Origin of the sequence: Tessaracoccus caeni, assembly GCF_029211185.1 — a bacterium.
GTDB lineage: Bacteria > Actinomycetota > Actinomycetes > Propionibacteriales > Propionibacteriaceae > Arachnia > Arachnia caeni.
Map to the genome: position 1 here is coordinate 1 of NZ_JARGDO010000022.1, position 57,671 is coordinate 57,671.

Consider the following 57,671-nt stretch of genomic DNA (forward strand, 5'->3'; position numbering starts at 1 on the left):
CGGCATCGCGATCCGCAACGCCATCAACCTACTCCGAAACGCCGGCGTCACCGTCACCTTCCCCAGCCCCACAGAAGCGGTGGTCACCTAACTTTCGTATGAGCACCCGGAACGAGCCCCGAAGCCGGAGCCTCGAAAAGAGCGAGCGTGACCGTTGGCAGAGTCTGCTGTTCGGCCGTCGGCTGGCTCTTTTCGAGGCTCCGCTGCGCTCCGCACCTCAAAGAGCGTGGGGTGCTTCGCGCTCGTCCCGATTGTCGAGGCTCGTTTCGCTCGCGCCTCAGAGAGAGGGGGTAAGCTCCGCTCGGACGATGGCGGCGGCCTCGGTGAGGTGGCGCAGGGCCGGGTCGACCTCGCCGTAGCCGCGGGTCTTCAAGCCGCAGTCGGGGTTGACCCACAGCTTTCCGGCCGGCAGCGAGTCCAGGGCCGCGCGCAGCAGATCGACCATCTCCTCGGTGCTCGGCACACGCGGGGAGTGGATGTCGTAGACGCCTGGGCCCAGCGCTCCGCCGAAGCCGTTCTCGGCGATGTCGGCCAGTAGTTCCATCCGGGAGCGGGCGGCCTCGATGCTGGTCACGTCGGCCTCCAGACCGTCGATCGCGTCGATGATCTCCCCGAACTCCGAATAGCAGAGATGGGTGTGGATCTGGGTATCCACCCGTACACCGCTGGTGGCCAGCCGGAACGATTCCACGGCCCAGGCCAGGTACGCCTCCTGCTCGGCGCGGCGCAGGGGCAGCGTCTCGCGCAGTGCCGGCTCGTCCACCTGGATGACGGCGATGCCCTCGGCCTCCAGATCGGCCACCTCGTCGCGCAGCGCCAGCGCCACCTGATCGGCGGTCACTGAGCGTGGCTGGTCGTCGCGCACGAACGACCAGGCGAGCATGGTCACCGGTCCGGTCATCATGCCCTTCACGTGCTTGTCGGTGAGGCTCTGCGCGTAGGCGGCCCACTCGACGGTCATGGGACGCGGGCGGTGCACGTCGCCGTAGAGCACGGGCGGGCGCACGCAGCGGGAGCCGTAGGACTGCACCCAGCCGTGCTCGGTGGCGGCGTAACCGTCGAGCTGTTCGGCGAAGTACTGCACCATGTCGTTGCGTTCCGGCTCGCCGTGCACCAGCACGTCCAGCCCGATCGCGTTCTGCAGCTCGATCACCGAGCGCACCTCGCGTCGCATCTCCTCGACGTAGCCCGCCTCATCCAGCCGGCCGGCGCGATGCGCAGCGCGAGCGGCGCGCAGCTCGCGGGTCTGCGGGAAGGAACCGATGGTGGTGGTGGGCAGCAGCGGCAGCCCGAGTCGCTCGGCCTGCGCGGCGGCGCGCTCGGGACGGGGCTCGCGGCGACGGTCGGCGTCGGTCACCTCGGCCAGGCGCGAGCGCACCGACTCATTGATCAGACCGGGGATCGAGGCGCGACGGGCCAGCGCGGCGTCAGAGGCATCGAAGGCCGCGGCGCTGGCCTCCCGACCACCGTCGACGGCGCGCTGCAGGGCCACCACCTCGGCCAGCTTCTGATCGGCGAAGGCCAGATTCTCCCGTAGTCCGGCGTCGAGTGAGGTCTCACGTTCGGAGTCGTAGGGGACGTGCAGCAGCGAGCAGCTGGTGGAGACGCTCCAGCCCTTGCCGGTGTCGCGCCAGGAGTGCAGATTCTCCAGTCGGGCAGTGAGGTCGGCACGCCAGATGTTGTGACCGTCGACGGCGCCCAGCACGAGCAGGCGCTCGTGGATGCCGGGGATGTTGCGCACGCGCTTGGGGTCGATGCCGCTCAGCAGGTCGAGCGCGATGCCCTCGACGCCGGAGGCGACGACGGCCGGCAGCGACTCCACCGGATCGGCGAAATAGGTGGCCACCAGGATCGCCGGCCGCGCCGTCAGATCGGTCAGGCGATGGTAAGAGCGTCGGAATGCCGCCTTCTCCTCACGGGTGAAGTCGCGCACCAGGGCCGGCTCATCGAGCTGCACCCACTCGACGCCCGCCGCGGCCAGTGCGCCTAGCAGCTCCTGATAGACGCCGATCAGATCCTCCAGGCGATCCAGTGGGTCGTAGCCCTCGGGGGCGTCGTCGGCCGCCTTGGCCAGCGCGAGGAAGGTGTACGGCCCGACGATCACCGGCCGGGCATTGATGCCGCGGGCGCGTGCCTCCTCGAACTCGGCCAGCGGCTTGGCCGCGTTCAGCGAGAACTCGGTGTTCGGGCCGATCTCCGGCACCAGGTAGTGGTAGTTGGTGTCGAACCACTTGGTCATCTCCAGCGGGGCGACCTCGGCGTTGCCCCTGGCCATGGCGAAGTAGCGGGCCGCGTCGAAGCCGGCCAGCTGGTGGTCGCCGGTGACGGCTTGGAAGCGTTCCGGCACCGCTCCCACGAGGACGGACGTGTCCAGCACGTGGTCGTACCAGGTGAAGGTGTTGACGGGCACGGAATCGAGGCCGGCCGCGGCCATCGAGGCGATGCCATCCAGGCGCACCGCGGTGGCGGTCTCGTCGAGCGCCGTCGCGTCGATTCGGCCGGCCCAGTAGGCGTCGAGCGCTTTCTTCAGTTCGCGGTTGCGGCCGATCCTGGGAAATCCGAGCGCCGTGGCGCCGATGGGTGGGTACGTAGTGGTCATTGCTCATCCCTCGCGAGCTCGTCGTGGAGCTGGCCTGCGACGGCGTGAGGGTAGGAGCGACCGCGGGGCGCGAGACCCCGTCGTCGTGACCCCTCCCACGAGGATCGCAGACCATCCGCACCCGGGCGGGTGCGGCGCGGTGGCAGGTATTCGGACTCGCGGACAGGCCACCTGGAGGTGGTGTTCCTACTGGCCGGCGCTTCCCAGGCTGGTGCCCAGTGCTGATGCCGGCGGTCGTTTCCGCATACCGCTGCGGGGCAGTCCCGGATTCTCACCGGGTTCCCTCTTGGAAGCCTCCCACTGCTGTGTGAGACCTCGTCGACATCGCACCCGTCCGTCGTCGATCGCTCGACGCCGGGCTTCGTGGGTGCGATGAACCAGCCGCTGAGGGAAGTGTTGCACACGCCGACCGGCCGGCGCTGACCGGGTCCGGCTCCTTCACGACCAGCGAACACGAGCACAAATCTGCGCCTACGCCTCGGCCTCCCTTATATAGCGAGGCCTTCGCGTATGCGCAGATCTATGCACAGAAGAACGGGTGGTGGGTCCGATCCCGGCTTGGGAGGAATGCCTGCGAATCCGTGGGCAAGGTACCTGCGAATCCTTGGGCAAGGTACCTGCGAATCCTTGGGCAAGGTGGCACGAGGGCGAGCAGCACCTACTGGTCGGAGCACTTTTCCGGCCTACGTTTCCTGCGCAACCACTTCTCGACCGCCCCGACTTCACCGTCGCGACCCCCGTCGCCCTCCCCGAACTGGTCGCCCAACTCCCCGACGCCGTCACCCTCCGCGCCGCCTGACCCTGTCGCGCTCTCCTCCGTCGTTGCTCCTCAAAGAGAGTCTTGCCGAGGTTCTCGTCGGGCCCTTATCGCAGTAGAAGGGCGACCATGGGGGCTGGGATCGCCCAAGTGGGGTGGCTCACGTCGAGGATGTTGCGGGTGGCGAGGACACCGGCACCGTACTTGTTCTCGATGACCTTCGCTTCGGTGCGCCAACCGTGGCTGACCCACTTGCTCTCCAAGGGAGTGGTCAGGCGTGGGCCGTCGGCGGTAGGGAGGGTCACCGGGGCTAAGTCGATCTCTTGGCCGGATCCTGTGCGCAGGTACCCGATGGTGTCTCCGACCGTGAAGCGTCGCTCTTGCAGGTCGTCGAGCGCGATGGCCAGCGACGTGGCCAGTGCGGCTTCCGAGAGCGACGGTAGCTCGGGCTTGGCCAGGCCTGCGCGGAGTCGGGATGGTAGCCAGGCGAGGAGCGGGTCGGTGAGGTAGTACTTGGCTTGTGCTCCGACGACGATCTCGCCGTGTTCGTTGCGTTGCGGGCAGCGGAGTGCGGCAAAGGTGGCGATCAGGCGGTTGAGTCGTCTATCAAACTGGTTCTTGGAGTTGTATCCGAGGTCGCGTGCCGTCTTGGTGAGGTTGAGTGGGCTTGTTGTCCGCGTTGCGAGGCCTTCGAGGAGCAAGGGGACGGAGTCGGGAGTTTCGTCATCGGCGAGGTCTGCGATCAGCCATGCCTCGAGGTCGCGCAGGTAACCCGGCGAGACGTCGCCGTTGGTGATGTGTCCGTATACCGCGCGAGGGAAGCCGCCGCAGGTCAGGTACTCCTGCCAGGCCAGGTCGTAGTCATCCACCAGGAAGGACAGCGACTGGAGGGCTTCGCGCACGCTCTCCGATTGGAGATCCCGTAGTGATGCGGCCGGGAAAGCAGGGAGGTTGCGGCCAGAGACGGCGAGGAAGTCTCGAAACGACATGGGCATGAGGTGGCGCAGCCTTCGGTGGGAGCCTCTTCCGGCGCGTCCTGCGAGCAGGTCTGCCGTGATGTCGTCAGCCCCAACCCAGCGAGAACCGGTCGCCACCACGGTGTCCTCCCCGACCAGGGTTTGGTCGCGCATCCGCTTTAGCGTCGTGGTCCATCCGCTGATCCCGCTGATCTCGTCAAGCAGCCAAACCCTCGGGCGTGAATCGGGCCGATCCACTGATCGAGTGAGATCACGTCCGAGTGCGAACGCGCGGGCTAGGTCTTGCGCGGTGAAGTCATCTGCGGGGATGTGTATCACCTGGCGTGGATCGACATCGTCGCGTCCGCACAGCGTGGCCGCCGTATCGAGCAGGACGATGGACTTCCCCACGCGTCGCGGGCCTGTCAACACAACCAATTTGTCGTCCACCTGGCCAGTAGCGACGTCGTCCAAAACTGGCGATCGGTAGCCGAGATCGAAGCGAGCCCGATCGCGCAGCAGGCGGTGCGACGACGCCCAAGCTGTGGGCGACACGCCAGTCGCCGAAGCCAGCCACCAGGGGTTGGCCTGTCTCAGGATGGCACGGATCTGGTCATCTCTCACCAGGCCACTATATCTCAGGTGTACCAAAAGGGGGGAGGTTCAAGGTGTGTTGGTGTACCAAAAGGGGGGAGGTCTAAGGGGGTGTGGCGCACCAAAAGGGGGGAGGTCCGGGAGGGTCCGCCGCGTGGATCGGTCGGTTCAGCAGCGGAATCTCGACATCTGCGCCTACGCCCCGGCCTCGCTATATACGGGAGGCCTTCGCGTATACGCAGATTTGTGCCCGGGGCCGTCAGGGGGTGGAGATCTCCAGGAAGTGGCGCAAGTGGTAGGACAGGGAGACGTCGGTGAGGGGCTCGGCCGCGGCCACCTGGGCCAGCACGATGGTGTGGTCGCCGCCGGGACGGAACTCCAGTAGGTCGCAGCGCAACCATGCGGCGACGCCGCTCAACCGGGGCAAGCCGTGATCATCAGTCCAGTCGACGATGGCGAACCGGTCGGCCAGATCCTTCCGGGCAAAGGTGACGGCCGCCTCGGCCTGCCCGCCGCTGAGCAGGTTCACCCCGGCACGACCGGCCTGGCGGAGGTGCTCGATCATCGAGCCTCGGTTGTCCAACGCGAAGAACACCATGGGCGGGTTCACCGACAACGACGCGAAGGCCGAGACGGTCACCCCGTAGGGTGCGCCGTCGAGCATGGTCGTGATCACGGTCACGGGCGCGGGCACCCGGGCCATGCACTCGCGGAAGGCGTCCTGCAGCACAGCGGTGGGATCGGTCACCCGCGTGAGGATACCCCCCAGGGCACTCCAGTTGGCTCAAACTGTCCGAAGTGGCTGCTACTTGGCGTCGTTGTCCTCGTCCTTGTAGATGCCCGGCGCGTCGTAGATAAGGGCGGCGCCGTCGGCTTCCTTGCGCAGCCGCTCGGGGGCGATCACGCGGGCGATGTGATAGACGGCGATGGTCACGATGGTGCCCAGCGCGATGCCACCCAACTCGAACGAGTCGCCGAAGGGAATCTTCACGTCGCCGATGCCGATGATGATGCCGGCGGCTGCGGGAATCAGGTTGATCGGGTTGCCCAGATCGACGTTGTTCTCTTTCCAGATCTTCGCGCCCAGCAGGCCGATCATGCCGTAGAGCACCACGCAGATGCCGCCCAGCACCGCCGACGGGGTGGCCGAGATCACGGCACCGAACTTGGGCGAGAAACCGAACAGAATGGCGACGATGGAGGCCACCACGTAGGCCGCCGTCGAGTAGACGCGGGACGCCGCCATGACGCCGATGTTCTCGGCGTAGGTGGTGGTGGGGCCGGCGCCGACGGTGGTTGCCAGCATCGAGCCGAGCCCGTCGGCGGCGATCGCGCGGCCCATGTAGCCGTCGAGGTTCTCACCCGTCATCTCGGCGACCGCCTTGACATGACCGGTGTTCTCCGCGATCAGGGCGATCACGACGGGCAGCGCGATGACGATGAAGGTCCAGTGGAAGGCGGGCAGATGCAGGCCCACCACGTTGTCGGGGGCCTTGTAGAGCCAGTTGTCCAGGTCGCTCACGGGCGGCAACCCCAGCCACGGCGCGCTCTTCACGGCCGACCAGTCCACCCGGGGCGCACCACTGGCCAGCGGGCCGGTCGCGACGTCGAGGATCCAGCTGAGCACGTAGCCGATGACGAGGGAGATGAAGATGGCGATGCGACCGAAGAAGCCCCGTAGGCCCACCGACAGCGTGATCACGATCAGCATCACGGTGAAGGCCAGCCAGGGGTCGACGGGCCAGTAGACCCCGGCCACCACGGGTGCCAGGTTGAAGCCGATCAGCATCACGACGGCGCCCGTCACCACCGGCGGCAGCGCCCGGTGGATGACTCGCGCGCCGGCGAAGTGGATGATCAGACCCACCATGAACAGCGTGAGTGCCACGACGAACAACGCCCCGCTGACGTCGGCCGGGTTGCCGCCGGCGGCGTAGATCGCGGTGGCGACGCCGACGAAGGAGGCCGACGACCCCACGTAGCTGGGCACCCGGTGCTTCACGACGAAGAGGAACACCAGCGTCGCGAAGCCCGACATCATCACCGCGAGCTGGGGGTTCAGACCCATCAGCAGCGGGAACACGAAGGTCGCCCCGAACATCGCGAACACGTGCTGGGCGCCGAGCCCGATGGTGCGCCCCCAACCGAGTCTCTCCAACGGCTTGACCACGGCCCCCGGTTCGAGGATCCCGTTGTTGTGCAGCTTCCAACCCACCATGTGAGGCACCTTTCGTCCGCCGGAATGATACGGCCTCGGTCGCGCCCTCCTGACGGCGGGCGGGGATACGAGCACAGTAGACTTGTCCACATGGTGCACGACGTCGTGATTCTCGGAGCGACCATCGCCGGGCTGACCTCGGCCAGGATTCTGGCCCGGGCGGGATTCGACGCCATGGTGCTCGACCCCAACCTGGAGCTGCGCAGCGCCGGCATCGGGCACGGAGTGGCGGCGTGCGGGCACGCGTCGACGGTGGCCAATATGGGCCACGCATACGGCGGCGCCGCGGCCAGGGAGCACATCCGGCGCAATCTCGAAGGCATGGCCCAGATCCGCAAGGTGCTGGCCCGAGCCGGGCAGGATCCCGACGAGCGGGTGCTCGTCGACACCACCGGAACAGAGGCCGATGACTTCCAGGAGATCGCTTCCTGGTTCGAGGACGAAGGGGCGGACTACTCGCTCGGCGTGGGCGGATCGCTGGGAGCCACGCTGCTCACCACCGCGCTGATGCTCAACCCCGTCGATTACGCCACTCAGCTGCTTTCGCAAGCCCAGCAGGCTGGTGTGCGCGTCGCGCACGGGGTGACGGTCACCCACCTGAGGCGACGCGAGGGCCTCACCGACGTGCTGTACCGCGACAACATCGCCTGGGCCAGCGACATGCGCGTCGTCTCCGGCATCGCCGTCGTCGACACTCTCGGCGTCAGCCCGTGGGGTCGCGCCGCTCGGATCGGACCGGCCCAATGGGTGCCGACGGTGCGCTGCACGCCTGCCGAGCCCATGGAAGAGGTGCAGTTGATCGGCTCGGGCCCGGCGTGGATGGTGCGTCCCGACGGACAGCAGCACCTGGTGTTGGGGCAGAAGGCCACGCTGTCAGCCATCGACGCCACGACCAAGGCACTCGTCGGATGGGTGAAGGAGCAGGGCTGGAAGGTCGAGAAGGTGGGCCGGCTGGCGATCGATCCTTCCGATCATGGCCGACCCCTCGTCGGCGCCTCCGCCATTCCCGGCGGCTACTACGCGCGCGGAAACGGTCGCGGGGAGCTGATGAACGGCACCGCCAGCGGCACCTACCTAGCCCAGACGCTGATCGGCTGGCGCGACGCCGGCCGCCCGCTGCCGCTCACCTCTCGGATGCGAGCGCAGTCGCGAAAGGCGAGTCAGCGCGTTCTGGAGCGCGTCGGTTTCCACCACCACGCTCTTTGAGGTGCGAGGCCGCCCGCGGCCGAGCCTCGAAAAGAGCGTGACGGTGTGCAGGGGCTTGTGGTCGGTTTAGGTGGTTACGACCGTCGTGTTCTGGATGGGGTACGTACCTCGAAGAGCGTGATCTCTAGATCCAGGTGCCCAGCCACATGCGCATCAGCCAGGCGGGGCGGGTCATCAGGGCTCCGGTGAGCACCGGGTAGATGAAGGCGAAGTTCAGGATCACCACTCCTACGACCGAGCCGACGATCATCGCGCGCAATCGCCGTCGTGGTGACGCGGCGGGGCCGAGGATCCGGCCCAGCACCATGGCGAGGATGGTGACGGTGAACGGCACGATCATGATCGCGTAGAAGAAGAACAGGGGGCGTCCGGCGTACTGGAACCACGGCAGCCAGGTGCCGGCGATCGCGACCAGCGGGAGTCCGTAGCGCCAGTCGCGCTTGACGATCCACAGATACAGCGCGAAGCAGACGGCCGCCGCCGCGGCCCACCAGAGCAGCGGGGTGCCCATGCCGGAGACCACCCGCAGGCACGTGGTGCCCACCGCCTCGCAGCCCTGCTGACCAGGCTCGATGCCGTTCTCGGCGAAGATCCCGATGGGACGCAGCATCAGCAGCCACCCGGCCGGATGCGCCTCGTAGGTGTGCGTCGCGTCGACCATCATGCCGTCGCCGGTATGGAACTCATACATGGAGTGGTGGTACTTCCATAGAGCGCCGAGGGCGGTCCCGAAGCGCTGCACGACGGGGTCGTCGGGGTTCTCAACGCCCCACTGGCGGTAGTAGCCGCCCGAGGTCTGCAACCACCGGAACCATGACGCCAGATAGACGGGGACGGCCACCACGACCAGCTGCACGAAGGCCGCGGGTGCGTCGATCAGCAGTGAGCGCCACACCCGGCGAGCCCCTGCCAGTCGACGGGCGCCAAGATCCCAGAACACCACGAGGATGCCCATGGCGGCCATCAGATAGATCGAGTTCCACTTCACCGCGCACGACGCCCCGAGCAGCAGCCCCGCCGCCACGCGCCAGGGGCGCCACAGCAGCAACGGGCCGAAGGCACCGCCCAGGTCGATCTGGTCGGTGGCGCGGAGATGATCGGCGAGCTTGTGCCGGAACCAATCGCGGTCGGCGACGAGCGCCGACAGAGCGGCGACGGCGAACGTCGCCTGGAAGATGTCCAGCAGCGCGATCCGGCTCATCGTGAAAGCGAGGCCGTCGAAGGTGAGCAGGATTCCGGCGATGGCCCCCACCAGCGTGGACCGGGAGAGGCGTCGGGCCAGGCGGGTGGTGAAGAACACCAGCAGCGTGCCGAAGATCACCGACGCGAACCGCCAGCCGAAGGACGTCATGCCGAACAGCCATTCGCCGAGCGCGATCATCATCTTGCCGAGCGGCGGATGCACGATGTAGTCGGCCTTCTCCTGGAAGCCCGAGAGATCCCCTTGGACGATCTGCTCGTTGGACCCTTCCGCCCAGTCGCGCTCGTAGCCCGACTGGAGGATTCCCCACGCGTCCTTGGCGTAGTAGGTCTCGTCGAACATGATGTCGTTGGGCTCGGCCACGTGATAGAGACGCAGCAGGAACGCAACCAGAGCGATCGCGAGTGCGACGATCCAGCCGGCTCGGCGGTCGGTCAAGCGCCCGTCGTCGAGGGCTTGAATCGTGGTCGGCACCGGGCCAGTCTATGGGCTCCCGCAGATAGGGTTGCGGTCATGGATATGCCTCAAGGCGGCGCGCTGATTCTCGCGGCCACGCCGATCGGATCGAGCACCGACGCGAGCGAGCGGCTCCGCGAGGTGCTCACCCATGCCGACCTGATCGCAGCCGAGGACACCCGGCGGCTCACGACGCTGCTGCGCCGGCTGGGTATCCGTGCGGAGGGGCGGATCGTCAGTTACTTCGAGGGCAACGAGGAAGCCCGCACCGCGGAACTGGTGGCGGCCGTGGAGGCGGGGCAGTCCGTCGTGATCGCCACCGACGCGGGCATGCCGTCGGTCAGCGACCCCGGCTACCTGGCCGTACGGGGCTGCATCGCGGCCGGGCTGCGGGTGACGGCGGTTCCGGGTCCATCGGCGGTGCTGACGGCGTTGGCCGTCTCCGGGCTGAAGGTGGACCGGTTCTGCTTCGAGGGGTTCCTGCCCCGGAAGAGCGGCGAGCGTCGTCGTCGGCTGGAGGCGCTGGCAGCGGAGGAGCGCACCATGGTGTTCTTCGAGGCCCCGCACCGGCTGGCCGATTTCCTCGACGACGCCGCCGGCGCGCTGGGCGCCGGACGAGAGGCGGTGATCTGCCGCGAGCTCACCAAGCCACACGAGGAAGTGGTGCGCGGCACGCTTAAGGAGCTGCGTACCTGGTGCGACGACGGGGTGCGCGGCGAGGTGACCATGGTGATCGCGGGTGCGGAGCCGGCGGAGGCATCGGCGGAGGACGCGCTGGCGCTGGTTCGGCGGCGGATGGCCGAGGGTGAGAAACTGTCGTCTGCGGTGAGCGAGGTGGCGGCCATGACCGGCGCCAACCGCAAGCAGCTCTATCAAGCCGCGCTGAAGGACAAGAACTCGTGACGATTGCCCAAGAACTGGAGGCGCTCGGCCTGCCGGGTCTGCCTGAGCCCTTGCCGCGTCCGGTGATCGACAACCACACCCACGCGGACGAGACCATGAGGGTCTCGAAGCTGGGAGCGGAGTTGTCGCTGCGTGCGGCGGCGGCGGCGGGGGTGAACCGGATCGTCCAGGTGGGCTGCGACGTCGCGTCGTCGCGCTACGCCGTCGAGCTGGCCGAGCGCGATCCCCGGGTGGTTGCGGCGGTGGCGCTGCACCCCAACGACGCCGCCCGTCGATTCCTCGCCGGCGGGGAGTCCGCGCTCGAGGCCGCCCTTGCCGTCATCGAGCCGCTGGTGGCGTCTCCGGTGGTGCGCGCGGTGGGGGAGACCGGCATCGACTACTACCGCACCCGCGACGCATCCGCTCGCGAGGCGCAGGAGATCTCGTTCCGGCGGCATATCGGCTGGGCCAAGGCCGCGGGCAAGACGCTGGTGATCCACGACCGCGACGCCCACGACGAGATCCTCCGTGTGCTCGACGACGAGGGCGCGCCGGAGCGCTTCGTCATGCATTGCTTCTCGGGCGACGCCGACTTCGCCGAACGCTGCCTGGAGCGCGGCGCCTGGCTGAGCTTCCCGGGCGTGACCACCTACCCGTCGGCGCCCAACCTGCGCGAGGCGGCGTTGGTCACACCGCTGGACCGGCTGCTCGTCGAGACGGACGCCCCGTACCTCACGCCTAAGCCCGTGCGCGGTCGGCCCAATGCCCCGTACCTGCTGCCGCACACCGTGCGTTTTCTCGCCGAGTTGCTGGAGGTGGATCTGGCTGAGTTCTGCGACCAGATCACGGCCAACACCTTCGCGGCCTTCGGTGGAAAGTGGGGAGACGATGACTGATACCCCACGCTCCTTGAGGTGCGGAGCGCAGCGGAGCCTCGAAAGGAGCGGACGCTGCGAAAGGAGCAGGCGTTGCGAAAAGAGCCGACGATGGGCAGGTACTTCCAATGACTGATACCGGACTGCTCGACCCGTCGTCGGTCCGCCGCATCGCCGCCGAGCTCGACCTCAAGCCCACCAAGCAACGCGGCCAGAACTTCGTGCACGACGCCAACACGGTGCGACGGATCGTCGGTCTCGCCGACATCACGGCCGACGATGTGGTGCTGGAGATCGGTCCGGGGCTGGGCTCGCTGACGCTCGGCCTGCTGGAGACCGGCGCCGCCGTCACCGCGATCGAGATCGAGCAACGGCTTGCCGAGCGTCTCCCGCAGACCACCCGCGAACGACTGGGCGACGACGCGGCCGAGCGGCTGCGCGTCGTCACCGCCGATGCGCTCCAGGTGGACACGCTGCCTGGTCCCGCACCGACGGCGGTGGTGGCCAACCTGCCGTACAATGTCTCGGTGCCGGTTCTGCTGCGGCTGTTGGAGCTGTTCGACGGGTGGCGTCGCGGTTTGGTGATGGTGCAACTCGAGGTGGCCGACCGCTTGGTGGCCGCCCCCGGCAGCAAGATCTATGGCGTGCCGTCGGCCAAGATGGCTTGGTATGCCGCCGCCAGCCGCGTCGGCACCGTGCCACCCAAGGTGTTCTGGCCGGTTCCGAACGTCGACTCCGGCCTCGTCCGCATCGAACGCCGCGACCCGCCCCCTGGCGACCGCAAGAAGACCTTCGCCGTCATCGATGCCGCGTTCTCCCAACGTCGCAAGATGCTGCGCTCTGCGCTGTCCGGCCTGTTCGGCTCCGCGACGGCCGCCTCCGACGCCATCCAGGCCGCCGGCCTCGACCCCACCGCCCGCGGAGAATCCCTAGCCGTCGAAGACTTCGCCGCCATCGCCGCCCAATTGGGATAGCGCCGAATAAAAGTGGCTGAGAGGGGGTTATGTGTGCAATACGTACAGATACCCCCCTCTCGGCCACTTTTATTCGGCCCTACTCCGGTTGGTGTCTAGTTGGGCACGAGTTCGGCGGCGGGAAGCTGGGTGGTGAGCTTCCGGTCGAAGGTGAAGAGGGTGTCGTCGCGTTGTTCGGCGCGCTGCGCCAGGTGGATGTCCGTGATCGACAGCTTCGGGTGCCGCTCATAGATCGCGATCACGCTGGTCCAGTGTTCGCGATCCGGCTCGAGGTTTGCCTCGGCCATGACGGATCGGACTGCCGCAGCCACGCTCGCGCGGCTGATGCGCAGCACCCTCTCCAGAACGTAGACCACCTCGATCACGGTGGTGTCGTCGACGATGAAACGTGGCCCGGAGTTGAGGAGTGCTGTGGCTCGTTCGGTCTGCTCGGGGACATCGTCGAGCAGCCAACGCAGGATGACGTTCGTGTCGACGCTAGGCACTGAGAGGTTCCGTAGGTAGGTGGCACCTACTGCGGCGCACTGGATGGCGACCTGGCTTCGTTGTCGAACTCACTGGCATGTCCAATGGCAGTTTCGTTCTCCGTCTTGCCATGTCATCCATCCAGCACGTCCTCGCTACGGCGCCACCTACCTACGGAACCTCCTAGCTCCTCCGCCCTTGCGCCCCAGCCGTCGCCGGATTGGGGCACGGTGCCCCAGGTGCCGGCCGCCTCGGCCTCTTCGCGAAGACGCTTGCGGAGTGCGGCGATGTCCTGTGGGGGGTCGATCACGAGGTGGTCGCCCTCGACGCGGACAGCCACTTTCTGTCCTGGGCGGAGGTTCAGCGCCCGCCTGGCCTCGGCGGGCAGCGTGATCTGCCCCTTTGACGTGATAGTGGTATACGTCGTCATAGTGTAAGAATATGCGCCTTCGTCGTACAAAGCGAGGCTGTTGCACGGGGTTGGGATCGCCATACGTCAGGGTTCTCGCCGATTTTCGGCATCAGACAGCGCAAAATCGGCCATTGGCCGATTTTCCTGGATTGCGGGCGGGGTGCTTGGGGTGCTTTGGGGGGCTGGAGATGGCGGGGGTTGATTCGATGGGCCAGGATGGTGCCATGACCTCGTCGACTCGCGCCAGGCGCTCCCGCACTCGGATGAGCGCCGCCGAGCGACGCGAGCAGCTCATCGTGATCGCGCGGGAGCTGTTCGCGGAGAAGGGTTTCGAGGGCACCTCCGTCGAGGAGATCGCGGCCCGGGCCGGCGTGAGCAAGCCGGTGGTCTACGAGCACTTCGGTGGCAAAGAAGGCGCCTATGCGGTGGTCGTGGATCGCGAGACCCGAGCCCTGCACGACGAGATCCGCACGGCACTGACCACACGGGGGGCGGGTCCGCGGGAGCTGCTGGAGCGCGGGGCGATGGCGCTGCTCACCTACATCGACCGCTGCCCGGACGGCTTCCGGATCCTGGCCAGAGACTCCTCGATCACCCAGCCGGCGGGCTCATTCGCGTCGATCCTGAGCGACATCGCCGTCCAGGTGGAAGACCTCTTGGCGGCGCAATTCCGCAAAGCCGGGCACGAGCCGGAGTTCGCCGGGCTCTACGCCCAGGCCTTGGTGGGGCTGGTGGCGATGACCGGCCAGCAGTGGCTGGAGAACCGCACCCCCGATAAGCATGTGGTGGCCAGCCACCTGGTGAACCTGGCCTGGAACGGCATGGCCCATCTGGTGGCCGAGCCGACGCTACTGATGGACCGCGTCGATGAGCGGAGACGGCAGCGCGGCCGGTCCAACCAGGCGCTCGATCAGGACGGGTCGGAATCCAGCAAGAGCCGGCGCAAGTAGGCGGCCAGGTCGCCGCGCTCGTCGCACGACCATTCGCCGAGGAGCCCGGCTTCGAGATCGACCAGCGCCGCGAGCGCCCGGTCCACCAGGTGGAGACCGTCGTCGGTCAACTCAACCAGCACACCCCGGCCGTCGCTGGGATCCTGCGCGCGGTGGACCAGCCCCTTTGCCACCAGACGATCCACCCGGTTGGTCATGGTGCCGGAGGTGACGTGCGTCTCGCGCAGCAGCCGCCCGGGGGAGAGCCGGTAGGGCGCGCCGGCCCGGCGCAGGGCGGCCAGCACGTCGAACTCCCACGGCTCGAGGTCGTGGGCTTGGAAGGTGCGTCGACGATGCCGGTCGAGCAGCTGGGCGATGCGGTCGATCCGCGAGAAGACGTGCAGCGGCGTGAGGTCGAGATCCGGATGAGCTTCCGTCCACGCCTCGACGACGGAGTCCACCTCGTCGCGCAGCGGCGCGGTCTCGATGGGATCGGGGTCGGCGGCCCGCTTGCGAGATGGTGTCACGACTTGCCGATCACCTGCGCGCCGGCCACCGGACCGAACGCGCAGCGCACGGCTCGCACTCCCGATGACACGCTGAGCGCCTCCGCGAGCTCCTGGCTGTGGCCCTCAGAACCCGCCAAGAACGCGCACGTCGGGCCGGAACCGCTGACGATGGCGCCGAGAGCACCGGCATCGCGCCCCAACTCGAGGGTGCGGGCGAGCGTCGGATCGAGGCTGACGGCCGCCTCCGTCAGATGGTTGACCAACAGCTCTCCGACCGCCGGCACGTCCCCGGAGGAGAGCGCTGCGAGGAGGTCGGTGGGAATGTCGGTGGGACGGCCATCGCCCAGACGGTCGAACTCGCGGAACACCGCGGGAGTGGAGAGGCCGCCGTGGGCGAGGGCGAAGGTCCAGTGATAGACGCCCCGCGTCACGACGGGGGTGAGCACGTCGCCGCGGCCGGTGCCGATGGCGGTGCCGCCCAGCAGCAGGAACGGCACGTCGGCTCCCAGTTCGGCCGCGTACTCGGTGAGCGCGGCGCGGCTCAGACCCAGATTCCATAGGGCGTTGCAGGCCACCAGCACGCCCGCCGCGTCTGCCGACCCCCCGGCCATGCCGCCGGCCACCGGGATGCGTTTGCGGATGGCCAGCCGCACGCCCTCGTCCACGTCGTGACGCTCGGCCAGGAGCTTGGCGGCGCGGATGGCCAGGTTGGTGTCGTCGACGGGGAGGAACGCCGAGCCCTCTCCCCGGTTGCGCAACGAGAACCCCGACGCCCGTTCGGCCACGATCTCGTCACCCAGTGACACGGCCTGGAAGATGGTGCCGAGCTCGTGATAACCCTGCTCGTCCACCCCGCCCACGAGCAGCGCCAGGTTCACTTTGGCGGGCACTCGAACGCGGACGGTGGAAGTCATGCCCCGAAACTACCGCACCCCTTCCCTCTCCTGGGCCACCCAGCAGCCCGCGAGGTGGTCGTCGACGATGTTCAGCGCCTGCATCAAGGCGTAGACGGTGGTGGGGCCCACGAAGCGGAAGCCGAGCTTCTTCAGCTCCTTGGACAGGGCCTCCGACTCCGGGGTGGAGCCGGCCAGATCGGCGAAGGTGAGAGGCCGACGGTGCCGCTCCGGGCGGTGCGCCTCCACCAGATCGCGCAGCCGTCCGCCGTCGGTGTGCAGGGCGAGCAAGGCGCGGGCGTTGCCGATGGTGGCCCGGATCTTCATCCGGTTGTGGATGATGCCCGGATCGGACATGAGCCGCTCGACGTCATCGTCATCGAACTCCGCCACCTCCGCGGGCGCGAAGCCGGCGAAGGCCGCTCGGAAGGCCTCGCGTTTGCGCAGCACGGTGAGCCAGCTGAGGCCGGCCTGGAAGCCCTCCAGGCACAAGCGCTCGAACAGTTCGCGCTCGTCGGGGGAGTCCTCGACATCGCGGCCCCATTCCTCGTCGTGGTAGCGCGCGTACGCCTCGTCGCCACTGCCGAAGCAGCGGATGCGGTCGTCCATGGTGTCCTCCTAGCGGCCCATTGAGGGGTGATGGCGCCCACGATAGGAGGAGGCGACGGCCTGCGGAACCCCAGAAACGGGGCCTGTGGAAAGACCCGGATTTCGTCCACAACCGCGAGATTGCGTGGGAAATCCGTTCGGTGGCCATCGTTCAGGCCAGTGCAATAGACTGAGCGACGGTTCTTCGGAGCCGATCCCCGGTTGGTCTTTCGGCAGGGCCCGCCTGACTTTGAATCAGGATAAGCGAAGTAGGTTCGACTCCTACCCGGGGAGCGGATGAGCGTCGTGCAGCTGATCGTCCGTTGCGCGCGTCTCACCGATCGCATCTGCGGAAGGGATCAAGAGCAGTGTCATCTCAGCGTCCGGAATCCGACCTTGCCCCCGTAGCCGGGGTGGTGGTCCTCGCCGCGGGTGGTGGTACCCGCATGAAATCCAGCAAGTCCAAGCTGCTGCACGAAGTGGCGGGCAAGTCCATGCTCAGCTACGCGGTCAGCGCCGCAGCCGCGCTCGACCCCCAGCACCTGGTGGTGGTCGTCGGTCATCAGCGCGAGCAGGTCATCGATCACCTCGACAAGCTCTCCGAGCGGGTGAGCGTCGCGGTGCAGGATCAACAGCTCGGCACCGGCCATGCCGTGCTCTGCGGCCTGGAGGGACTCGACGACCTCACGGGCGACGTCGTGGTCACCTACGCCGACGTGCCCATGCTCTCCGGCGACACGCTCCGTCGCCTCGTCGCCGTGCATCGCGCCCGCTCCAACGTCGTCACCGTGCTGACGGCCGAGGTCGAGGACGCCACCGGCTACGGCCGCGTGCTGCGCGACGGCGAGAAGGTCACCGGCATCGTCGAGCACAAAGACGCCACCGACGAGCAGCGCGCCATCCGCGAGATCAACTCGGGCATCTACGTCTTCGACGCTCAGCTGCTCCGCGAAGGCCTCGCTCAACTCAGCACCGACAACGCGCAAGGTGAGATGTACCTCACCGACGTGCTGCACTACGCGCACGCGCAGGGCCTGGGCGTCGGCGGCTTCCAGACCGACGACGTGTGGCAGACCATCGGCGTCAACGACCGCGTGCAGCTGGCCCAGATGGGCCGCGAGATGAACCGCCGGATCCTCGACTCCTGGATGCTGAAGGGCGTCACCATGATCGACCCGCGCTCCACGTGGGTCGATATCGACGTCGACCTCGCCCCCGACGTCACGCTGATGCCCGGCGTGATCCTGCAGGGCGCCACCACCGTGGGGGAGGGCGCCATCATCGGTCCCGACACCACCCTGATGGACGTCGAGGTCGGTGCCGGCGCAGAGGTGGTCCGCACGCACGGCTCGTTCGCGGTGATCGGCAAGCGGGCGAGCGTCGGCCCGTTCAGCTATCTGCGTCCCGGTGCCGAGCTCGGCGAGGGAGCGAAGGTGGGTGCGTTCGTCGAGGTGAAGAACGCGCAGATCGCGCCCGGCGCCAAGGTTCCCCACCTCACCTATTGCGGGGATGCCATCGTGGAGGAGGGTGCCAACATCGGGGCTGGCACGATCTTCGCCAACTACGACGGCGTCAACAAGTCCACCACCCGGGTGGGAGCCAACGCGTTCGTCGGCTCCAACTCGGTGCTGGTGGCACCGGTCGATATCGCCCCCGGCGCCTTCGTGGCCGCCGGATCGACCATCACCGACGACATCGGTGCGGGCGAACTGGCTGTGGCCCGAGGACGGCAGCGCAACATCGAGGGCTGGGTGGCCAACCGCCGCCCCGAATCGAAGGCTGCGCGCTCCGCCGAGGAACACGACGGCACCATCCACCCGGCGGTGGCCGAATCCCGAGCTAAGAAGAAGGCGTGACTCAGTCGATGGAACAGATCGCGAAGAACGACAAGCACCTGATGCTGTTCTCGGGGCGTGCGTACCCCGAGCTGGCGCAGGAAGTGGCCGACCTGCTGGGCCAGCAGATCGTGCCCACCCGAGCCCTCAACTACGCCAACTCCGAGACCTACGTGCGCTTCGAGGAGTCGGTTCGCGGGTGCGACGCCTTCGTGATTCAGTCGCATACGGCGCCGGTCAACGAGTGGATCATGGAGCAGCTGATCATGGTGGACGCGCTCAAGCGCGCCTCCGCCAAGCGGATCACCGTCGTCGCTCCGTTCTACCCCTACGCGCGCCAGGACAAGAAGCACATGGGTCGCGAGCCCATCTCCGCGCGCTTGGTCGCCGATCTGTTCCATGCCGCCGGCGCCGACCGGATCATGTCGGTCGACCTGCACGCCGCGCAGATCCAGGGCTTCTTCGACGGCCCCGTCGATCATCTCTGGGGCCACCCGGTGCTCTCCGAGCACGTCAAGGCCAACTACGACCTCTCCCAGATGGTCGTGGTCTCGCCCGACGCCGGGCGGGTGCGCTTGGCCGACGTATGGACCGACATGCTGGACTGCCCTCTGGCCATCGTGCACAAGCGTCGCGACCCCAACAAGGCCAACACCGTCGAGGTGCGTGAGGTCGTGGGCGACGTGGTCGGCAAGACCTGCCTGCTCGTCGACGACATGATCGACACCGCCGGCACCATCTGTCAGGCCGCCGAGACGCTCAAGGAAAGGGGCGCCTCGAGGGTCATCGTCGCGGCCACGCATGCGGTTTTCTCCGGTCCGGCTGCCGAACGCCTCAACTCCAGCGGAATCGATGAGGTTATCGTTACCAACACCCTGCCCATCAAGACCGCCGAGCCGATCAGTAATCTGACGGTGTTGTCGATTGCCCCGCTGATCTCCAAAGCGATCAGCGCGGTCTTCCTCGACGGCTCGGTCACATCGCTCTTCGGAGGAGTTTCGTAAACATGTCAATAGACCGCACACCCACCAAGGTTTCCGTCGTCGGCGCCGGAGCCGTCGGCTCGTCCGTCGCCCTGAGCCTTCTCCTCAAGGGCGTCGCTCAGCACGTCGTCCTGCAGGACATCAATGAGGCCAAGGCCAAGGCCGAAGCGGCGGATATGGCGCACGGCAGCGCCTTCTACCCGGCCGCCCAGATCGACGGCACGGCGGATGTCGACGCCACCTCGGGCTCCGATGTGATCGTCGTCACCGCGGGTGCGCGTCAGCAGCCCGGCCAGACCCGCATGGATCTGGCCAACGCCACCGTCGGCCTGATCAAGAAGATCCTGCCGCCGCTGGTGGAGCGCTCCCCGCAGGCGCGCTTCATCATGGTGACCAACCCGGTCGACGTCGTCACCGAGGCCGCCCTCCACATCACCGGCCTGCCGCGCCATCAGCTGTTCGGCTCCGGCACGGTGCTGGACTCGGCGCGCCTGCGCTACCAGATCTCGCAGGCCACCGGCGTGGCGGTGCGCAACGTGCACGCCTACATGGTGGGCGAGCACGGCGACACCGAGACCCCGCTGTGGTCGGTGGCGCGCATCGGGCCCATCTCGCTGTTCGATTGGGAGCTGCAGACCGGAAAGCTCGGCCCCGAGGTGCGCGAGCGCATCGCCCACGAGACGGTGTATGCGGCCTACAAGATCATCGAGGGCAAGGGCGCGACCAACCACGCGATCGGCCTCTCCGCCGCCGACATCGTGCAGACGGTGATCCGCGACGAGAGCCGGATCCTGCCGGTGTCGTCGCACCTCGACGACTGGCTGGGCATCAAGAACGTGACCATGTCGGTGCCCACCCTGGTGGGTCGCGACGGCGCGGCGCAGCCCTTCGAGCTGATGATCGACGACGACGAGCTGGCTGCCCTGCAGCGCAGCGGCCAGGCGATCAGCGACCAGCTGCGCAGCCTCGGCTTCTGACCGACCCGCTCGTCACGTCACGCTCTTCGAGGTGTGACGAGCTCTGCGAGGAGCCTCGAGGAGAGCTGGCGCAACCTATGGCAGATACGGCTTTTCGGCCGCCGGCTGGCTCTTTTCGAGGCTCCGCTGCGCTCCGCACCTCAAAGAGCGTGAGTGGTGCTTCGCCCAGCCCAACGATGAAAAACGCACACAAGTAGGCCCTTGGGAGGCAAACGGCGCCCTGACGGCGTCGAGTGTGCGTTCTTCATCGGATGGGGGACGTGAGGTCCGGCTATACCCCCAGACAGCCCCGACCCTGGTCTCATCGCGGCGCCGTGAACCCGCGATCCTCGGCCGATGTCCCCGCCCAGAGCCTTCCGTAGGGTGAACTCGCTGTTCATCATGAAAGAGGTCTGAGTACATGAGCATCGCTCCGCCCGTCACCACCCGCGCCGCCTGCGCGACCGCCCACCTCACCAAGGTCTACGGCGAGAAGGACCGCGCCGTGGTGGCCGTCGACGACGTGAGCCTGGAGATCGCGAGCGGATCGTTCACCGCGATCATGGGGCCCTCGGGTTCCGGCAAGTCGACGCTGATGCACTGCATGGCCGGACTCGACCGACCCACCCAAGGCCAGGTGTTCGTGGGTGATCAGGACATCGCCTCCCTGCCGGAGCGCGTGGTCACCAAGGTGCGTCGCGACAAGGTGGGTTTCGTCTTCCAGTCGTTCAACCTGCTGCCGACGCTGACCGCCGAGCAGAACATCCTGCTGCCCCTCGACCTGGCCGGCCGACGCGCTGACAAGGCCCTTTTCGCTCAGGTTGTGGACTCGCTCGGCCTGCGCGACCGCCTGAGCCATCGCCCCAGTCAGCTCTCCGGCGGTCAGCAGCAGCGCGTCGCCGTGGCGCGGGCCCTGATCACCCAGCCGGAGGTGATCTTCGCCGACGAGCCCACCGGAGCGTTGGACACCAAGACCTCCGCGACCCTGCTGGACTACCTCCAGCGCTGCTCCCGTGAGCAGGGTCAAACCATCATCATGGTCACCCATGACCCCAAGGCCGCCAGCTACGCCGACCGCGCGCTGCTGCTGCTCGACGGGCGCGTCGTCGACGACATCGCCCACCCCACCGCCGACGGCGTCATGGCCCGGCTGGGGGAGCTGTCCTGATGCTGCGCGACGCCTCCAACGAGATCCGGCTTCACCCGGGTCGTTTCGCCGCCACCCTGATCGCCATCGCGATCAGCATCGGCTTCATCTCTGCCATCTCCATCCTCATCAGCACCCAGCAGGCTGCGCTGGCCAAGTCGAATGCGCTGGGCATCTCGCACGCCGACGTTGTGGTCAATGTCGCGGACTTCATGGAGTTCGACGACAACGGGGAACCGATCGAGTCTGAGCGTTCGCTCGACCAGGCTCAGATCGAGGCCGTCGACGGGGTGGCTGCGGTGCAGGGCATCTTCGGCTCCAGCGCCATGCTCAGCAACGCCGGCGAGACCATCTTCTTCTCGCTCAATGGCGAGCCCGACGACGCCTTCCGATGGTCTCAGCTGACCGACGGCCGGTTCCCGACCGCGCCCGAGGAGATCACCTTGTCCGAGTCGGGCGCCCGCAGGCTCGGCGTCGGCGTGGGCGATCAGGTGACGGTCGAGGGCGGAGGGTTCGGGTACACCGTCGTCGGGCTGACCGACGACCCCCGGTCGATCTACCAGGAGGTCGGCTACATCGACACCCGCGACATGGGTGATCCCTATACCTATGCCGTCAAGGCTGACGACGGCGTCACGCCGCAGCAGCTGGTGGACGCGCTCACCGCCACCTTCGGCACCTCCGACGCCCTGAGCATCCGGACAGGCGACGAGGAGCGCGCGACCCAGCTCAACATGCTCACCGCAGAACTCGACATCTTCAAGTACGTGTTGTGGGGCTTCGGCGGGTTGGCGCTGGCGGTCGGCATGCTCACCATCGCCAACACCTTCACCATCCTGGTGACCCAACGCCGTCGCCAGGTGGGCCTGCTGCGCGCCGTGGGGGCGTCCACCGGCCAGGTCATCGGACGCCAGCTGGCCGAGTCGGTGCTGCTGGGTCTGCTCGGGTCGCTGCTCGGCATCGCGGTGGGCTTCGGGGTGGCCGCGATCGGCGCCTCCATCACCGGCGCGTTGTATTGGGGCATGGTCGTGAAGTGGAGCGAGGTCGGCGTCGCCGTTCTGGTGGGCGTCGTGGCGACGGTCATCTCCGCGGTGGCTCCGTCGATCCAGGCGTCCCGCGTCAAGCCGCTCGAGGCGCTGCAGGCGGTGCCGACGGAGGCCCAGGCCAAGCGGGCCGGCATCGTTCGCATCGTGATCTGCGCCCTTGCCCTGGCGGGCGGCATCGCCGTCGTGGTCTACAGCCGTGGCCTGGAGGAGTGGGCGCTGCCTTTCGCCATGATCGGCGGCGTGCTGCTCACCATCGCCGTGCTGGGCATGGCCCCGCTGTACGTGGCGCCGATCCTGCGCCTGCTCGGGCGCGTCTTCGGCCGGATCAGCCCTGCCTTCCGGCTCGCGTTCACCAACGCCGCCCGCAATCCCGCTCGCGCCGCGTCGACGGCGACCGCCCTGATGATCGCCGTCGGGTTGATCGTCACGCTGCAGGTGGCGCTGGCCACCGCCCGCACCACGGGCATGGCCACCATCGACAAGCAGGTGCCGATCGACATCACGGCCAGCTCCGGTGAGCAGCTGCCCGCCGCGGCGCTGACGAAGGCAGAGGCCTCGCCGTCGGTGCAGAAGCTGATCGTGATCGAGTCGAAGAGCGTCGAGATCGCCCAGGAGGACTTCGGCATCTACGGCCAGGCCTTCGACGCGGCGCGTGCCTACTCGGAATGGGGCATGGATCCGCTGGAGAAGCTGGCCGACGACACCGTCTACGTGTCGCCCTACGAGGGCATGGAGGCCGGCAGCACCATCGAGGTGCCCGGCGTCGACGGCCCGATCCCGTTGAAGGTGGTCACCTCCGAGCGGATGGGGTACTCCGAGATGGGCGTGACCGGCGCAACCCTTCAGCGCATCGCCGGGGAGACCCAGACGACGAAGGCCTGGATCAAGCTGGTGGATCGCACCTCCACCACGCAGCTGAACGACGTGGTCACCATCTTCAGCGCCTACCCGGAGGTGTATCTCGAGGGCGGGGCCATGATGGCCGGTCTGTTGCAGCAGGTGCTCGACATCATGCTGATCGTGCTCACTGCGCTGCTCGGCGTCGCCGTGCTGATCGCTCTGGTGGGCGTGGGCAACACGTTGGGGCTGTCGGTGATCGAACGCCAGAGGGAGTCGGCGCTGCTGAGGGCGCTCGGCATGCAGCGCGCGGGCCTGCGTCAGATGTTGCTGATCGAGGCCATCGCGCTCGTCGCGGTGGGCACCGGAGTGGGGCTGATCGCCGGCGGCTTCTTCGGCTGGCTGGGCGTCTCGTCGGCGATGGCAGCGATGGGCGACGGCGTGGCCGAGCTGAAGTTCTCGATCGACGTCGGCTACACCGCGGCGCTGATCGGGGTGTGCCTGCTGGCCGCCTGCCTGGCGTCGGTGCTGCCCGGTCGCAAAGCGGCCAATGCGACGCCTACCGAGGCCCTCGCCGTCGACTGAGTACGCCGATGCCCCGCGACTGTCGGAGGCGTTTGGAACAATGGGTGAATGCTCAGCCCGGTGTTCGGACCTCCTCGGCACTGGCCGTCTCAGGATCTGATCGGCTTCTCCGAGGAGTTCGACGCTGCCCTGGCGCTCGAGGCCTACCGGGCCGGCGTGTTCCCCATGCCCATCGACGACTACTCGGCCGACATGGGCTGGTGGTCGCCCATCCGACGCGGGGTGATGAACCCACACGAGCTGCACGTCACCAGGTCGCTGCGGAAGTCGGCGAAGCGGTACCGCACCACGGTCGATCGCGCCTTCGGGCAGGTGATGGACGCGTGCGCCGATCCCGGGCGGAAGGGCGCCTGGATCGACGAGCGGATCCGCGATGCCTACACCACGCTGCACCAGTTGGGCCACGTGCACAGCGTCGAGGTGTGGGGGGCCGACGGACGCCTGGTCGGGGGGCTTTACGGCGTGCATCAGGGGGCGCTGTTCGCCGGCGAGTCGATGTTCCACCACCCGGAGCTGGGACGCGACGCCTCCAAGGTGGCGCTGCTGCGGTTGGTCGTCGAGTTGCTCGGCAGGGGCATCACGCTGCTCGACGTGCAGTGGCTCACCGACCATCTGGGGTCGCTGGGTGCCTACGAGATCCCTCGCCAGGCGTATCTGCGGCGTCTCAGCGAGGCCCTGGAACGCCCCACCCACGAATGGGCGGCGTCACAGGGCGCTGTCCTCACCGGCGCCGAGTTGCTCGCTCGCTGGGATAGCCTCAGCAGGGGAGGAACCCATGCCTGAACTACCCGAGGTGGCCAGCGTCGCCGGCCAGCTGAACGACCGACTGAAGGGCAAGGCCATCGCGTCCGGCCACCTGGTGGCGTTCAGCGCGCTCAAGACCTTCGCGGTTCCGCTCGAGGCATTGGCGGGGTTGGAGGTCGACGGCGTCTCGCGGCACGGCAAGTTCATCGACATCGACGCCCAGGGCGTGCACCTGATCTTCCACCTGGCGCGGGCCGGCTGGGTGACCTGGCACGACGTCGCCCCCACGGTGCCTCCCCGGCCCGGACGCTCTGGTCTTGCGTTCCGGCTCATCCTCGACGACGGGTCCGGGTTCTCGCTCACCGAGGCCGGCACCCAGAAGCATCTCGCGATCTACGTCGTGAACTCCCCCGACGAGGTGCGCGGCATCGCCGCTCTAGGCCCTGATCCGCTGGCCGAAGGCTTCACCGTCGACGACCTGGCACGCATCCTGGCGGACTCCGGACGCTCCCAGCTGAAGGGCGTGCTGCGCGATCAACGCAAGCTCGCCGGCATCGGCAACGCCTACTCCGACGAGATCCTGCACGCCGCCCGGCTGAGTCCCTTCACGCCGTGTTCAACGCTCGACGCGGACGCCGTCGCAGCGCTGTACGGCCACATCCGCGAGGTGCTCGGTGACGCCGTCGAGAAGGCATCGACCGTGCCGATGGCCCAGCTCAAGGACGCGAAACGCTCGGCCATGCGGGTGCACGGCCGAGCCGGCCACACCTGCCGGGTGTGCGGCGACGTCGTCGCGGAGGTGTCGTTCTCCGACTCCTCGCTGCAGTACTGCCCCGGCTGCCAGACCGGAGGAAAGAAGCTGGCCGACCGCCGGATGTCCAAGCTCCTGCGCTGAGGCTGGTGCCGGAGTGGATAGATTAGGTCCGTGCTTGGATATTTCGGCCCGGCTGGGACCTTCACTCATCAGGCGTTGCGCTCCGTGTGGGAGGGCGAGGCGATCGACTTTCCGAGCGTCCGCGAGGCGCTGGAGGCCGTGCGGCGCGGCGACGTCGAGGGATCCGTGGTGCCGATCGAGAACTCGGTGGAGGGCGGCGTCTCGGCCACGCTCGACGAGCTGATCGCGGGCTCGCCGCTGATGATCAAGGGCGAAATCGTGATCCCCGTCGAGTTCGGGTTCTACGCCCGCAAGGGCACCAAGCTGGACGATGTGCGCCAGGTGCTCACCCACGGTCATGCGGCGGCGCAGTGCCGCGAGTGGCTGGCCCTGATGGTGCCGAACGCCACCGTCACCGAGGCGGGTTCCACCGCCGGTGCTGCGGCTGAGGTGGCCAAGCCCGACTCCCGCTACGACGCCGCCGTCTGCGCGCGCGTCGCCGGACGGCTGTATCACCTGGAGGAGCTGGCCTACCGGATCGAGGACAACCCCGGTGCGGTCACCCGCTTCGTGCAGGTGGGACGGCCAGGTCCGGTGCCCGAGCGCACCGGCGCCGACAAGACGACGCTGGTGGCCTACATGCGCGAGGACCACGCGGGCGCGCTGCTGGAGATCCTGGAGCAGTTCGCGGTGCGTGGGGTGAACCTCAGCCGGATCGAGTCGCGGCCCACCAAGCAGGGGCTGGGGTCGTACTGCTTCTCCATCGACGCGGAGGGCCACCTCCATGACGCTCGCATCGCCGAGGCGCTCACCGGACTTCACCGCACCTGCCCGACGGTGCACTTCCTCGGCTCCTACCCCCGCGCCGACCGCGAACGCCCGGCGCTTCGTCCCGGCGTCACCGATGAGGACTACCACTCGGCTCAGGCCTGGCTGGACTCCTTGGGCTGAGCCAGCGGGACGGCGCCGGGCACGATGTGGAAGTCGAGGTGCCGGAACTCGCCGACGACGTCGCCGTCGATCTGGCATAACGCCGGCTCGGCGGTCTCCACGTGCACGGTGCGCCCGGTGAAGCGATCGATCCTCGGCTCGTTCTTGGACTGGGTCAGCACGCCGCCGATCATCTCGACCACATCGCCGACGTTGCGGGGCGACGCGATCAGCAGGTCGAGGATGCCGTCGCTGGTGCTCGCGCCCGGAATCAGGGTGAGGCCCGGCTGCAGATCGGCCACGTTGCCCACCGACACCAGCGATGCGGCGCGTCGGATGGGATGCTCGTCGTCGACGGTGATCAGCACGTCCATGGGATGGGTCTTGACCTGGTTCAGAGCCGCGACGACGTAGGCGGCGGTGCCGATCTGGCGCTTCAGCTCCTCGTTGGTGTTGCTGATCACCGCGGCGTCGGCGCCGATGCCCGCGAGCACGCCGGCGTACTCGACGAAGCCCCGTCGCTCCGGCGAAGTGACCTTGATCAGGTCGAGGGGGCGAGGCTCGCCGCGCAGCGCCAGCCGTAGCGAACGTGACAGGTCGAAGGGGATGCCGAGGTTCTGGGCCAGCAGATTGGCGGTGCCCGAAGGAATGATCGCGGCCTCCACCCCGGTTCCCGCGAGCTCGCCGAGCGCGACGCGCACCGTCCCGTCGCCGCCCGCGATCAGCACCCGGTCCACGCCGATCCGCACCGCATGCCTCGCCATCGCGTGGCCGGGGTCATCCGGAGAGGTGGGCAGGTAGATCGGTGGCCCCCATCCGTTCTCGGCGAGGGCGGTCTCCAGGAGCTGCTTGAACACGGTCAGGTCGACGATCTTCGCCGGGTTGAAGATGACGCCCGCGCGCCTGGCCCCGTCGCCCCGGCGTCCGCCGAACGCGTGCACGCCGCAGAGCAGGTTGGACGAGGTGGCGACGAGGAGCGCCAGGAGGGCGCCGCCGATCACGTCGGTGACGTAGTGCGCGTGCAGCGTGAGCCGACACACCATGACCACCGCCACCGATCCCAGCGCCACCCCGCGCCATGCCCAGACCATGCGCTTCGACTGGCCGGCCACGCGGCTGAGCGTCACGACGGCGACCGCCACCGCGGTCCACGCGGATACGTGGCCCGACGGGAAGGACCAGCCGGTCTGGCTGAGCAGGTAGGCCCATGGGCTGTCGGCGCGAGGCCGGTGAACGAGTTCCTTCATCACCTGCGTGATGGACGCCGTCAGCACCGACGTGAGGACGATCGACGCCGACGCGGCGAACAGTCGCCGCCGCGCAGCCCAGATCGCGGCGAATGCCGCCATCGTGTAGACGACGACGGGCGAGGTGAACAGTGCGATGGCCGACCAGATCTGACCCGAGTTGCTTCGCTCGGCGGGCGGGGCCCAGCGCCACCACGCGTCGACCGCCCCGAGATGCGGCCAGAGCGCCACCCAGGTCGCCATCGCGACACCGAGGATGACGATGGCGATCAAGCGGACGCGGGTGGTCATGGCCCCATCTTGGCACGCGGCCGAAGGGAAGGGGTTCCACGAAACCTCTAGACTGAGCCCCATGCTCGATCCGCAAGTGCTCCGAAACGATCCCGACCGAATCCGCCGCTCGCAGGCCCTGCGCGGCGACTCCGTCGAACTGGTCGACGACCTGGTCGCCGCCGACGAGAAGCGCCGCTCGAGCATCGCCTCCTTCGAGGCGCTGCGCGCCGAGCAGAAGAGCATGGGCAAGTCGGTGGCCAAGGCGCAGGGCGACGAGCGCACCGCCTTGTTGACGCGCACGAAGGAACTGTCCGGCGAGGTCAAGGCCGCGCAGGTGGCCGTCGAGGAGGCCGAGCGAGCATTCACCGAACTGATGAAGCAGTTCGGCAACCTCGTCATCGACGGCGTGCCCCAGGGCGGCGAGGACGACGGCGTCGTGCGCGAGACCGTCGGCACCCCCCGCGACTTCGCGGCCGAGGGGTTTGAGCCCAAGGATCACCTGGAGCTGGGGGAGAAGCTGGGCGCCATCGACATGGAGCGCGGCGCCAAGATCTCCGGCTCGCGCTTCTACGTGCTCACCGGGGTGGGCGCCCAGCTGGAGCTGGCGCTGCTGAACCTGGCCATGAGCAAGGCCGCCGAATGGGGCTTCACCCCCATGATGCCGCCGGCGCTGGTGAAGCCGTCGGCCATGGAAGGCACCGGCTTCCTCGGCCAGGCCGCGCAGGACGTCTATCACCTGCCCGCCGACGATCTTTACCTGGTCGGCACCTCCGAGGTGGCGCTGGCCGCCTTCCACTCGAACGAGATCCTCGACGCCGCCAGCCTGCCGCGCCGCTACGCCGCCTTCAGCCCGTGCTTCCGGCGCGAGGCCGGCTCCTACGGCAAGGACACCCGCGGCATCTTCCGCGTGCACTGGTTCGACAAGGTCGAGATGTTCGTGCACTGCGATCCCGCCGAGGCCGAGGACTGGCACGAGAAGCTGCTCGGCTATGAGAAGGACTTCCTGCAGGCCTTGGAGATCCCCTTCCAGGTGCTCGACGTGGCTGCCGGCGACCTGGGCCTGTCGGCTGCTCGCAAGTACGACTGCTACGCCTGGCTGCCCACGCAGAAGCGCTATCGCGAGGTGACCTCCACGTCGAACTGCAGCGAGTTCCAGGCCCGTCGCCTGGGCATCCGCGGCCGCTTCGCCGACGGAGTGCGCCCCGTCGCGACGCTCAACGGCACGCTCTGCGCCATGACCCGGATCATCATCATGCTGCTGGAGAACCACCAGAGGTCCGACGGTTCGGTGAGCGTTCCCGAGGCTCTGCGCCCCTACCTGGGCGGCCGAGAGGTACTGTCTCCGGTCAGCTAGCCCACACGGTGCGTTCACCAGCGGGTTACCTCAGGAGTGCTACAAAGTACCCATGAGTTTTCAGCCCCAACTCGTCGCGCTCGACATCGACGGCACCCTGGTCGATTGGTCAGGCCGGATGCCCGACGACGTGCGCGCGGCGGTGCGTCGGGTGGTGGATGCCGGGGTGCCCGTCGTGCTGTCCACCGGGCGCTCGTGGTGGTCGACGCGACCGATCTTCGAGCAGCTGGACCTCCCGGACGGCTGGGCGATCTGTTCCAACGGGGCGGTCGGGCTGCGGCATGCCCCCACGGATGTCGTCTTCGAGGAGCGCTTCGACCCGACGGTGACCCTTCAGAAGGTCGCGGACGTGGCTCCGGACATCTGCGTGGCGATCGAGCGAGGGCTGACGCGTGTGGCCAACCGGCCGTTTCCGGAGGGCGAGATGGAGGGCCCGCTGGAGTTTGCCAGCCTGGAGGAGATGAGCGCGGCGCCGGTATGCCGGATCGTGCTGCGCGACCCCAACAACGAGCAGGCGATCTTCGAGGATATGGTGCGCCAACTCGGCCTGCACGGGGTGAGCTACTTCGTGGGGTGGTCGGCCTGGCTCGATATCGCGCCCTTTGGTGTCGACAAGTCGCACGGCTTGAAGCGAGTGTGTGAGGATCTGGGGATCGATCCGTCCAACGTGTTGGCGATCGGCGACGGCAACAACGACATCGACATGCTGGCCTGGGCCGGGCGTGGAGTGGCGCTGGGCGACGCCGGCCCCGCAGTGCAAGCCTCCGCCGACCATGTCACAGCAAAATTCCTCGACGGCGGAACCGTCGAGGAACTAAGACGTTGGTTCTGAGGTCGGGTCAGGCAGCTTGGCGTTGCACCTTGCAGGTCTTGATGTCGGTGGCCACCGCGAGGATCTCCCGGGGGGTCGGCGCCGGAGCTTCGACGTAGACGACGCCCTCCAATTCGGCGCGGCGGAGGTGCCGTTTCACCGTCGAAATGGAGCAGCCCGCCTTTGCTGCGATCACGCTGAGCGGCTGGTCGGGATAGGTGTCGCGCAACCGTTGGATCTCGCGGCCGTCGAAGTGCCGGCTGGACCTCATGCCGATGTAGCTGTCGAGATCGTCGTATTCCACCGAAACCTTGAGCCGGGCGCGGATCTCCTGGCGCTGGCGGCGGGTCGTCCCGCCGGCGAATCCGGCGACATCGAATCGCGAGACGGCGGCGGCCAGGCAGTCAGCGAGGAGCGGGCAGGACTCGCACAGCGCGTTGGCCTGGATCCGCATCATGTCGCGTTCCCGACGCTGTGCGCTGTTCGCCGGCGCCTCTGTTTCCGCGAGGAATGGGTGCAGGAACAGGTCGGCGCGGGTGACGCAGGCCGGCGTAGTCTCCAGTGACATTTGGCCTCCTTCGCCGTAGTTACCAGTACCTAGCCTTGCAAAGGAAATGCGCGAGCGATAGGGCCTTGTCTAGGGGAAGACTCCAGTACTCTTAGAGTCTTAATACTTAGGGAAAAACAAGTGTAGATACTCATCGGGCCACATGGCGCCGTAGTACAGAACTGCTACTTGACGTAGGGGTTTGTGGATAGCGGGAGATGAGGGCTTTCCGGCCCGATCTCGCGCTGCCGGTCATGGTCCCGCGCCCCGGTCGAGGGTCAGTCTCGCCCGTACAGGTCGCGGGTATACACCTTGTCGGTGACGTCGTCCAGCACCTCGGTGCGGCGGTTGGCGATGATCACGTCGGAGAGGCGCTTGAACTCGTCGAGATCGCGGATCACTTCCGAGTGGTAGAAGGTGTCCTCGGTCAATGCGGGTTCGTAGACGATGACTCGCACGCCCTTCGCCTTGAGCCTCTTCATGATTCCCTGAATGGCGGACTGTCGGAAGTTGTCCGAGCCCTCCTTCATGGTGAGCCGGTATACCCCGACCACTTCGGGGTCGCGGCGCAGGATGTCCTCGGCGATGAAGTCCTTCCGGGTCCGGTTGGCGTCGACCACGGCGCCGATCAGGTTCTGCGGCACATCCGAGTAGTTGGCCAGCAGCTGCTTGGTGTCCTTGGGCAGGCAGTATCCGCCGTAGCCGAACGACGGGTTGTTGTAGTGCGAGCCGATGCGCGGATCCAGGCCGATGCCCTCGATGATCTGCCGGGTGTCCAGGCCGCGGGAGGCGGCGTAGGTGTCGAGCTCGTTGAAGTAGGCGACCCGGAGCGCGAGATAGGTGTTGGCGAACAGCTTGATCGCCTCGGCCTCGGTGGCGTCGGTGAGCAGCACGGGCACGTCGGGCTCCAGCGCGGCCCCGCGCAACGCTTCCGCGAAGCGTTGCGCTGCCGAACCTTGGTCTCCCACCACGATGCGCGACGGGTGGAGGTTGTCGTACAGTGCACGTCCCTCCCGCAGGAACTCCGGCGAGAAGATGATGCTCGCCCCGGGATGTCGCTGGCGCAGATCCTCGGTGAAGCCGACGGGTACCGTCGACTTGATCACGATGTTCGCCTCAGGATTGGCCCGGAGCGTGGCGTCGACAACGGACTCCACCGACGACGTGTCGAAGTAGTTCGTCACGGGGTCGTAGTTGGTGGGCGTCGCCACCACGACGTACTCAGCGCCCAGATAGGCGGTGTCGGCATCCGTCGTGGCGGAGAGGCTCAGCGGCACCTGGGCCAGGTACTCGGAGAGCTCATTGTCCTGGACGGTGGATTCCTGACGCTGGATCCTTGCTACCCGTTCCGGGTCGATGTCCACGGCGGTCACCTCGTGGTGCTGAGCCAGCAGCACGGCGTTGGACAGCCCGACGTAACCGGTGCCTACGACGACGATCTTCACTATCTACCCCTAACCGGATCAGTCGGTGCCGCTGTCGAAGGCCGAGCGTTCGGCCGCCTCGTCGACGTCGGAGGTGTCCTTCGCGCCCAGCTCCGCGATGGCCGAGTACTTGCCAGACTCCACCTTGCCGATCAGTTCCGCATGACCGGCCAACAGGCTGCCCTGGGAGGCGTAGAGCTCCAGCTTCTCGCGGGAGTCGGCGATGTCGAGGTTGCGCATGGTGAGCTGGCCGATGCGGTCGGTGGGACCGAAGGCGGCGTCTGCCACGCGCTCCATCGAAAGCTTCTCGGGCGAGTAGGACAGGTGTGGGCCGCGGGTGTCAAGGATGGTGTAGTCGTCGCCGCGACGCAGCCGCAGGTCGACCTCACCTGTGACGGCGGAGGCCACCCAGCGCTGAATCGACTCGCGCAGCATGAGCGACTGCGGATCCAGCCAGCGGCCTTCGTACAGCAGCCGGCCTAGGCGCAGGCCCTCAGAGCGGTAGTTGGCCAGCGTGTCCTCGTTATGGATGCCCGAGAGCAGGCGTTCGTAAGCCGCCCACAACAGCGCCATGCCGGGGGCCTCGTAGATGCCCCGCGACTTGGCCTCGATGATCCGGTTCTCGATCTGGTCGCTCATGCCAAGGCCGTGGCGGCCGCCGATGGCGTTGGCCTCCATGACGAGCGCGACGGCGTCGTCGAAGCGGCGGCCGTTGATGGAGACGGGGCGACCCATCTCGAAGCCGACTGTGACGTCCTCGGTGTCGATCTGCACCGACGGATCCCAGTACTTGACGCCCATGATCGGCTCGACGGTCTCCAGCGAGACGTTCAGGGCCTCGAGGGTCTTGGCCTCGTGGGTGGCGCCCCAGATGTTGGCGTCGGTGGAGTAGGCCTTCTCCTTGGAGTCGCGGTAGGGCAGGTTGCGCTCGGTGAGCCAGACGCTCATCTCGTCGCGGCCGCCCAGCTGGGTGACGAAGTCTTCGTCGAGCCACGGCTTGTAGATGCGAAGCGCCGGGTTGGCCATCAGGCCGTAGCGGTAGAACCGCTCGATGTCGTTGCCCTTGTAGGTGGACCCATCGCCCCAGATGGAGACGTCGTCGTCGGCCATGGCGCGCACCAGCATGGTGCCGGTCACCGCGCGCCCGATGGGGGTGGTGTTGAAGTAGGCCTTGCCGGCGGAGCGAATGTGGAAGGCGCCGCAGGCGAGAGCCGACAGCCCCTCCTCGACGAGCTGCGGGCGGCAGTCCACCATGCGGGAGATCTCCGCGCCGTATTCCAGGGCGCGACCAGGCACCGACTCGATGTCGGGCTCGTCGTACTGCCCGATGTGCGCGGTGTAGGTGCAGGGCACCGCGCCCTGCTCGCGCATCCAGGCGACGGCGACGGAGGTGTCCAGTCCACCGGAGAAAGCGATGCCGACGCGCTCGCCGACGGGAAGAGAAGTCAGTACCTTTGCCACGGCGCCACTGTAGACGATGCTCCGCCTCGGAGGGGAGCCGGCGGCGGGGGAAGAGACGCCACCCGTGCGGGCACGCTTCGTAGACGCCCCTCCAGGTGCCCATGCGTGGGTACACTGCTCTGGAACCTTTATCAGGAAGGCCTGAATTGTCTTTGGCGGAACAAGCCCGCGAGGCGGGGCTGCACCGTGTGGGTGCGCGCCAGCCGCTCGGCCGTTATCTGCGCGACGTGTGGTCGCGTCGCGACTTCATCGCGACGATGGCGCGCTACCGGATGCGGGCAGGCCTGGAGACGAACCGCTTGGGTCTGGCCTGGATCGTGCTGCGGCCGTTGTTGAATGCGCTGATCTACGGGGCGATCTTCGGCCTGCTGCAAGGCAACGCCCGGCCCGAGGGCTACGCGGCCTATGTGGTGGTGGGGGTCTTCCTCTTCGAGTTCTTCACGGGGTGCTTCAACGACGGCTCGAAGTCGATCACCAAGAACCGCAATCTCGTGCAGTCGCTGGCTTTCCCCCGGATGACGCTGCCGCTGGCCGTCGTCGTGGAGCAGTTCCTGGAGTTCGTCATCACCTTGGTGGTGCTGGTTCCGCTGCTCCTGGCATTCGGGCACTATCCGTCCTGGGGATGGCTCTACATGATCCCCCTGGTCCTGCTGTTCACCCTGCTCAATACGGGTATCGCCCTGATCACCGCTCGGCTGACGGTTCACGTCTCAGACCTCAGCCAGCTCCTGCCCTTCATCAGCCGGCTGCTGTTCTACACCTCCGGCGTGCTGTTCGCGGTCGACCGGGTCTTGGAGGCCTTCCCGTGGGCGGTCGAGGCCTATGACTTCCATCCGCTCTATCAGGTGCTGCAGATCGCTCGTCATCATCTGCTCGGACAAGCGGCCTATCCGGCGCATTACTGGCTGACGCTGAGCCTGATCTCCGTGAGCGTGCTGGTCTTCGGCGTCCTCTTCTTCTGGGCTGCGGAGGAGCGTTATGGCCGCGATTGAGTTGGCACGCCGCGGCGAGCGCGGGGTTCCGGTGGTGATCGTCGACGATCTTCATGTCACCTACCGGGTCTATGCGACGGGCAAGGCGGCGGGCAGCGCGCGCAGCGGGCTGTTGAGCAAGACGCGCGGCATCCGCGAGGTGCACGCCCTGAAGGGCGTCTCCTTCGTGGCGTACGAGAACGAGTCCATCGGAGTCATCGGCTCCAACGGATCGGGCAAGTCGACGCTCATGCGCGCGTTGACGGGGCTGACGCCCCCGGCGAGCGGCGCGGTCTACGCGCGTTCCCGCCCCAACCTGCTGGGCGTCGGCGCCGCGCTGCTTCCCAACCTCTCCGGCACTCGGAACATCGTGCTGGGCGGTCTGGCGATGGGCTTCTCCCGGAACGAGGTCAACACCCTGCGCGACGAGATCGTCGAGTTCTCGGAGCTCGGCGATTCGATCGATCTGCCGATGCGCACCTACTCCTCCGGCATGCAGGCCAGGCTCAAGTTCTCCATCGCTGCGGCGCGCAGCCATGACATCCTCATCGTCGACGAGGCCCTCGCGGTCGGTGACAAGCGCTTCCGGCGGCGTTCGGAGGCCAGGATCCGCGAGATCGCGAAGGAGGCGGGAACCATCTTCCTGGTCTCGCACTCCATGGCGTCGATCCGGGACACCTGTGAGCGCACCATCTGGATCAACAAGGGCGTCCTGGAGATGGATGGTCCCACCGACGAGGTGGTCAAGGCCTACGAGGCATCGAAGCGGTGACGGAGCCCGAGGAGCGTCCAAAGAAGCCCACCATGGCGCAGCTGCGCCAGGTGGTGCAGACGGACGAGGTGATGGCCCGCAGCGCCGAGCACTGGACCGGCACGCTGTACATGCGCCGGTTGTCGATCAACCTCACCTATCTCCTGGTGCGCACCCCCATCACCGCCAACGGGGTCACGGGCCTGATGATCGTGGTCGGCATCCTTGCCGGCCCGGCGCTGCTCCTCCCCGGCTTCTGGGGGCCGCTGGCTGCCGTCCTCTGCACGCAGCTGCAGATGTTCCTCGACTGCTGCGACGGCGAGGTCGCCCGGTGGCGTCGGAGCATGAGCCCCAAGGGCATCCTGCTCGATCAGATCGGGCACTTCACCGCTGAGGCCTCCATCGGGATCTTCATCGGGGTCAAGGCTGCGGCCCTCCTCGGACCTGGCGCCGCGACGACGGGCGACTGGTACTACGCCTTCCTCGGGGGTGTGCTCGCGGTCGGCATCAGCTTCAACAAGGGGCTCAACCTGATGGTGACCGTCGCCCGCACCAACGCAGGCCTCGGCGCGCTGCCGGATACGACGGCGGCGCGGGGGATGACGGGCGGGGGTGCCCTGGTGCAGCTGCGCCGCGTCGCGCGCTTCGTGCCCTTCCATCGAATCTTCCATTCCATCGAGCTGACCCTGGTGACGTTGGTGCTGGGGGCGGCTGCCCTGCTGTTCCCCGACCAGCTGTCGATCTGGCGTGGCTACGTGACCGTGCTCGCCGTGCTGATCTGGGTGGTCAGCCTCGGCCATTTCCTTGCGATCTGGAGGTCGCCGAAGCTGAGGGTGCAGGCGTGACGGCGACCGACGGCGTGCCCACCTGGGGAGTGGTGCTGCTGACCATGGGCAGAAGGCCCGCCGAGATGACGCGAGCGCTGGAGTCGATGCTGGCGCAGACCGGCGTGGCGCTGGACATCGTCGTGGTGGGCAACAGCTGGGAACCCACCGGGCTGCCCGACGGCGTGCGTGGACACTATCTGCCCGAGAACCTCGGCATTCCTGCCGGCCGCAACGCGGGGGTGCCTCTCGTTGACGGCGAGTTCATCGCCTTCATCGACGACGACGCGTGGCTGCTGGACGACGACTTCCTGCTCACCTGTACTCGGCGCTTCGCCGAGGATCCGGGACTCGGCATGATGCAGGCCCGGGTCATCGACCCCGATCATCGCGGTCAGGAGCCGCGACGCTGGATCCCGCGCATGCGCAAGCGCGATGCGCGGACGACCAGCTCGGTGTTCTCGGTGATCGAGATGGTGGTCGTGCTGCCGAGGCGGGTCTTCGACGCCGCGGGTGGCTGGGCTGGCGAGTATTTCTACGCGCACGAGGGGATCGAGTTGGCCTGGCGTGTGTGGGACCAGGGCATGCGCGTCGAGTATCGAGGAGACCTGCGCATCGGGCATCCGGTGATGGAACCCACCCGGCACGATGAGTACTACTACATGAATGCCCGGAACCGGGTGTGGCTGGCGCGTCGTTGCCTGCACTGGCCCTTCTCGTGGGCCTATGTCGCCTCCTGGACCGCGGTTCAGGTCATTCGTGGTCGACGGAACCGGGCCGCCATGCGCACCTGGTGGAGCGGCTGGCGCGACGGCTGGCGATTGCCGGGCTGGGTGGGGCAACGGCCCCGGAAGCTCCGGTGGCGCACCATCTGGGCGATGTGCAAGGCCGGGCGCCCACCGGTGGTGTGACCGCCGCGACCCGAGATGCCGTGTCGGGGCCTCCCCGTTCGGCAGGCTAGGCTGGGAATGTCTCTAGCTGAAGTGGACGCGCCCAGGCTGACGATGCCGAGAAGTGGAGGTTGTGAGTGAAGATCGGTCTGATCGGCATCAACAAGTACGCGAAGTTCTTGAACTTCGCATGCGACCTCCACATCTACGCGTTCCAGCAGTACCTGACCCAGCATGGGTACGAGTCGACGATTCTCGACTACCAGCCGGTCTACCACGGCGATTTCGACATGAGGCATCCTGCCGAATACGCCGAGGCGAAGCACCAGGAGGCCCTCGAGCGCACGGCGACGACGCCCGCGCAGATCGCCGCCCGCGAGCGGGAGATCTCAAAATGGGAGGCCTTGTCCGAGGGGTACCGCAGCGTCTATCACGAGCGCGAGCGCCGTTACGACAAGTTCGAGGCCTTCGTCGACGAGCACCTGGTGTTCACGGAGGAGGTCTACGACTCAGACCTGCTTGAGGTGCAGGATCCGGGCTTCGACTGCTACATCTGCGTCACGGACGTGATCTGGCAGTCGCTGCCCCGTCACGTCTTCGATCGGGGCTTCCTGCTCGGGTCCAAGGCGTTCGAGGGGAAGCAGAAGATCGCCTACGCGGCGAGCCGTGGCGCGTCGCGCGACTTCACGGAACGTGAGGAAGCGGCGTTCTTCGGATACTTGGACGACATCGACGCCATCAGCGTGCGCGAGCGAGACTTCAGCGCCTATATCGAGGGCCGCTCGGGGTTGGCCGCGCCGACGGTCCTGGATCCAACCCTGCTCCAGGACAAGGAGTTCTGGCAGAAGGTCTCGACGAAGCCGAGCGAGGAGCGCTATGTGCTCCTCTACTACGTGATGGAGCGTTCCACCGACACCATCGCCAAGGCCGTCGAGTACGCCAAGTTCCACGACCTCACGCTCGTGGAGCTCTCCGACCGGCCCTTGAAAGAGGGCAAGGTGACCGATCCCGAGGTAAAGCACATCGCGCGCTACGACGTCGGCATGGAGGAGTGGCTGGGCTACATCGAGCACGCGGAGGCCGTGTTCACCAATTCCTTCCACGGCTGCTGCTTCTCGGTGCTCTTCGAGAAGCCGTTCTTCGTCGGCAGCCGCAACGGGCAGAAGGTGCCCAACTTCCTTGCTACCTTCGGGCTCGATGACCGTCGGTTCACGCCGCGTGCGGATGTGGGCACGTTCTCGCACCAGATCGACTACGCGGCGGTCAAGGAGATTCTCGACGGGCTGCGCCGCCAGTCCGGTGACTTCATCCTGGGCGCGCTCAGGGACGCGGAGAAGCGGATCGAGTCCGGAGAGGTGCGTGACTCGTCCCCCCACGAGCAGAACCGTCGCCAGATAGCCTATCCGGCCCGGTTCCACAGCGGACGCAGCAGGGGGAGTGTGTCGCTGTCCGCGAACGCTCCGGAGGCTCTGGAAGTCGACCAGCTGGCGCGCGGAGCCATCGAGTACAGCGAGCCCGGACGCCGGTACCTCAACGATGGAACCTCGCAGATAGCGCCGAACTACTTCGAGGTGGACGGACACGAGTTCGTGGGCTGGACCGCACGGCTCCGAATCGACAACCGGTGGTTCTGGTGCCTCGAGGACGGAAGCCTTTCTCCCGACAACCCCGAGGGCTCGACGGAGGCCCCCAGGAAACAACTGTTTGCCGATCAAGCGAGCATCCCGCACCTTCCGGTGAACAAGGTCAGCGTCGTCGTTTTCGTCGCGAAATGGCGGGAGCGCACCTCCGCACGTCTCGTCCGCCGGCTGCGGTCGGTGCCGCGGCTCGCGCGTCGCGCGGGGCGCAAGGCCGAGCGCGTCATAAAGCGAAGGCGGTAGACGCCACACGGCTCAGGTGGCGCACCGTTCGGGCGATGTGCACGGCCGACGCTACGCCCACGGTATGAACCGACCCGACGGATGATGCGACCGCAGGCCTCCTGGTTGCACATCGTTCGTCGTCGGTCTCCGAGATCCCGGGTGTTAGTGTTATTTCCATCAACAAACCGCACAAACGGGGGAAAATCCATGCTAAAGACCAAGCCAACGGCGCTCGGACCGTGGCTCCGAGCGATGATCACCGCGGTGATCAGTCTCGCGCTGATCGTGACGGCGGCGGGCGCCGCCGCTGCCGATGAGCCGTCCACGCCAGAACTGGCGACCCCCGGTGTGACGGTGTCCGCGCCGCCCACGTCGGCATACGTCGGCCGCTCCATCACGATCAAGGGCGCGGTGACCGGGCTTGCCGGATCGGTGAAGGTCCAGGCGCAGCGTTACATCGACGGAAAGTGGCGCACCCAGGCCAGCAAGACGATCGATGCCGCCGCCGAAGGAACCAACTATTCGATCGGCGCCTCCGACAAGGTCAACGAGGCCAAGGCGACGGCGTGGCGGATCGTCGCCTCCGACGAGACGAACAGCGCGACCTCGGCCAAGTTCTACGTCAAGCGGACCGCACCCAAGGTCAGCTTCAAGACCAGCGACCTGCGACGCGTTGGCCAGGATGTCACCGCGAGCGGCACGCTCACCGGGTTCTCCGGCTCGACGAAGCTCAGGCTGCAGGTCTACCACAATGGTGAGTGGTACACCCAGGCGAAGACGACCGTGAAGGCGAGCGAGAAGGGCACCAGCTACAAGCTCGTCGACAAGGGCGGCATCGACAAGACCGGCACCAAGAAGTGGCGCGTTGTCGCCAACGCCGGCAAGGTCGAGGCCAAGTCGTCGAAGATCTCCGTCAAGCACGTCCCCACCCGCAAGGTGACGGCGTCGGCCACCCGCTCGCTGCAGGTCGGCTCGAACAACTACGCCTCGGGCACGGTGCGTGGATACACGGGCACCGTCAAGGTGAAGGCCCAGGTGTACAACGACGGTGAGTGGCAGACCAAGGAGACCAAGACGATCAAGGCCTCGTACGACGGCACCTCTTACGACGTGGCGCTTCCGTACGGCGTGAACAGCGCGGGCACCAAGACCTGGCGGATCGTCGCCGACGACGGCAGCAACACCAGCAAGTCGAGCAGCTTCAAGGTCACCCGGGTGTCGGCCAAGCTCGACTCCCGCTGCCTGACGGGCCGTGCCCTCTGCATCTCGAAGGAGGACCGCAAGCTCCGCTGGGTGATCGACGGCGCGGTCAAGAAGACCCTGGACGTGCGGTTCGGCAGCCCCAAGACGCCCACCCGTAACGGTGCGCATCAGGTGAACTGGAAGTCGCGCGACCACGTGTCGTCGCTGTACCACTCGGCGATGCCCTTCGCGATGTTCTTCTCAGGTGGCCAGGCGGTGCACTACTCCGCAGACTTCGCCCGCAACGGGTACTACGGTGCCTCGCACGGCTGCGTGAACGTGCGCGACTACAACGGCATCAAGAAGCTCTTCGACGAGGTTCGCGTCGGCGACAAGGTGATCGTCTACTGACGGATCTTCGAACGACCGAAAAGGATCGGGCCGGTGCATGTGCACCGGCCCGATCGTTTTCCCGCGAGCACGTGCCGCGTCGCGAGTCAGTGCTTGTCGCGCTGTGTGGCAGAACCTCGGGGCAGCTTCCGCATGAGGGTTCGCACCGCCCTCGCCGCGGCCCGGGCGGGGGCCGGCACCTGCTGCGCGCGCTCGTCGGCCCGATCCACCGCCCGCTCCAGTTTGCGGTAGTTGTCGTAGGCGCGACGTAGTTTGCGGGTGACCTTCGCCCGGTACTCCTCTTCGGTGGTGCCGGCATAGCGCGGCAGCTCGGCACGGAGTTGGGCGTAGCTGTACGGGGTGGCGTCGCTGGTAGGGGCGACGATGTTCTTGATGCCGGCGAAGAGCGTCTCGTAGACGGTCATCAGGAAAGCCTCGTCCTTCTGCACGCCCTCGGCCATCGCCTTCTCCAGCGCCGGCACCACCTCTGCTGCCGTCCACCGCTCGACGGGGAGCGCGCGGTCGCCGTGGCCGACGGAGGTGTAGAAGTACGGCACCTTGAAGTTCCAGGACAAGCCGACCGAGGGGATGCCGTGGGCGAAGGAGGCGATGGAGGCGTGCAGCCGGTAGGCGATGATGCCGTCGCAGACACTGAGCTGGGCGTGCAGCTCCTCCGGTGAGTTGATCGTGACGGCTGCCTTGCCGGTGGGAATGCGTTCGGCCTTGACGAGGCCGTCGAGGAACGCCTCGTCGGAGAAGTGCCCGGTGGTGAACAGACGGTAGTTGTAGCCACGGGCCGTGAGTTCGGCGATCATGTCGGCCCAGAACCGGTGCTGGTCCGCTTCGGTGAAGGCGATGCCGTTGTCCTTGAAGATCCCCGTGCGGGTCACGACCAGCCCTACCCGCTTCTTCCGCCGCCGGGATGGCTGGGATCCGCCGGAGAGCCCCGCGAGATCGGAGAAGACGATGTCGGCGAACACCGCGGGGTCGGATACGTGCGCGATGGCGATGTCCGTTCCCTCCGCGTACTTCTCGACCGAGGAGATGTCGTCCCGAGTCGTGATCTGGCGCACCACTGGCTGCGCGAGGGCGGCCTTGAGTTGCTGCGACTTCGAGTTGGCCTCGTCGTAGGGCTCGACGCCGATGCTGGAGAACAGCACGGGAACCCCGTGCTCCTGGGCGATCTCCAAGGTCTTGATGGTGCGCAGATAGAACCGCTGGTAGGTGTAGTTGAACAGCGGCGCGCCGCCGAAGACGATGATGTCGGACTGCGAGATCAGCGTTCTTGCGGTCTTCAGCAGCGTGGGATCGCCGCTCTCGAGATAGGCCTTGGGAATGATCCCGGCAGCCCGGCTGTCGATGGTGTAGCCCGCGGGCCCGATGCCAAGGTTCTTCATCACGCCCTCGATGAGGGAGATCGCGCAGGCTTCAATCAGTTGGTCACCGACGTTGTCCGAGTCTCGGTTGGTCAGCAACAGCACGCGGATCTTCGTGCTCTTCGTCCGTGGGAGAGGATCCTTTACGGGAGCCACGGTCGGGGGCGTCGGGAATACCGGCAGCTCGCCGTAGAACAGCTCGTCACCGACAGTGAGGAGGGGCAGCCAGGGCTTGCGGTCGCCGGCTTTGTCACCGATGCGCGCCCGGCACCCTTCTCCAGGATTGGTGAATCGGAGGCGCGCCCGACCATCCGAGATGACGAGGGTCGCCGGGTGATCGGCGAAGACTGGCGTGCCCGTGAGGCTGCGGTCTATTCCGACCCTGGTCGGCACTTCGCCACCGCCGTCGTGCGACCCAGCCAGCAGAACCTCCAACTCACCCCCGTCACCGAGCTGGGCCGCCGTCGGGGCCAGCCGGCGGACGGCCTCTTGTTCGCCGTCGACGAAGATGGTCGCGCCACCGCCGTCGTTCGGGTACACAAGGTGCAGTCTGCCGCCGGTCAGCAGCGTCGACGCGGGGAGCTCCGAGTCGACGGTCACGGGGCGTGCGAGGGTCGATCCGACGATGAGATCCCAGTAGCCGGACGTCAGGGAATTGCCCATCGCGGCGGTGGCCGGGTCGATGGAACCGGAAACCGAGCCGGTGAGGGTGACGCGACCGTCGTCGTCCTGATGCCGCTCGATGCTGCTCTCGACGGGGATGGCCCACGAGATGCGGCTGACGCGGTGCCGGACGACGAGGTTCATGGATGCACCCTCGAGGTACGTCGTCCAGTCGCGTACCTCCAGCGGGAGAGCGGCCAACAGATCATCGGAGAAGCGCCGCACGATCCGGCCGTCCTCCGTGTCCAGCACCAGGGGCTCGCGGTCGCGGTCGAGCCAGCTGATGTCAGCCGAGACCTTCAGGACGCCATCGGTCCAGCGGATCGAGGTGGCATGCGCGGTGCCCCGGAGCGGGGTGTCCTCGGAGCACAGCAACTTCATCGTCGTGGCGTCGCCGTGTTCCAGGAGGTAGGCCCTGGCACGCAGGGGTGGCGTGAGCGTCGCGTCGAAGCGAGCCAGATCGAAGTCCTGACGCAGCGCACGGGCGTGGGAGAAGATGAACTCGCAGGCTTCGTCGGGCCTACGGCCATAACCTCCGTCGAAGGCGCCGAGCACGCGCGCGGTGTACTGGGTGTGCATCAGCTGCTCGCGTTGCAGGGCGTGTTCGTCGCCGGGCAGCTGGGTGACGATCTCCTCCCAGATCCGGCGGTACCAGCTCCAGTAGTCATCGGACCACTTTGCGAACGACGTGTCCGACCCGCCACCCTTCGACTCCACCCAGTGGTAGTAAGGGACGCTCGACAGCGTCGAGATCACCTTCGCGTGCCGCGCCGCTCGGATGTTGAAGAACTGGTCCTCCCACAGCACCCTTCGACCCTCGGGGAACCGGATGTCGTGCTGTTTGAGGAATGCGAGGCGGTAGAGCTTGTGGGGATTCATGGGAAGCAGGGGGTGGGTGTCGGTCCTGCCGACCGACTGAGCCTGATCCTCGATGTAGGTGCTGAGAGCCCAGCTGGGGCGGCGCGTGTAGGCCTCTTTCCCGTTCACCACATCCGCGTTGTTCGCGACGGCGTAGTCGTAGGCGGCCCGCAGCGCGTCCGGGTACAGCTCGTCGTCGTGGTCCATGAAGGCCACGTATTCCCCGCATGCCTCGTCCATGCCGGCATTGCGGGGCTTCGACGGCCAGCCGGAGTTCGCCAGTCGGAGCACGCGGATGGAGGGGCGGGTCTCAGCCAGCTTCTCGATCCGCGCCACGGTGTCGTCAGGCGACCCGTCGTCGACGAAGAGGATCTCGAACTCGTCCTGCGGCATCGTCTGGCGGTCCAGCGAAGCCATCAGGCGCTCCAGGGCGAACTGCGGCGTACAGAACGTGGGGACGATAACGGTTACCTTCACGCAGCGATTTTACTGCCGCGGCACCCATCCCCTGCCCTGCCGACGTGGCTGAGTCGCTATCCCCGAAGCGACGTCTGCGAAGCAGTCTCTGCGGCGCGCTAAAGTTGTTGCCGTGCCCGCCGCCTCCGCAACGCTCGGACCTGATACCAGCGACACAGGTTCTCGTCGTCCGGCCCCATCGAGCTTCCGTACCGACATCCAGGCGCTGAGAGCGATCGCCGTCCTCCTCGTCTTCGTCTATCACCTGCGCCCAGACAGAGTGACGGGCGGCTACATCGGCGTCGACGTGTTCTTCGTCGTCTCCGGTTTCCTGATCACCAGCCACATCATCCGCGACGTCGCCCGCACCGGCCGCGTGAACCTTGGCCCCTTCTGGGCGGCGCGGGCGCGGCGCATCCTGCCCGCGAGCCTCGTCGCCCTCGCGGCGACGATCCTGCTGACCGCCTGGCTGGCGCCGGTCACGCTGCTCGACGACCTCCGGCGCCACGCGCTGGGATCGATCTTCTACGTGGTGAACTGGGTGCTGGCCGGGGACGCCGTCGACTATTCCGCAGCGGAGAACGAGGCGACGGCGTTCCAGCACTTCTGGTCGCTCTCGGTCGAGGAGCAGTTCTATCTCTTCTGGCCGCTCCTGGTGTTCGCCGTCTACTGGATCGTGGTGCGTCGAGCGGGCGCCAAGAGACCCGATGACGGTGGGGCTCGACTCCGCGGGGCCCTCTTCGCTGCCTTCGGCACCGTCGTCCTGGTCTCCCTGGTCTATTCGGTGTACGCGGTCGCCGACGGCCGGGCGGATGCCTACTTCATCACCACCACCAGGATCTGGGAACTCGCTGCCGGCGGCCTGCTCGCGACGCTGCGCTTCGCTCATCTGGCCCGCGGCGTCCGCTACCTGCTGGCCTACGCCGGGCTTGCGGCGATCCTCGTCTCCGCGTTCCTGCTCACCAATCAGACCCCCTTCCCCGGGCTGGCCGCCGTTCCTGTGATCCTCGGGACGGTCGCGGTCATCATGGCGGGAACCCCCGGACGGGATGAGGCGACGTGGTCGCCGTCGCGCTACGACCCGTGGGCGCTCGCGGCGCGATGGCGCCTGTCCCAGTGGGTCGGCGACCGCTCGTACTCGCTCTACCTGTGGCACTTCCCGGTGATCGTGCTCTGGACGATGGTCGCCGAGCGCGACCTCGACTACCTCGACTTGATCGGGATGACGGTGACGTCGGTGGTGCTGGCGCACTACAGCTACCAGTTCATCGAGCAGCCCGTGCGACGCGCGCGCTTCTTCGCCGAGTCGACGCGGAACTCGCTGCTGGCAGGGCTCGCGTCGATGCTCGTGGTGGCGGCGCTGACCTTCGCCTATCCGCTGATGACGGCTCGGGTGGCCGACGACTGGACCGACCTCGCAGCCGAGTCGCGGGAGCTGCCGGCGATCGGCGCGGCCGCGGTGGAAGGTGGCGAGGTTCCCACCTTCACGACCGAAGACGCGATGATGACGCCGAGCCCGGCGGATGCGTCGCAGGATCGCAACATCGCGTTCAGCGACGAGAAATGCGTCTCCGACCGCCGGTCCAAGAAGGCGACGCTCAGCTGCACGGTTGGAGACCCTGAGGCCGAGCTCTCGGTGGTCCTGGTCGGCGACTCGCACGCGCGCATGTACTCCACAGCCCTGGCCGAGATGGCCGAGGACGAAGGATGGTTCCTGCGCACCTACCTGCGCAACACCTGCCCGTTCAACCCGGATCCGCGCGAGACCGAGGCGGAGAAGAAGTCGGTCTGCACCGAGCCCAATGCCGACGTGATGGAACGGATCCTCGCCGATCCGCCAGACCTGGTGATCACCACGTGGTCGGCGGCCGGCGAGTTCGTCGACGACGGCTCGGCGAGCGCACCCGGCGCGGACGGGTTTGCGCAGTACTGGAATGTGCTGGAGGACGCAGGCATTCAGGTGCTGGTGCTGCGCGACAGCCCCCGCATGGGCCGGATGATCCCGGACTGCCTCGCCGAACACTATGAGACGCCCACTCGGTGCGGGGTCTCACCTGACGATGGGCTGCTGGGGGAGGACGTCCTCTCCGACGCGGTGGAGCTGGCCCCGCAGGTGACGGTCGCCGACTTCACGGACGTCTTCTGCTCCGAGTCCCGGTGCAAGCCCGTGATCGGCAACGTGATCGTCTACAGCGACCACCACCACCTGACGGACACCTTCGCGGTGACGATGATCCCGCGGCTGGAGGAGGAAGTGGAGCGGGCGCTCGCCTGACGGCTCCGCGGGATCTAGCCCGCGGGAGTCTCCTCGTAGCTGCGCAGCATCCGGTCGATGCCGTGCTCCAGGTCGACCTGGGCGCTCCAGCCAAGGGCCTCGACGGCTGAACTGTCCAGGCCCAGGTACTTCGATTGGTTGTACGCGCGGTCGTCGGCGTGATCGGGGTTGGCGAAGATCCGCTCCAGCTGCTTCTCCGGGCGGGCCTGCGCGAACTTCAGCGCGAGATCCCGGATGCTGACCATGCCACCTGGGTCGGCGACGTTGTACGCCCGGTCGGTGCCGGCCAGCAGCGCGTAGAACATGCCGGCGACGGCGTCGCCGACATAGGTGTAGGTGCGCATCGCCGCGCCGTCGCTGTTGAGCACGATGTTCTCGCCGCGCACCACGTTGGCCGCGAAGTCGGCCTGCACCCGGCCGTCGTCGAGCGCCATGCCGGGGCCGTAGATGTGGCCGAAGCGCACGATCCTGGCGTCCAGGTCGTGCTGGGCTGCGTAGACGCTGGCGATGGTCTCGGCGGCGCGCTTGCCCTCCGAATAGCTGGCACGCGGATTGAGGAAGTCGAAGCCGCCATAGGAGCTCTCGGGGATGAGCCGGACGTCCTCGGGCTGCGCGCCGTAGACCTCGGAGGAACTCATCAGCACGAAGCGGCCCGCGCCCTTGGCGACGCATAGGTCGAGCAGGTTGAAGCTGCCGAGCAGATTGGCCTTGATGGTGGCCACCGGATCGGAGGCGTGCAGCGCCGGCCGGGCGGCGCTGGCGCCGTGGATGACCAGGTCCAGCGGGCCGTCGAACTCGTGCAGCTGCGTCACGTCGGTGGCCAGCAGCCGGAAGTCGGGACGATCCAGCACCGGGCCGAGGATGCGGCGGGCCTTGTTCTCGTTGCGCACCAGGCCGACCACCGTGATGCTGGCGTCGCGGGCGTCGTTCAGGCCGAGCAGCGTGTGCACGGCGTACGAGGGCAGCATGCCGTTGGCGCCGGTGACCAGCACCGTCGTGCCGTTCAACCGCTCCCACGGGAGGGGGCGGTCGATGATCTCGGCGACGTCCTGGGCGATCACGGGGGACAGCGTCATCACATCCCCACGATCTGCTGGGTCTCCAGCACGTCGAAGTAGGTGCGGCATACGTAGAAGTCCTCCGCGGTGGTGATCTTGATGTTCGATCGAGGGCCCTCGACGCGGAACAGCTGACGGCCGTGCGTCTCCATCAGAGTGCAGGAGTCGATCGAGTCGTGCTCGCCCTCGGCGACCGCTAGGTCGTACAGCGCGAGGATCTCGTCGAGGTGGAAGGTCTGGGGCGCCTGGGCGGCGTAGATGTGGTCGCGTGGGATCACCTGGGTGATCATGTCGTCGGGGCTGACGGCGACCGTCTCGTTGAACTTGGTGCAGGTGATCGCGTTGCCCTTGACGCGCGCCATCTCGATGTTGGCCGAGATCAGCTCGTCGTTGATGAGCGGGCGGACACCGTCGTGCAGTAGGACGATCGTGTCCGACGGATCCTCGACATCGGCGGCGATCGCCCGCAGCGCCTTGTGCCGGGACTCCTGCCCGGTCTCACCTCCATTGACGACCCAGCGCACCTTCGTGATCTCGTGGCGTCGCAGCAGCTTCTCGGTCAGCGACCGCCAGTCGGGATGGGTGGCCAGCGCGATGCCGTCGATCTCGGGGTGGTTCTCGAACTTCTCCAGCGTGTGGATCAGGATCGGCTTGCCGTGGATCTCGAGGAACTGTTTGGGCAGAGCGCGGCTGTTCATGCGGGAGCCGATCCCGCCGGCGAAAATGGCCGCGATGTTGGTGCTCATCGGTTCTCCTCCTGTGCTCCGTCTGAGTTGGTGCTGGGGGACTCGGCCACCGCGCTCTGGCCATGGCGCTCCGGTGCCACCGCCTCAGCAGGCGGCTCGCCAAGGATCAGCCAATCGATCACCCGGTCGGAGGAGTGCGTGTCGACGTTGTCGAAGTTCTCCTGACGGAACTGGTCGGTGCGCCAGGTCTCGAAGTCCTCGTCGTGGATGGCGGTGAGCAGCTCGTCGAACGTGTGGCACACCTTGCCCGGGGCGGTCTCCTGGTACGGGCGGTGGAAGCCGCGCACCGACGAGTAGACCTGCTCGTCGTAGGCGAAGAACAGCATGGGGCGGTTGAGCAGCGAGTACTCGTAGATGATCGACGAGTAGTCGGTGATCAGCAGATCGGTGAGCAGCAGCAGGTCGTTGCCGTTGCGGTAGTGGGCCACGTCGATGAACCGGTCGCGCATGTGCTCCGGGATCGGCACGTTGCCGGGGATGAAGTGGTGCATCCGGAAGGCGACCACCGTGTCCTCGCCGCACAGCTCGTAGAGCGCCTCGAAGTCGATCTTCTCGTAGGGGTAGGTGGCCTGCCTCGCCCCGCGACCGCGGAAGGTGGGCGCGAACATGATCACCCGCTTGCCCTTGAACTCGGGGAAGGCCGCGTAGGCGTCGCGGAGGGAGGCCTCCTGCGCCGTCGGATCGAGGAACGTGTCGATGCGGGGAAGCCCCGTCGGGATGACCGCCTCTTCCTCGATGCCGAAGGCCTCGGAGTACACGTGCTTGAGGTGGTGGGATCCCGTGATCGTGTAGGTGTACTTGCGGTGGGCGTTGGCCAGGCCGGGGGAGCCGAACTTGCCGAATCGGCTGTAGCCGACGCTCTTGAAGCCGCTGCCGGCGTGCCAGAGCTGGATGATCTTGGTGTCCGGATTGAGGCTGAGCCATCCGAGCGGGGGGAAGTAGTCGTCGAGCAGGATGATGTCGGCGCGCCCCATCTCCTGCAGGAGCCGCACGAAGCCCATGGTGGTGGCGGTGCCTGCGGTGCGGAAGGAGAACTGCATGTCGAACTGCTTGTCGAGGCCGCGCTCGATCATGCGATCGCGGACGGCCAGTAGGTTGCCCTCGATCTGGGCGCGCATCTCGGAGGCGAAGAGGATGCGGGGCTTGTGCGTCCCCCCGGTCCGTGCGCGAAGCGCCCGTGCCGCGCGGTCTGCCTGCACGCTGCGCTCGTAGATCTCCCGGGCGAGCTTCTGCTTGCGACCGATGGAGGTCAGGGCCTTGATGGCTTGGCGGCCACGCTTGATCGGATGCTGCAACATGGCGGGCTTCTTCTTCCCGCCGCGCGAGAAGCTGTAGGCGCGCAGGGCGAGCAGCGGATTGGTGTCGCTCTCGGTGAGACCGAACGAGACGGTATAGACGCTCTTGTTGCCGTTGTAGAGGAAGACGCGAGAGTGGTCTTCCAGCGCCTCCAGATCGTCGAGGTCCCATTGCGCGCCCACAACGACGCCGGCTTCGGTGCCGTCGTCGAGCCAGGCGTAGAACTTCCAGGTGCCGTTGGGGAGGAACTTGCGCTTGGCGAACGTGGAGATGTTGACGTAGACGCGGTAGCGCCCGTCGCCCTCGTAGGTCCATTCGACGTCGTGCCCGGCGCTGACGTCGCGGATGAACAAGGCGCCGAGGCTGGGCAGGGTGTCCGTGTCCGGCTCTCCCGGGTCGTCCTGGCCGGGGGCGCCCGCCGCGGCGACATCGACCCCTTCGGCAGACTCCTCTTCCGCGTCACCGTCCTCGGACTCAGCGCCGCCGCCCGCAGGAGCGGATGCGAGTGGCTGCTGGGGAACACCGGCCAGCGTGAGGCGGCCGGGACGAGGGGCGATCGGCTGACGCTCCGCAGGGTCGTCGCTGCCGGAGGGGGTCCACGTTGCGAGGAGATCGACGGTGAGGTTGACCCGCTCCCACGCGATGGACGTGACGACGAACTGAGTGGGCATGAGCTTCCTCTCCATGGGCCTCGCGAAGGCACCTCTTGTTGACCGGGCCTAGGATACCGGGAGCGAGGAGAACCTGAGGGGGGCCTATCCGCGGAGTCGCTCAGCTGAAGCGGCGGGCGTGAGTCCTCGCGTCTGCGATCAGCCGCGCGATCGCCGTCGACTCTTGCCTTCTCAGCTTGAACGACTCGGACGAGCCCTCCCCGATCATGCTGACAAACTCGGCCAAGCCATAGCGCAGCCCGTCCCCGTTGTACTTGTAGTAGTACTTGCGGTTGTCGCGAGGATCTTCGAAGCGGGTCTCGAAGTACTCCGTGAGCCACCAAGGCGACGGCACGTAGAGATAGCCGCGGGTTCCCGCCACCACCAGGTTGCCCTCCGCCTTGACGCCGATCCCGACCTTCGCGGTGGCGACGGCGTGAGGGTAGCTCAGATCGATTCGGGCGAAGAGATCCACCGCGCTGGACTCGGGGTGGTAGGTGCGGCAGGACACCTCTGAAGGGTCCAGGCCGAGCAGTTTGATGATCGCCAGCAGAGGGTAGGAGGCGAGCTCGGTGATGGAACCGCCATCGGGAGCCTCGCGCTCCCGGCCCGAGGGAATCAGCTTGGTGAAGGTGGCGTCCACCGAACGGATGCTTCCGATGGTGCCGCCTCGAGCGATCGCGACCATACGCTGGAAGCCGGGCGCGAACGCCGTCTTCAGGGCCTCGAGAAGAACAAGGTTGTTCCGCTCCGCCAGGTCGTGCAGTTCATCGACCTGCTCGGGCCGAAGTGCCATCGGCTTCTCGCACAGGACATGCACCCCCGCTTCGAGCGCCTGTCTCGCATAGGGCACGTGGGTGTCATGAGGGCTGGCCAGGTAGACCGCGTCGACATGGGCGAGCAGATCCTCGAGGCTCGCTTCTGCGTGCTCGAGCCCGAAGGCCTGCGCGAAAGCGCTGGTGCTCTGACTGGTCCTGCTCCAGACGCTGCTGATCTCGACGCCGGCCACGTAGCGGGACTCCCGGACGAAACGGCGCGCGATCCGGCCTGTCCCCACGACACCCAGTCGCAGCACCCGACCGCCCTGCCGCAACTGGGTGCTCGACACGCCCGTGGTGCGTTCGAGATAGATCACCTCGCAGTAGTCGCTCAGGTAGTCGAACTTGCCCTCCCAGTCGGACCCGATGACGAAGGCGTCGACGCCGTAGCGCTGGATGTCCTGGATCTTCTGGCCTTCGTACTCCTCGACGATCACCTCGTCGGCGAGCCCGGAATCCGTGACGTTGCGGATGCGCTCCACCAAGGACTGGCGGACGTTGAGCTTGCCACGGGTGGCGTCGTAGCTCTCGCTCGTGACCCCGACGATCAGATGGTCGCCCAGCGCCCGAGCGCGTTCGAGGAGTCGTCGGTGTCCCTCATGGAACAGGTCGAACGTCCCATACGTGATGACGCGTCTCAAGGCACCCTCCGAGTGGCTTCGATCTCTACGGCCAAGATACTGCGTAGCGGGCGCCCTCCTCTAGGATGACCGCGGGGGCAGCTCTCAGGAAAGGAAGAGAACCGTCGTGCCATTGGTCTCGGTGATCGTGCCCGTGTACAACGCGGAGCGCCACATACGGGAGTGCCTAACCAGCATCCAGAACCAGACTCTCACCGACTTCGAGCTGATTCTGGTCGATGACGGGTCTACTGATTCGACCCCGGCCATCCTCGCGGACTTCGTCGCGAGTGAGCCCCGAGCGCGGATCGTCGCAGGCCCCGCGAGGGGCACCGCCGGCGCTGCGCGCAACCGAGGAATGACGGAGGCGACGGGGGACTACCTCTCCTTCCTCGACTCAGACGACTTCTTCCTTCCCTCTCTGCTGGAGGAGCTCCACACGAAGGCGGCCGCCGACAAGGCGGATGTCGTGGCGTGCAAGTTCTTCGCCTATAACGATGTGACGAGGGAAGTCCGGCAACCTGAGTGGATGCTGCAACTGGATCAGCTTCCGCGGAAACAACCCTTCTCCGCCCGCCAGGCCGGTGCCCACCTCTTCACCGCGTTCAACCCGGCGGCATGGAACAAGCTCTTCCGGGCCGAATTCGTCCGGACGCACGGGTTGCAGTTCCAAGAGCTGAAGCGCGCCAACGACGCATATTTCACCTACATGGCCCTGGCTTTCGCCAGGCGCATCTCCTACCTCGACCGTCATCTCGTCAACTATCGCGTCGCGAACAGCACGAGCCTGCAGGCGACGGTGCACGAGAACCCACTCGAGTTCACCGCGGCGCTGGAGGAGATGCGCGCGACTCTGACGGAGGGCGGCGTCTGGCCGAAGCTCGAGCACGCGTACGGACAGCTGGCGCTGAACATGTGCGTCGGCAACCTCAAGCGTCAGACGACGGCCCAGTCGTTTCTCGAGATGTACGACGCCTTGCGGGACGGCGTGTTCGAACGGTTCGGCATCCTGGACCGCCCCGACGACTACTTCGTGGACGTCAAGCATCGCGAGTGGCGCCGACGCGTGTTGGCCGAGAAGCCCGAGGAGTACTTGTTCCAGCGGGCGCTCGCTGCGGAGACCCGGGCGGAGAAGGCCGGCTTCGACGCGAGGGAGGCGGCGAGGAACACCATCGTGAGGGTCGATCCGATCGGTGCGACGGCGGCATCGTCCGCGGACGAGGGAGCGGGGCGCCAAGCGGAGGACGCGAATGGTCCCGACGTCTCGGTGATCCTCCCCGTCTACAACACGGCGATGTTCGTGTCCCAGGCGATCGAGAGCGTCCAGCGTCAGACTGGCTGTGAGATCGAGATCATCTGCATCGACGACGGTTCGGTGGACGGCAGCGGCGAGATCCTCGACCGTCTCGCCGCCGACGATCCCCGGATTCGTGTGGTCCACCAGGACAACGCGGGGCCAGGGCATGCCCGCAACGTCGGCCTCGCTGCTGCCACCGGCCGGTACGTATGCTTCCTCGACAGCGACGACTACTGGCAGCTGGACGGGCTCGCCGATCTGGTCCGGACGGCGGATGCCTCGGAGTTGGACGTGCTGACCTTCGACGCGATGTGCGTCCGGGAGTCAGGGGTCGAGGACCGGACCTGGACCAAGTACGAGACCTACTACCAGCGCCGCCCCTACGACGGCGAATGGACCGGTCCTCAGCTCATGGCGGCGATGCACGGCGCGAAGGAGTACCGGGAGAGCGCCTGCCTGTGCATGGCCCGCCGACGCTACGTCGCCGAGCGCGGCGTGAGGTTCCCCACCGGGATCCTCCAGGAGGACAACCTGTTCACCTTCGCGCTCCTGCTCTTCGCGCAGCGGGCCGGTCACTCGCAGACGACCCTCTACGCACGCCGGCTGCGCCCGAACTCGATCGTCACGGCCGGCAGCCGCGAGTCGGCGGCCCGGGGCTACTTCCTCACCTGGGTCGAGATGGTGCGCCTCCTCCGTGGGCATGATTTCGGCGACACGGAGGTCGCCCTCGCGGTGGGGGCCATCGTCCAGATGGTGTTCTCATCCGCGCGGCGGGCCACGGCCCGCCTCACCACGGAGACCGTCGGTCGGCTCGCGGAGGTTGATCCCGACGCCGATGCGGCCGCGCTCTTCTGGGCCCTGAGACGCTCGTGGACCGACGACAAGGCCAAGAAGCGCCTCGAGCGCCAGCTCAAGGACATTCCCGCTCCGAAGGCGCCGGCTGCTCCGAAAGCGCCCGCCGCGCCGCAGAAGGTGACGTTTGCGCGTCGTGTGAAGCGGCGGCTGAAAAAACTGCTGAAAAAGAAGTGATCTCCGGGACGACGGTGTCGTCCCGGAGATCAACTATCAGAGGCAGGGCCTGCTCAGGCGCGTTCCCACCCTTCGATCCAGTCGACGTACATCTTGGCCTTGGGCAGGTTTGCCTTTTTGATGCCGGGCAGCTTTCCGGAGGGCTTCGTCATGTACTTGGTCTCCCAATCGGAGGACAGCAGGCTGATCGCGAGGAAGTACTTGTCTCCCTTCACCGCCTTCTTCTTGAAGCGCTGGGTCTCGACGCCGTCGATGCGGAAAATGAACTCGGAGCGGGTCCATTCCACTGAATAGACGTGGTACTTGTCCCACCACTTCGGATCCTTGGTCTTGTCCTTGAGGACGTAGTGACCGAACTGGGTCAGCTTTCCGTCACCCTTCTCGTCGAGATGGATGATGTTCGAGACGCCCTTGCCGTAGCCGAAGGACTCGATCATGTCGATCTCCGTGCCGGCCGGCCTATCGACCTGGTTGTCGCGAATCGTCTGCAGCCAGACCGAGCCGTGCATGCCTTGATCCTTGGGGAACTTCACCCGGGCAGCGACCATGCCCTCCGACATCAGGAAGGAGTCCTTGGTGTCGACGCGAGCGTTGTAGAACACGCCGTCGGGACAGCCGTCCACCTTCATGGCGTTGGCTTCCTTGAGCGCCTTGGTCTTGGCCGAGCCCTTGAGCTTCTTGGCCTTGGCGATGGCGTCATCCTTACGGGCCTGCTGCTGCGCCTTGGCGTTCTTCGTGACGTCCTTGATGATCTTCTTCTCGTCGGCGTTCTTCTTGTCCAGCTGACGGATCGACTGGACGAGCTTGCCGTCCTTCACCGCGGTCTGCTTGGTGGCCACGGCCGAGCACAGGCGGCTGTTCCAGAACTGACCCACGGAGTAGTAGTTCCAGCGCTCGTTCAGCTTGGTGCCGGAGAAGTCATCTCGGACCACACGCTTCCACTGGCTGCCCGCCTTGATGGTGGGCGTGGTGACCGGCTTGATGGTCTTGGTGGTGGTCTTCTTGTTCTTCGTCGTCTTGACCTTGTGGATATCGGCGACGGCGCGGTAGCTCTTGTCCTTCTTGATCGAGGTGACGCCGAAGGTGACGTTGCCCTTCGCGTCCATCTTCGCGGACGCGGCCTGCTTCCACTTCTTGCCGTCCTTGTACTGCAGGCTCACCACTCGGTCCTTGTAGCCGGAGGTGAAGGTGGCGACCACGATCTTCTTGCCGTAGTCGGCCGGCAGGATGTTGAGACTCGCCTTCTTGTCGAGTTTCACCGATGACGTCAGCGCATCCTTCGACGGCTTCGGGGCGGCCTGCGCCGACGGTGCGACGATCGGGGTGACGACGAGCGACAAAGCGAGCGTCACCGCGAGGGCGAAGGCGGATAGTAGACGGCGTAATTTCATTTCTCTCCCCCTAAGAGATCCCGCGGATAGGTGGCACCTACTGCGGCGCACTGGGCGGCGACCTGGCTTCGTTGTCGAACTTACCGGCATACCCAATGCAGGTTTCGTTCTTCGCCTTGCCATGTCATCCGCCCAGTACGTCCTCGCTACGGCACCACCTATCCGCGGAACCTCTAAGAGGCCGGACCGAAGTGTCGGCGGGTGGTCGTGGACATGAGCGGTGACCGAGGCGGGATCACGCGCGTTCCCAGGCTTCGATCCAGTCGACGTACATCTTGGCGTTGGGCAGGTCCGCTTCCTGGAGTCCGGGCAGCTTTCCGGAGGGCTTCTTGATGTACTTGGTCTCCCAATCGGAGGCCAGCATGCTGATCGCGAGGTAGTGCTCGTCGCCCTTCACGGGCTTCTTGTCGAAGCGCTCGGTCTCGACGCCGTCGATGCGGAAGATGAACCCGGACTCGCCCCACTCCACCGAGTAGACGTGATATTCGTCCCACCAGTCGGGATTCGCCGTCTGCTCCTTGATGACGTAGAAGCCGTGCTGCTGCAGCTTGCCGTTGCCGTCGTCGTCATAGTGGATGATGTTCGAGACGCCCTTGCCGTAGCCGAACGACTCGATCATGTCGATCTCGGTGCCGAGCGGACGATCGACGCTGGGATTGCGCGTCGTCTGCAGCCACACGGAGCCGTGCATGCCCTGGTCCTTGGGGAACTTCACCCGCGCGGCGATCATGCCCTGGCTCATCGTGAACGCGTCCTTGGTCTCGACGCGAGCGTTGTAGAACACACCGTCGGGGCAGCCCTCGGTGTCCATGGCCTTGGCCTTCTTGAGCTCCTTCGCGTTGGACGCCGCCTCGATGGCGGCGCTCCTTCGAGCCTTGCGCTCCTTTTCGGCGTTGTTCGTGACGTCCCTGATGATGTTCTTCTCGTCGGGATCCTTGCTGTCCAGCTGGTGGATCCATTGGACGAGGTTGCCGTCCTCGACGATGGTCTGGCCGGGGTCGACCGAGGAGCACAGTCGGCTTCCCCAGTACTGGCCGTACGCGGTGTAGTTCCACCGGTCGTCCAGCTCGTCCTCCGAGAAGTCGTCCCGGAGGAGCTGGTTCCACTGGCCACCGGCCTCCACCACGGGGGTGCGGATCGGCTCGACCGTCTCCGAGGCCGACACCTGGTAGGTGTCGGCGACGGCGCGGTACGACGTGTTCTCCTCGACCGAGTCCAGAGTGAAGGAGACCGTTCCCGCCGCGTCCATCTCGCCGGACGCGGCCTCCTTCCACTCGTCTCCATCCTTGTACTGGAGGCTGACCGTCCGACCCTCATGACCGGTGCTGAACGCTGCCAACACGAGCGTTCCGGTGTCGTACTCGATCGGCAGGATCTCCAGCGTCGCCTTCTTGTCGGCCGCCACCTTCGACGGAATCGCCGTCTCGGAAGGAGAGGGGGAAGGCGTGGGCGTAGGTGACGGCGTCGGAGTCGGTGTCGGCGAGGCCGTGACCGACGGTGTGGGAGTGGTCGGCGGTTGCGGGGAAGGCGCGCAACCGACCGCCGAGAGCCCGACGGCCATCGAGAGCGCCGTCGTGGTCAGGAAAACATGTCTCTTCATCGTCGTCCTCGTCCGTATCTTCATGACCTGACCCGAGGTCAGGCCCGCTCCCAGGCCTCGACCCAGTCGACGTACATCTTGGCGTTGGGCAGGTTTGCCTTTTTGAGTCCGGGCAGCTTTCCGGAGGGCTTCTTCATGTACTTGGTCTCCCAGTCGGAGGCCAGCATGCTGATCGCGAGGAAGTGCCTATCGCCCTTCACGGACTTCTTCTTGAAGCGTTCGGTCTCGATGCCGTCGATGCGGAAGATGAACTCGGACTTGGTCCATTCCACCGAGTAGACGTGGTACTTGTCCCACCACTTCGGGTTCTTCGTCTGCTCCCGGATCACGTAGAAGCCGTACTGCGTCAGCTTCCCGTTCTTCTTGTCGTCGTAGTGGATGATGTTCGAGACGCCCTTGCCGTAGCCGAAGGACTCGATCATGTCGATCTCCGTGCCGGCCGGCCGCTGCACCGAGTTGTTGCGGGTGGTCTGCAGCCAGACCGAGCCGTGCATGCCCTGGTCCTTGGGGAACTTCACCCGCGCGGCGACCATGCCCTGGCCCATGTCGAAGGTGCCGAGGGTGTCGACGCGGGCGTTGTAGAACACGCCGTCGGGGCACCCGTTGACCGGCATGGCGTTGGCCTGCTTGAGAGCCTCGGTGCGCTTGCTGCCCTTGAGCTTCTTCGCGGCCTTGATAGCCGCTGCCTTGCGCGCCTTCTGTTCCTTCTTGGCGGCCTTGACGGTCTTGTTGATGACCTTCTTGTCCGCGGCCTTGTTGGGGTTCAGCTTGCGGATCTTCTGGACGAGCTTGCCGTCCTCGAGCCGGGTCTGCTTCTTGTCGACCGCTGAACAGAGCCGGCTGCCGAAGAAGAGGCCGACCTGCCTGGGCTGCCAGCGCTTATTCAGCTTCTTCCCGGAGAAGCTGTCGCGGAAGAGCCGCTTCCATTGCTTGTTTCCCTTGACGGTGGGGGTGGTGACCGGCGTGTAGGTCTTCTTCCAGCCCCGGTAGGTGTCGGCGACCGCGCGGTAGTCGACGGTCGAGATCTTCTTGAGGTTGAAGGTGACGTGACCCTTCGCGTTCATCGTCGACGAGGCGACATGGATCCACTTGCCGTCCTT

At 66.8% G+C, this 57,671-nt stretch carries 46 protein-coding genes, 1 tRNA gene, 1 pseudogene and 1 riboswitch (1 of these 49 running past the window's edge); of the genes and pseudogenes, 26 read left to right on the forward strand and 22 right to left on the reverse strand.

Features of this window, described 5'->3' with window-relative positions; translation table 11 throughout:
* Positions 1 to 277: 277 nt before the first annotated feature.
* Complete coding sequence (gene metE / locus P0D62_RS16265) at positions 278 to 2,599, reverse strand: 5-methyltetrahydropteroyltriglutamate--homocysteine S-methyltransferase (RefSeq protein ID WP_275703600.1); 2,322 nt, start codon at positions 2,597 to 2,599, stop codon at positions 278 to 280.
* A gap of 141 nt (positions 2,600 to 2,740) precedes the next feature.
* Positions 2,741 to 2,914, reverse strand: a riboswitch (cobalamin riboswitch).
* Positions 2,915 to 3,203: 289 nt separating this feature from the next.
* Between metE and P0D62_RS16270 the strand changes: the two genes are divergently transcribed.
* Positions 3,204 to 3,398: a hypothetical protein gene (locus P0D62_RS16270; RefSeq protein ID WP_275703601.1), complete on the forward strand. Its 195-nt coding sequence runs from the start codon at positions 3,204 to 3,206 to the stop codon at positions 3,396 to 3,398.
* Between the two features lie 65 nt (positions 3,399 to 3,463).
* Here the strand turns inward: P0D62_RS16270 and P0D62_RS16275 are convergent, their stop codons facing one another.
* The 3 genes from P0D62_RS16275 to P0D62_RS16285 form a co-directional block, all read right to left on the reverse strand.
* Positions 3,464 to 4,936, reverse strand: a complete 1,473-nt coding sequence (locus tag P0D62_RS16275; protein ID WP_275703602.1) for an AAA family ATPase — start codon at positions 4,934 to 4,936, stop codon at positions 3,464 to 3,466.
* 229 nt (positions 4,937 to 5,165) lie between these two features.
* On the reverse strand, positions 5,166 to 5,654 hold the full coding sequence (locus P0D62_RS16280; RefSeq protein WP_275703603.1) for a flavin reductase family protein: 489 nt from the start codon (positions 5,652 to 5,654) through the stop codon (positions 5,166 to 5,168).
* A gap of 57 nt (positions 5,655 to 5,711) precedes the next feature.
* Positions 5,712 to 7,124: a uracil-xanthine permease family protein gene (locus P0D62_RS16285; RefSeq protein ID WP_406708267.1), complete on the reverse strand. Its 1,413-nt coding sequence runs from the start codon at positions 7,122 to 7,124 to the stop codon at positions 5,712 to 5,714.
* A gap of 90 nt (positions 7,125 to 7,214) precedes the next feature.
* Between P0D62_RS16285 and P0D62_RS16290 the strand changes: the two genes are divergently transcribed.
* Positions 7,215 to 8,330, forward strand: coding sequence for an FAD-dependent oxidoreductase (locus P0D62_RS16290; protein ID WP_275703604.1), 1,116 nt, complete (start codon positions 7,215 to 7,217; stop codon positions 8,328 to 8,330).
* A 124-nt stretch (positions 8,331 to 8,454) separates the two neighbouring features.
* On the opposite strand, the gene P0D62_RS16295 is transcribed toward P0D62_RS16290, so the two are convergent.
* Entirely contained in the window at positions 8,455 to 9,969 is a 1,515-nt protein-coding gene (locus tag P0D62_RS16295; protein ID WP_275703644.1) for a dolichyl-phosphate-mannose--protein mannosyltransferase, read from the reverse strand.
* Positions 9,970 to 10,044: 75 nt separating this feature from the next.
* On the opposite strand from P0D62_RS16295, the gene rsmI reads away from it, so the two are divergent.
* The 3 genes from rsmI (at position 10,045) to rsmA (ending at position 12,718) form a co-directional block, all read left to right on the forward strand.
* Positions 10,045 to 10,890 carry a 16S rRNA (cytidine(1402)-2'-O)-methyltransferase gene (rsmI, locus tag P0D62_RS16300; protein ID WP_275703605.1) on the forward strand — a complete coding sequence of 282 codons (846 nt, stop codon included), beginning with the start codon at positions 10,045 to 10,047 and terminating at the stop codon, positions 10,888 to 10,890.
* Entirely contained in the window at positions 10,887 to 11,765 is an 879-nt protein-coding gene (locus P0D62_RS16305) for a TatD family hydrolase (protein WP_275703606.1), read from the forward strand. The genes rsmI and P0D62_RS16305 overlap by 4 nt, the downstream gene beginning before the upstream one ends.
* A 107-nt stretch (positions 11,766 to 11,872) precedes the next feature.
* On the forward strand, positions 11,873 to 12,718 hold the full coding sequence (gene rsmA, locus P0D62_RS16310; RefSeq protein ID WP_275703607.1) for a 16S rRNA (adenine(1518)-N(6)/adenine(1519)-N(6))-dimethyltransferase RsmA: 846 nt from the start codon (positions 11,873 to 11,875) through the stop codon (positions 12,716 to 12,718).
* Positions 12,719 to 12,813: 95 nt separating this feature from the next.
* On the opposite strand, the gene P0D62_RS16315 is transcribed toward rsmA, so the two are convergent.
* Positions 12,814 to 13,203: a PIN domain-containing protein gene (locus P0D62_RS16315; protein WP_275703608.1), complete on the reverse strand. Its 390-nt coding sequence runs from the start codon at positions 13,201 to 13,203 to the stop codon at positions 12,814 to 12,816.
* 113 nt (positions 13,204 to 13,316) lie between these two features.
* Positions 13,317 to 13,613 (reverse strand): AbrB/MazE/SpoVT family DNA-binding domain-containing protein, encoded by a 297-nt coding sequence (locus P0D62_RS16320; protein ID WP_275703609.1) that lies wholly within the window; start codon positions 13,611 to 13,613, stop codon positions 13,317 to 13,319.
* Between the two features lie 245 nt (positions 13,614 to 13,858).
* On the opposite strand from P0D62_RS16320, the gene P0D62_RS16325 reads away from it, so the two are divergent.
* A complete protein-coding gene (locus P0D62_RS16325) occupies positions 13,859 to 14,545 on the forward strand; it encodes a TetR/AcrR family transcriptional regulator (RefSeq protein WP_406708268.1) in 687 nt (228 codons plus the stop codon).
* Here P0D62_RS16325 and P0D62_RS16330 read toward each other — a convergent pair.
* From P0D62_RS16330 to P0D62_RS16340, 3 genes are read right to left on the reverse strand one after another with little or no spacing between them, the layout of a single operon-like run.
* The gene (locus P0D62_RS16330; protein ID WP_275703611.1) at positions 14,506 to 15,051 is read right to left on the reverse strand and encodes a MarR family winged helix-turn-helix transcriptional regulator; all 546 of its coding nucleotides are present in this window, start codon (positions 15,049 to 15,051) and stop codon (positions 14,506 to 14,508) included. The genes P0D62_RS16325 and P0D62_RS16330 overlap by 40 nt on opposite strands.
* Positions 15,048 to 15,947, reverse strand: coding sequence for a 4-(cytidine 5'-diphospho)-2-C-methyl-D-erythritol kinase (locus P0D62_RS16335; RefSeq protein WP_275703612.1), 900 nt, complete (start codon positions 15,945 to 15,947; stop codon positions 15,048 to 15,050). Before P0D62_RS16335 ends, P0D62_RS16330 begins: the two co-directional genes overlap by 4 nt.
* A gap of 9 nt (positions 15,948 to 15,956) precedes the next feature.
* On the reverse strand, positions 15,957 to 16,535 hold the full coding sequence (locus tag P0D62_RS16340) for a DNA-3-methyladenine glycosylase I (protein ID WP_275703613.1): 579 nt from the start codon (positions 16,533 to 16,535) through the stop codon (positions 15,957 to 15,959).
* Positions 16,536 to 16,729: 194 nt separating this feature from the next.
* Between P0D62_RS16340 and P0D62_RS16345 the strand changes: the two genes are divergently transcribed.
* The 9 genes and pseudogenes from P0D62_RS16345 (at position 16,730) to pheA (ending at position 26,472) form a co-directional block, all read left to right on the forward strand.
* Positions 16,730 to 16,808: transfer RNA gene (locus tag P0D62_RS16345), tRNA-Gln, on the forward strand.
* A 122-nt stretch (positions 16,809 to 16,930) separates the two neighbouring features.
* Positions 16,931 to 18,370, forward strand: coding sequence for a bifunctional UDP-N-acetylglucosamine diphosphorylase/glucosamine-1-phosphate N-acetyltransferase GlmU (gene glmU, locus P0D62_RS16350; protein ID WP_319947017.1), 1,440 nt, complete (start codon positions 16,931 to 16,933; stop codon positions 18,368 to 18,370).
* Positions 18,371 to 18,378: 8 nt separating this feature from the next.
* On the forward strand, positions 18,379 to 19,353 hold the full coding sequence (locus tag P0D62_RS16355; protein WP_275703645.1) for a ribose-phosphate diphosphokinase: 975 nt from the start codon (positions 18,379 to 18,381) through the stop codon (positions 19,351 to 19,353).
* A gap of 2 nt (positions 19,354 to 19,355) precedes the next feature.
* Complete coding sequence (locus tag P0D62_RS16360; RefSeq protein WP_275703615.1) at positions 19,356 to 20,309, forward strand: L-lactate dehydrogenase; 954 nt, start codon at positions 19,356 to 19,358, stop codon at positions 20,307 to 20,309.
* Between the two features lie 415 nt (positions 20,310 to 20,724).
* Positions 20,725 to 21,456 (forward strand): annotated as a pseudogene (locus P0D62_RS16365) (ABC transporter ATP-binding protein); the annotation flags it as partial.
* Positions 21,456 to 23,903, forward strand: coding sequence for an FtsX-like permease family protein (locus P0D62_RS16370; protein WP_275703616.1), 2,448 nt, complete (start codon positions 21,456 to 21,458; stop codon positions 23,901 to 23,903). The pseudogene P0D62_RS16365 and the gene P0D62_RS16370, both read left to right, overlap by 1 nt.
* A 48-nt stretch (positions 23,904 to 23,951) precedes the next feature.
* A complete protein-coding gene (gene aat, locus P0D62_RS16375) occupies positions 23,952 to 24,686 on the forward strand; it encodes a leucyl/phenylalanyl-tRNA--protein transferase (protein WP_275703617.1) in 735 nt (244 codons plus the stop codon).
* The gene (locus P0D62_RS16380; RefSeq protein ID WP_275703618.1) at positions 24,679 to 25,542 is read left to right on the forward strand and encodes an Fpg/Nei family DNA glycosylase; all 864 of its coding nucleotides are present in this window, start codon (positions 24,679 to 24,681) and stop codon (positions 25,540 to 25,542) included. Before aat ends, P0D62_RS16380 begins: the two co-directional genes overlap by 8 nt.
* Before the next feature lie 30 nt (positions 25,543 to 25,572).
* The gene (gene pheA / locus P0D62_RS16385; protein ID WP_275703619.1) at positions 25,573 to 26,472 is read left to right on the forward strand and encodes a prephenate dehydratase; all 900 of its coding nucleotides are present in this window, start codon (positions 25,573 to 25,575) and stop codon (positions 26,470 to 26,472) included.
* Here the strand turns inward: pheA and P0D62_RS16390 are convergent.
* Positions 26,445 to 27,989 (reverse strand): diacylglycerol kinase family protein, encoded by a 1,545-nt coding sequence (locus P0D62_RS16390; protein WP_275703620.1) that lies wholly within the window; start codon positions 27,987 to 27,989, stop codon positions 26,445 to 26,447. The two genes, pheA and P0D62_RS16390, sit on opposite strands and share 28 nt — an antisense overlap.
* Before the next feature lie 61 nt (positions 27,990 to 28,050).
* On the opposite strand from P0D62_RS16390, the gene serS reads away from it, so the two are divergent.
* The gene (serS, locus tag P0D62_RS16395; protein WP_275703621.1) at positions 28,051 to 29,325 is read left to right on the forward strand and encodes a serine--tRNA ligase; all 1,275 of its coding nucleotides are present in this window, start codon (positions 28,051 to 28,053) and stop codon (positions 29,323 to 29,325) included.
* A gap of 52 nt (positions 29,326 to 29,377) precedes the next feature.
* A complete protein-coding gene (locus P0D62_RS16400) occupies positions 29,378 to 30,157 on the forward strand; it encodes an HAD family hydrolase (RefSeq protein WP_275703622.1) in 780 nt (259 codons plus the stop codon).
* Positions 30,158 to 30,164: 7 nt separating this feature from the next.
* Here P0D62_RS16400 and P0D62_RS16405 read toward each other — a convergent pair whose 3' ends face one another.
* The 3 genes from P0D62_RS16405 to argG all read right to left on the reverse strand — a co-directional run bounded on the left by P0D62_RS16405 (position 30,165) and on the right by argG (position 33,568).
* Positions 30,165 to 30,704 carry a WhiB family transcriptional regulator gene (locus tag P0D62_RS16405; protein WP_275703623.1) on the reverse strand — a complete coding sequence of 180 codons (540 nt, stop codon included), beginning with the start codon at positions 30,702 to 30,704 and terminating at the stop codon, positions 30,165 to 30,167.
* Positions 30,705 to 30,961: 257 nt separating this feature from the next.
* Entirely contained in the window at positions 30,962 to 32,092 is a 1,131-nt protein-coding gene (locus P0D62_RS16410) for a nucleotide sugar dehydrogenase (protein ID WP_406708269.1), read from the reverse strand.
* A 54-nt stretch (positions 32,093 to 32,146) separates the two neighbouring features.
* Positions 32,147 to 33,568 (reverse strand): argininosuccinate synthase, encoded by a 1,422-nt coding sequence (argG, locus tag P0D62_RS16415; protein WP_275703625.1) that lies wholly within the window; start codon positions 33,566 to 33,568, stop codon positions 32,147 to 32,149.
* Between the two features lie 146 nt (positions 33,569 to 33,714).
* Between argG and P0D62_RS16420 the strand changes: the two genes are divergently transcribed.
* The 6 genes from P0D62_RS16420 (at position 33,715) to P0D62_RS16445 (ending at position 40,459) form a co-directional block, all read left to right on the forward strand.
* Positions 33,715 to 34,560: an ABC transporter permease gene (locus P0D62_RS16420; RefSeq protein ID WP_275703626.1), complete on the forward strand. Its 846-nt coding sequence runs from the start codon at positions 33,715 to 33,717 to the stop codon at positions 34,558 to 34,560.
* Entirely contained in the window at positions 34,547 to 35,311 is a 765-nt protein-coding gene (locus P0D62_RS16425; protein ID WP_275703627.1) for an ABC transporter ATP-binding protein, read from the forward strand. Before P0D62_RS16420 ends, P0D62_RS16425 begins: the two co-directional genes overlap by 14 nt.
* Positions 35,308 to 36,135 carry a CDP-alcohol phosphatidyltransferase family protein gene (locus P0D62_RS16430; protein ID WP_275703628.1) on the forward strand — a complete coding sequence of 276 codons (828 nt, stop codon included), beginning with the start codon at positions 35,308 to 35,310 and terminating at the stop codon, positions 36,133 to 36,135. The genes P0D62_RS16425 and P0D62_RS16430 overlap by 4 nt, the downstream gene beginning before the upstream one ends.
* Complete coding sequence (locus P0D62_RS16435; protein WP_275703629.1) at positions 36,132 to 37,025, forward strand: glycosyltransferase family 2 protein; 894 nt, start codon at positions 36,132 to 36,134, stop codon at positions 37,023 to 37,025. The genes P0D62_RS16430 and P0D62_RS16435 overlap by 4 nt, the downstream gene beginning before the upstream one ends.
* Before the next feature lie 116 nt (positions 37,026 to 37,141).
* A complete protein-coding gene (locus P0D62_RS16440; RefSeq protein ID WP_275703630.1) occupies positions 37,142 to 38,884 on the forward strand; it encodes a polysaccharide pyruvyl transferase family protein in 1,743 nt (580 codons plus the stop codon).
* A 189-nt stretch (positions 38,885 to 39,073) separates the two neighbouring features.
* Positions 39,074 to 40,459 carry a L,D-transpeptidase gene (locus P0D62_RS16445; RefSeq protein ID WP_275703631.1) on the forward strand — a complete coding sequence of 462 codons (1,386 nt, stop codon included), beginning with the start codon at positions 39,074 to 39,076 and terminating at the stop codon, positions 40,457 to 40,459.
* Positions 40,460 to 40,545: 86 nt separating this feature from the next.
* Here the strand turns inward: P0D62_RS16445 and P0D62_RS16450 are convergent, their stop codons facing one another.
* The gene (locus P0D62_RS16450; RefSeq protein WP_275703632.1) at positions 40,546 to 43,812 is read right to left on the reverse strand and encodes a glycosyltransferase; all 3,267 of its coding nucleotides are present in this window, start codon (positions 43,810 to 43,812) and stop codon (positions 40,546 to 40,548) included.
* Between the two features lie 112 nt (positions 43,813 to 43,924).
* On the opposite strand from P0D62_RS16450, the gene P0D62_RS16455 reads away from it, so the two are divergent.
* On the forward strand, positions 43,925 to 46,066 hold the full coding sequence (locus tag P0D62_RS16455) for an acyltransferase family protein (RefSeq protein WP_275703633.1): 2,142 nt from the start codon (positions 43,925 to 43,927) through the stop codon (positions 46,064 to 46,066).
* 14 nt (positions 46,067 to 46,080) lie between these two features.
* Here P0D62_RS16455 and P0D62_RS16460 read toward each other — a convergent pair whose 3' ends face one another.
* From P0D62_RS16460 to P0D62_RS16475, 4 genes are all read right to left on the reverse strand, one after another.
* Complete coding sequence (locus tag P0D62_RS16460) at positions 46,081 to 47,142, reverse strand: NAD-dependent epimerase/dehydratase family protein (RefSeq protein ID WP_275703634.1); 1,062 nt, start codon at positions 47,140 to 47,142, stop codon at positions 46,081 to 46,083.
* Positions 47,142 to 47,870, reverse strand: coding sequence for an IspD/TarI family cytidylyltransferase (locus tag P0D62_RS16465; protein ID WP_275703635.1), 729 nt, complete (start codon positions 47,868 to 47,870; stop codon positions 47,142 to 47,144). The genes P0D62_RS16460 and P0D62_RS16465 overlap by 1 nt, the downstream gene beginning before the upstream one ends.
* Positions 47,867 to 49,837, reverse strand: a complete 1,971-nt coding sequence (locus tag P0D62_RS16470; protein WP_275703636.1) for a CDP-glycerol glycerophosphotransferase family protein — start codon at positions 49,835 to 49,837, stop codon at positions 47,867 to 47,869. Before P0D62_RS16470 ends, P0D62_RS16465 begins: the two co-directional genes overlap by 4 nt.
* Before the next feature lie 100 nt (positions 49,838 to 49,937).
* Positions 49,938 to 51,275, reverse strand: a complete 1,338-nt coding sequence (locus tag P0D62_RS16475; RefSeq protein ID WP_319947016.1) for a Gfo/Idh/MocA family oxidoreductase — start codon at positions 51,273 to 51,275, stop codon at positions 49,938 to 49,940.
* Between the two features lie 106 nt (positions 51,276 to 51,381).
* On the opposite strand from P0D62_RS16475, the gene P0D62_RS16485 reads away from it, so the two are divergent.
* Positions 51,382 to 53,580, forward strand: a complete 2,199-nt coding sequence (locus P0D62_RS16485; RefSeq protein ID WP_275703637.1) for a glycosyltransferase family 2 protein — start codon at positions 51,382 to 51,384, stop codon at positions 53,578 to 53,580.
* A 53-nt stretch (positions 53,581 to 53,633) separates the two neighbouring features.
* Here P0D62_RS16485 and P0D62_RS16490 read toward each other — a convergent pair whose 3' ends face one another.
* Positions 53,634 to 54,971 (reverse strand): glycoside hydrolase family 16 protein, encoded by a 1,338-nt coding sequence (locus P0D62_RS16490; protein ID WP_275703638.1) that lies wholly within the window; start codon positions 54,969 to 54,971, stop codon positions 53,634 to 53,636.
* A 235-nt stretch (positions 54,972 to 55,206) separates the two neighbouring features.
* On the reverse strand, positions 55,207 to 56,376 hold the full coding sequence (locus P0D62_RS16495; protein ID WP_275703639.1) for a glycoside hydrolase family 16 protein: 1,170 nt from the start codon (positions 56,374 to 56,376) through the stop codon (positions 55,207 to 55,209).
* Between P0D62_RS16495 and P0D62_RS16500 the strand changes: the two genes are divergently transcribed.
* Positions 56,363 to 56,602, forward strand: a complete 240-nt coding sequence (locus P0D62_RS16500) for a hypothetical protein (protein WP_275703640.1) — start codon at positions 56,363 to 56,365, stop codon at positions 56,600 to 56,602. The two genes, P0D62_RS16495 and P0D62_RS16500, sit on opposite strands and share 14 nt — an antisense overlap.
* 7 nt (positions 56,603 to 56,609) lie before the next feature.
* On the opposite strand, the gene P0D62_RS16505 is transcribed toward P0D62_RS16500, so the two are convergent.
* A protein-coding gene (locus P0D62_RS16505) for a glycoside hydrolase family 16 protein (protein WP_275703641.1) crosses the window boundary here: on the reverse strand, positions 56,610 to 57,671 show its 3' portion. The gene runs 246 nt beyond the window's last position; 1,062 of the gene's 1,308 nt are visible here — the last part of the coding sequence; its start codon lies off the right edge, out of view; its stop codon occupies positions 56,610 to 56,612.

What these genes read in the sequence shown, in the direction of transcription:
- P0D62_RS16325 (WP_406708268.1), top strand. Translation starts at nt 13,859, where the DNA reads ATGAGCGCCGCCGAGCGACGCGAGCAGCTCATCGTGATCGCGCGGGAG.
- P0D62_RS16285 (WP_406708267.1), bottom strand. Translation starts at nt 7,124, where the DNA reads ATGGTGGGTTGGAAGCTGCACAACAACGGGATCCTCGAACCGGGGGCC.
- P0D62_RS16445 (WP_275703631.1), top strand. Translation starts at nt 39,074, where the DNA reads ATGCTAAAGACCAAGCCAACGGCGCTCGGACCGTGGCTCCGAGCGATG.
- P0D62_RS16470 (WP_275703636.1), bottom strand. Translation starts at nt 49,837, where the DNA reads ATGCCCACTCAGTTCGTCGTCACGTCCATCGCGTGGGAGCGGGTCAAC.
- P0D62_RS16320 (WP_275703609.1), bottom strand. Translation starts at nt 13,613, where the DNA reads ATGACGACGTATACCACTATCACGTCAAAGGGGCAGATCACGCTGCCC.
- P0D62_RS16405 (WP_275703623.1), bottom strand. Translation starts at nt 30,704, where the DNA reads ATGTCACTGGAGACTACGCCGGCCTGCGTCACCCGCGCCGACCTGTTC.
- rsmA (WP_275703607.1), top strand. Translation starts at nt 11,873, where the DNA reads ATGACTGATACCGGACTGCTCGACCCGTCGTCGGTCCGCCGCATCGCC.
- P0D62_RS16360 (WP_275703615.1), top strand. Translation starts at nt 19,356, where the DNA reads ATGTCAATAGACCGCACACCCACCAAGGTTTCCGTCGTCGGCGCCGGA.
- P0D62_RS16380 (WP_275703618.1), top strand. Translation starts at nt 24,679, where the DNA reads ATGCCTGAACTACCCGAGGTGGCCAGCGTCGCCGGCCAGCTGAACGAC.
- serS (WP_275703621.1), top strand. Translation starts at nt 28,051, where the DNA reads ATGCTCGATCCGCAAGTGCTCCGAAACGATCCCGACCGAATCCGCCGC.
- P0D62_RS16370 (WP_275703616.1), top strand. Translation starts at nt 21,456, where the DNA reads ATGCTGCGCGACGCCTCCAACGAGATCCGGCTTCACCCGGGTCGTTTC.
- P0D62_RS16460 (WP_275703634.1), bottom strand. Translation starts at nt 47,142, where the DNA reads ATGACGCTGTCCCCCGTGATCGCCCAGGACGTCGCCGAGATCATCGAC.
- P0D62_RS16465 (WP_275703635.1), bottom strand. Translation starts at nt 47,870, where the DNA reads ATGAGCACCAACATCGCGGCCATTTTCGCCGGCGGGATCGGCTCCCGC.
- P0D62_RS16355 (WP_275703645.1), top strand. Translation starts at nt 18,379, where the DNA reads ATGGAACAGATCGCGAAGAACGACAAGCACCTGATGCTGTTCTCGGGG.
- P0D62_RS16400 (WP_275703622.1), top strand. Translation starts at nt 29,378, where the DNA reads ATGAGTTTTCAGCCCCAACTCGTCGCGCTCGACATCGACGGCACCCTG.
- P0D62_RS16425 (WP_275703627.1), top strand. Translation starts at nt 34,547, where the DNA reads ATGGCCGCGATTGAGTTGGCACGCCGCGGCGAGCGCGGGGTTCCGGTG.
- aat (WP_275703617.1), top strand. Translation starts at nt 23,952, where the DNA reads ATGCTCAGCCCGGTGTTCGGACCTCCTCGGCACTGGCCGTCTCAGGAT.
- P0D62_RS16335 (WP_275703612.1), bottom strand. Translation starts at nt 15,947, where the DNA reads ATGACTTCCACCGTCCGCGTTCGAGTGCCCGCCAAAGTGAACCTGGCG.
- P0D62_RS16340 (WP_275703613.1), bottom strand. Translation starts at nt 16,535, where the DNA reads ATGGACGACCGCATCCGCTGCTTCGGCAGTGGCGACGAGGCGTACGCG.
- metE (WP_275703600.1), bottom strand. Translation starts at nt 2,599, where the DNA reads ATGACCACTACGTACCCACCCATCGGCGCCACGGCGCTCGGATTTCCC.
- rsmI (WP_275703605.1), top strand. Translation starts at nt 10,045, where the DNA reads ATGGATATGCCTCAAGGCGGCGCGCTGATTCTCGCGGCCACGCCGATC.
- P0D62_RS16490 (WP_275703638.1), bottom strand. Translation starts at nt 54,971, where the DNA reads ATGAAATTACGCCGTCTACTATCCGCCTTCGCCCTCGCGGTGACGCTC.
- P0D62_RS16290 (WP_275703604.1), top strand. Translation starts at nt 7,215, where the DNA reads ATGGTGCACGACGTCGTGATTCTCGGAGCGACCATCGCCGGGCTGACC.
- P0D62_RS16390 (WP_275703620.1), bottom strand. Translation starts at nt 27,989, where the DNA reads ATGACCACCCGCGTCCGCTTGATCGCCATCGTCATCCTCGGTGTCGCG.